This is a genomic window from Herbiconiux oxytropis (assembly GCF_024979315.1).
Classification (GTDB): domain Bacteria; phylum Actinomycetota; class Actinomycetes; order Actinomycetales; family Microbacteriaceae; genus Herbiconiux; species Herbiconiux oxytropis.
This window is the reverse complement of record NZ_JANLCK010000019.1, coordinates 1-42781: the sequence shown is the minus strand read 5'-3', so window position 1 is coordinate 42781 and position 42781 is coordinate 1. Positions and strand designations below refer to the sequence as shown.

At 70.5% G+C, this 42781-nt stretch carries 42 protein-coding genes; 18 read left to right on the top strand and 24 right to left on the bottom strand.

Annotated elements, in window-relative coordinates:
• Nucleotides 1-392 precede the first annotated feature (392 nt).
• From bla to N1028_RS19325, 5 genes are all read right to left on the bottom strand, one after another.
• Nucleotides 393-1334: a class A beta-lactamase gene (gene bla / locus N1028_RS19345; RefSeq protein WP_259531167.1), complete on the bottom strand. Its 942-nt coding sequence runs from the start codon at nucleotides 1332-1334 to the stop codon at nucleotides 393-395.
• A gap of 101 nt (nucleotides 1335-1435) precedes the next feature.
• The gene (locus N1028_RS19340; protein WP_259531166.1) at nucleotides 1436-3568 is read right to left on the bottom strand and encodes a glycoside hydrolase family 2 protein; all 2133 of its coding nucleotides are present in this window, start codon (nucleotides 3566-3568) and stop codon (nucleotides 1436-1438) included.
• 6 nt (nucleotides 3569-3574) lie between these two features.
• The gene (locus N1028_RS19335; RefSeq protein ID WP_259531165.1) at nucleotides 3575-4450 is read right to left on the bottom strand and encodes a carbohydrate ABC transporter permease; all 876 of its coding nucleotides are present in this window, start codon (nucleotides 4448-4450) and stop codon (nucleotides 3575-3577) included.
• A gap of 4 nt (nucleotides 4451-4454) precedes the next feature.
• Nucleotides 4455-5333: a carbohydrate ABC transporter permease gene (locus N1028_RS19330; protein ID WP_259531164.1), complete on the bottom strand. Its 879-nt coding sequence runs from the start codon at nucleotides 5331-5333 to the stop codon at nucleotides 4455-4457.
• A gap of 14 nt (nucleotides 5334-5347) precedes the next feature.
• Nucleotides 5348-6715, bottom strand: coding sequence for an ABC transporter substrate-binding protein (locus tag N1028_RS19325; protein WP_259531163.1), 1368 nt, complete (start codon nucleotides 6713-6715; stop codon nucleotides 5348-5350).
• Nucleotides 6716-6835: 120 nt separating this feature from the next.
• Between N1028_RS19325 and N1028_RS19320 the strand changes: the two genes are divergently transcribed.
• Complete coding sequence (locus N1028_RS19320) at nucleotides 6836-7861, top strand: LacI family DNA-binding transcriptional regulator (RefSeq protein WP_259531162.1); 1026 nt, start codon at nucleotides 6836-6838, stop codon at nucleotides 7859-7861.
• Nucleotides 7862-7898: 37 nt separating this feature from the next.
• Here the strand turns inward: N1028_RS19320 and N1028_RS19315 are convergent, their stop codons facing one another.
• Nucleotides 7899-8216, bottom strand: coding sequence for an AzlD domain-containing protein (locus tag N1028_RS19315; RefSeq protein ID WP_259531161.1), 318 nt, complete (start codon nucleotides 8214-8216; stop codon nucleotides 7899-7901).
• Nucleotides 8209-8880 carry an AzlC family ABC transporter permease gene (locus N1028_RS19310; protein ID WP_259531160.1) on the bottom strand — a complete coding sequence of 224 codons (672 nt, stop codon included), beginning with the start codon at nucleotides 8878-8880 and terminating at the stop codon, nucleotides 8209-8211. The genes N1028_RS19315 and N1028_RS19310 overlap by 8 nt, the downstream gene beginning before the upstream one ends.
• A 65-nt stretch (nucleotides 8881-8945) precedes the next feature.
• On the opposite strand from N1028_RS19310, the gene N1028_RS19305 reads away from it, so the two are divergent.
• Nucleotides 8946-9497: a helix-turn-helix domain-containing protein gene (locus N1028_RS19305; RefSeq protein ID WP_310795626.1), complete on the top strand. Its 552-nt coding sequence runs from the start codon at nucleotides 8946-8948 to the stop codon at nucleotides 9495-9497.
• Nucleotides 9498-9635: 138 nt separating this feature from the next.
• Here the strand turns inward: N1028_RS19305 and N1028_RS19300 are convergent, their stop codons facing one another.
• The 8 genes from N1028_RS19300 to N1028_RS19265 form a co-directional block, all read right to left on the bottom strand.
• On the bottom strand, nucleotides 9636-10379 hold the full coding sequence (locus tag N1028_RS19300) for a GntR family transcriptional regulator (RefSeq protein WP_259531159.1): 744 nt from the start codon (nucleotides 10377-10379) through the stop codon (nucleotides 9636-9638).
• 86 nt (nucleotides 10380-10465) lie between these two features.
• Complete coding sequence (locus N1028_RS19295; RefSeq protein ID WP_259531158.1) at nucleotides 10466-12640, bottom strand: PfkB family carbohydrate kinase; 2175 nt, start codon at nucleotides 12638-12640, stop codon at nucleotides 10466-10468.
• Complete coding sequence (locus N1028_RS19290; protein ID WP_259531157.1) at nucleotides 12637-13452, bottom strand: ATP-binding cassette domain-containing protein; 816 nt, start codon at nucleotides 13450-13452, stop codon at nucleotides 12637-12639. The genes N1028_RS19295 and N1028_RS19290 overlap by 4 nt, the downstream gene beginning before the upstream one ends.
• Nucleotides 13449-14483, bottom strand: a complete 1035-nt coding sequence (locus N1028_RS19285; protein WP_259531156.1) for an ABC transporter permease — start codon at nucleotides 14481-14483, stop codon at nucleotides 13449-13451. The genes N1028_RS19290 and N1028_RS19285 overlap by 4 nt, the downstream gene beginning before the upstream one ends.
• Before the next feature lie 91 nt (nucleotides 14484-14574).
• A complete protein-coding gene (locus tag N1028_RS19280) occupies nucleotides 14575-15684 on the bottom strand; it encodes a substrate-binding domain-containing protein (protein ID WP_259531155.1) in 1110 nt (369 codons plus the stop codon).
• A 153-nt stretch (nucleotides 15685-15837) separates the two neighbouring features.
• Complete coding sequence (locus tag N1028_RS19275) at nucleotides 15838-16851, bottom strand: SIS domain-containing protein (RefSeq protein WP_259531154.1); 1014 nt, start codon at nucleotides 16849-16851, stop codon at nucleotides 15838-15840.
• Between the two features lie 409 nt (nucleotides 16852-17260).
• The gene (locus N1028_RS19270) at nucleotides 17261-17749 is read right to left on the bottom strand and encodes a hypothetical protein (RefSeq protein ID WP_259531153.1); all 489 of its coding nucleotides are present in this window, start codon (nucleotides 17747-17749) and stop codon (nucleotides 17261-17263) included.
• A 341-nt stretch (nucleotides 17750-18090) separates the two neighbouring features.
• On the bottom strand, nucleotides 18091-18687 hold the full coding sequence (locus N1028_RS19265; RefSeq protein ID WP_259531152.1) for an RNA polymerase sigma factor: 597 nt from the start codon (nucleotides 18685-18687) through the stop codon (nucleotides 18091-18093).
• Between the two features lie 96 nt (nucleotides 18688-18783).
• Between N1028_RS19265 and N1028_RS19260 the strand changes: the two genes are divergently transcribed.
• Entirely contained in the window at nucleotides 18784-18918 is a 135-nt protein-coding gene (locus tag N1028_RS19260) for a winged helix-turn-helix transcriptional regulator (protein ID WP_259531151.1), read from the top strand.
• 179 nt (nucleotides 18919-19097) lie between these two features.
• Here N1028_RS19260 and N1028_RS19255 read toward each other — a convergent pair whose 3' ends face one another.
• Nucleotides 19098-20090 carry a LacI family DNA-binding transcriptional regulator gene (locus N1028_RS19255; protein WP_259531150.1) on the bottom strand — a complete coding sequence of 331 codons (993 nt, stop codon included), beginning with the start codon at nucleotides 20088-20090 and terminating at the stop codon, nucleotides 19098-19100.
• Nucleotides 20091-20204: 114 nt separating this feature from the next.
• Between N1028_RS19255 and N1028_RS19250 the strand changes: the two genes are divergently transcribed.
• Nucleotides 20205-20936 (top strand): SDR family oxidoreductase, encoded by a 732-nt coding sequence (locus N1028_RS19250; RefSeq protein ID WP_259531149.1) that lies wholly within the window; start codon nucleotides 20205-20207, stop codon nucleotides 20934-20936.
• 62 nt (nucleotides 20937-20998) lie between these two features.
• On the top strand, nucleotides 20999-21223 hold the full coding sequence (locus tag N1028_RS19245) for a DUF1653 domain-containing protein (protein WP_259531148.1): 225 nt from the start codon (nucleotides 20999-21001) through the stop codon (nucleotides 21221-21223).
• On the opposite strand, the gene N1028_RS19240 is transcribed toward N1028_RS19245, so the two are convergent.
• Together N1028_RS19240 and N1028_RS19235 are read right to left on the bottom strand one after the other, a co-directional pair.
• Nucleotides 21213-21722 (bottom strand): hypothetical protein, encoded by a 510-nt coding sequence (locus N1028_RS19240; protein WP_259531147.1) that lies wholly within the window; start codon nucleotides 21720-21722, stop codon nucleotides 21213-21215. The genes N1028_RS19245 and N1028_RS19240 overlap by 11 nt on opposite strands.
• Nucleotides 21723-21824: 102 nt before the next feature.
• Complete coding sequence (locus N1028_RS19235) at nucleotides 21825-22337, bottom strand: tetratricopeptide repeat protein (protein ID WP_259531146.1); 513 nt, start codon at nucleotides 22335-22337, stop codon at nucleotides 21825-21827.
• An 89-nt stretch (nucleotides 22338-22426) separates the two neighbouring features.
• Between N1028_RS19235 and N1028_RS19230 the strand changes: the two genes are divergently transcribed.
• Complete coding sequence (locus tag N1028_RS19230) at nucleotides 22427-22612, top strand: hypothetical protein (protein WP_259531145.1); 186 nt, start codon at nucleotides 22427-22429, stop codon at nucleotides 22610-22612.
• A 124-nt stretch (nucleotides 22613-22736) separates the two neighbouring features.
• The gene (locus N1028_RS19225; protein WP_259531144.1) at nucleotides 22737-23021 is read left to right on the top strand and encodes a hypothetical protein; all 285 of its coding nucleotides are present in this window, start codon (nucleotides 22737-22739) and stop codon (nucleotides 23019-23021) included.
• A 275-nt stretch (nucleotides 23022-23296) separates the two neighbouring features.
• Here N1028_RS19225 and N1028_RS19220 read toward each other — a convergent pair whose 3' ends face one another.
• The 4 genes from N1028_RS19220 to gabT all read right to left on the bottom strand — a co-directional run bounded on the left by N1028_RS19220 (nucleotide 23297) and on the right by gabT (nucleotide 27873).
• The gene (locus N1028_RS19220) at nucleotides 23297-23635 is read right to left on the bottom strand and encodes a tryptophan synthase subunit alpha (RefSeq protein WP_259531143.1); all 339 of its coding nucleotides are present in this window, start codon (nucleotides 23633-23635) and stop codon (nucleotides 23297-23299) included.
• A gap of 91 nt (nucleotides 23636-23726) precedes the next feature.
• Complete coding sequence (locus N1028_RS19215) at nucleotides 23727-24935, bottom strand: acyl-CoA dehydrogenase family protein (RefSeq protein WP_259531142.1); 1209 nt, start codon at nucleotides 24933-24935, stop codon at nucleotides 23727-23729.
• Nucleotides 24932-26494 carry an aldehyde dehydrogenase family protein gene (locus tag N1028_RS19210; RefSeq protein WP_259531141.1) on the bottom strand — a complete coding sequence of 521 codons (1563 nt, stop codon included), beginning with the start codon at nucleotides 26492-26494 and terminating at the stop codon, nucleotides 24932-24934. Before N1028_RS19210 ends, N1028_RS19215 begins: the two co-directional genes overlap by 4 nt.
• Nucleotides 26491-27873, bottom strand: a complete 1383-nt coding sequence (gene gabT, locus N1028_RS19205; RefSeq protein WP_259531140.1) for a 4-aminobutyrate--2-oxoglutarate transaminase — start codon at nucleotides 27871-27873, stop codon at nucleotides 26491-26493. Before gabT ends, N1028_RS19210 begins: the two co-directional genes overlap by 4 nt.
• An 80-nt stretch (nucleotides 27874-27953) precedes the next feature.
• Between gabT and N1028_RS19200 the strand changes: the two genes are divergently transcribed.
• Entirely contained in the window at nucleotides 27954-29519 is a 1566-nt protein-coding gene (locus N1028_RS19200) for a PucR family transcriptional regulator (protein WP_259531139.1), read from the top strand.
• Nucleotides 29520-29689: 170 nt separating this feature from the next.
• Here N1028_RS19200 and N1028_RS19195 read toward each other — a convergent pair whose 3' ends face one another.
• The gene (locus N1028_RS19195) at nucleotides 29690-30853 is read right to left on the bottom strand and encodes a CaiB/BaiF CoA transferase family protein (RefSeq protein WP_259531138.1); all 1164 of its coding nucleotides are present in this window, start codon (nucleotides 30851-30853) and stop codon (nucleotides 29690-29692) included.
• A 176-nt stretch (nucleotides 30854-31029) separates the two neighbouring features.
• Here N1028_RS19195 and N1028_RS19190 point away from each other — a divergent pair, with 176 nt between their 5' ends.
• From N1028_RS19190 to N1028_RS19150, 9 genes are all read left to right on the top strand, one after another.
• The gene (locus N1028_RS19190) at nucleotides 31030-32058 is read left to right on the top strand and encodes an SIS domain-containing protein (RefSeq protein ID WP_259531137.1); all 1029 of its coding nucleotides are present in this window, start codon (nucleotides 31030-31032) and stop codon (nucleotides 32056-32058) included.
• Nucleotides 32059-32064: 6 nt separating this feature from the next.
• Nucleotides 32065-32892: a PfkB family carbohydrate kinase gene (locus N1028_RS19185; RefSeq protein ID WP_259531135.1), complete on the top strand. Its 828-nt coding sequence runs from the start codon at nucleotides 32065-32067 to the stop codon at nucleotides 32890-32892.
• A complete protein-coding gene (locus tag N1028_RS19180; protein WP_259531134.1) occupies nucleotides 32885-33766 on the top strand; it encodes an ATP-binding cassette domain-containing protein in 882 nt (293 codons plus the stop codon). Before N1028_RS19185 ends, N1028_RS19180 begins: the two co-directional genes overlap by 8 nt.
• Complete coding sequence (locus N1028_RS19175) at nucleotides 33763-34803, top strand: ABC transporter permease (protein WP_259531133.1); 1041 nt, start codon at nucleotides 33763-33765, stop codon at nucleotides 34801-34803. The genes N1028_RS19180 and N1028_RS19175 overlap by 4 nt, the downstream gene beginning before the upstream one ends.
• A gap of 74 nt (nucleotides 34804-34877) precedes the next feature.
• A complete protein-coding gene (locus N1028_RS19170) occupies nucleotides 34878-35864 on the top strand; it encodes a substrate-binding domain-containing protein (RefSeq protein ID WP_259531132.1) in 987 nt (328 codons plus the stop codon).
• 11 nt (nucleotides 35865-35875) lie between these two features.
• A complete protein-coding gene (locus N1028_RS19165) occupies nucleotides 35876-37930 on the top strand; it encodes a hydantoinase/oxoprolinase family protein (protein WP_259531131.1) in 2055 nt (684 codons plus the stop codon).
• Nucleotides 37927-39711 carry a hydantoinase B/oxoprolinase family protein gene (locus N1028_RS19160; RefSeq protein WP_259531130.1) on the top strand — a complete coding sequence of 595 codons (1785 nt, stop codon included), beginning with the start codon at nucleotides 37927-37929 and terminating at the stop codon, nucleotides 39709-39711. The genes N1028_RS19165 and N1028_RS19160 overlap by 4 nt, the downstream gene beginning before the upstream one ends.
• Nucleotides 39708-40229: a VOC family protein gene (locus tag N1028_RS19155; protein WP_259531129.1), complete on the top strand. Its 522-nt coding sequence runs from the start codon at nucleotides 39708-39710 to the stop codon at nucleotides 40227-40229. The genes N1028_RS19160 and N1028_RS19155 overlap by 4 nt, the downstream gene beginning before the upstream one ends.
• A gap of 77 nt (nucleotides 40230-40306) precedes the next feature.
• Nucleotides 40307-40738: a VOC family protein gene (locus tag N1028_RS19150; protein ID WP_259531128.1), complete on the top strand. Its 432-nt coding sequence runs from the start codon at nucleotides 40307-40309 to the stop codon at nucleotides 40736-40738.
• A gap of 38 nt (nucleotides 40739-40776) precedes the next feature.
• Here N1028_RS19150 and N1028_RS19145 read toward each other — a convergent pair whose 3' ends face one another.
• A complete protein-coding gene (locus N1028_RS19145) occupies nucleotides 40777-41877 on the bottom strand; it encodes a LacI family DNA-binding transcriptional regulator (protein WP_259531127.1) in 1101 nt (366 codons plus the stop codon).
• A gap of 82 nt (nucleotides 41878-41959) precedes the next feature.
• Between N1028_RS19145 and N1028_RS19140 the strand changes: the two genes are divergently transcribed.
• A partial coding sequence (locus tag N1028_RS19140; RefSeq protein WP_259531126.1) for a DUF222 domain-containing protein occupies nucleotides 41960-42781 on the top strand: 822 nt, incomplete at its 3' end.

The following is a 42781-nucleotide window of genomic DNA, read 5'->3' as shown; positions in this document are numbered from 1 at the left end:
CGCCGCCGGGCTCCTGAACGAGACCTTCGGCACCGACGCCGTGAAGCGCGGCCTCCTCGTGGGCGTTGCGAAGATCACCGTCAACACCAAGTAAGCCCGCTTGTCCTGAAACGGCCCGTCGCATCCACTGCGGCGGGCCTTTTCGGCGTTGACGGGGCTTGGTCGGGTTGGGTTGTTCGTGGGGTCCGTGGGGTGTGCATGATCCGTTCGAGTCATAGTCCCCTCGCCCGCTTCGCGGTCTCCCGCCAGGCCCGATGCCTATGACTCGAACGGATCATGCACACCCCACGGCCCGCTTACGTTCGGGGGCTGGCGCGAATGGGCGCATCTACTGTCAAGTCGCGCGCGCTCCGGTCGGTCGGTGGGCGCTCCGCGCCTCGACCGGGTCGCCGTCAGCGGGGGGTCGGGATAGCGCCGAGCACGACTCGGGCGGTCTCCTCGACGACTGCGTCGTTGTAGGAGGCGGCGGGGTCGTCGGTTGTGGTGAGGATGGCGAGGATGAGCTGCTCGCCGTCGGGCCTGGTCACCACCGCTATGTCGTTGCGGATGCCGCCGGCACCTCCGGACTTGTCTGCGACCTGCCAGCCCGTGGGGGCGCCGGCACGGATGAGGCGGTCGCCGGTCGCGTTGCCCCTCATCCAGGTGAGCATCGTGTCGGCGATGGACTCGTCTGCGAGCAGCGACTGCAGTGCGGTGGTGAAGGCCGCCGGGGTGGTGGTGTTGTTGTCGTCTCCGGGGGTGACCGTGTTGAGGTCGGGTTCGTAGGAGGTGACGACGGTGGTGTCGTCGCCGAGGGTGCGGAGGAACTGCTGCAGAGCCTCCGGCCCGCCCAGAGCCTTCAGGACCAGGTTCATCGCGGTGTTGTCGCTCCCGCGGACGGCGGCTTCGGCGAGCTGCTCGAGGGTCAGGCCCGTCGCGAGGTGCTCGGTCGTGACGGGGGAGTAGCCGGCCTCGTCGATGTCGGCCTCGGTGAAGGTGACGACGGCCGCTCGATCCTCGGGCGTCGTCGTCTTCAGCAGCATCGCTGCGGCGAACACCTTGATGGTGGAGGCGTAGCCGAAGCGGTCGTTCTGCCGGTACTCGACCGCGCTGCCGTCGGCCGTGCGGGCGCTCACTCCGATGGTCACGCCGTAGCGGTCCTCGATCATGGCGAGCTGCCCCGAGACGTCGATGCTCGGGGCGGGTTTCGAGGGCGGCGCGGTGCTCGGGGCAGGAGCCGACGGTGTCGCGGCAGTCGGCTCGCTGGAAGGCGGCGTGCTGGTGGTGCACGCCGACAGGGGGAGCGCGACGGTGAGGACGGCGGCGGCGATCAGGCGCGTGCGAGTTCTGGGCATCGATCCAGTGTCTCGCCCACGACTGGGAGGTCGGCTGCCGTGTCCGCGAGGTGGCGCGCGCCGCGTTGGCAGGAGACGCGCGCCACGACTGGGGGCCCGCCTCAGGGGGTGGGGGCGGGGGACGGCGTCGGGCGGGCGCCACGACGGTTCGGCTCCTCCACCGGAGCCGCGTCGACGAAGTTCCGCGCCCGCACGACGCCGGTCTCATCGACGAAGTGGAGGGCGAGACGGGCCGCTGCGGCGGGCGGCTCGATCGTGAGCGTCACCGGACCGCCCAGAACGAACGGCTCGACGGCTGGAACGGCCACCGACACGAGCACCGGCACCGCAGCCGACGCCGGAGGCACGAGCGACGCGGGCAGCGGCGACCCCGCCGGGACCCACTGCGCCTGCAGCTGCCCGGCCACCGCCTCCGGACCGTGGTGCGACACGTGCACCGTCAGCTCGAACGGCGACAGGGGCACCTCGATGTCGGCTCCGGCTGCGCGCGGCACGAGGTCGATCACGAGAACGGTGTCGGCGTTGATGTCGGCCGGGCGGAGCCCGCCCCAGTCCTTGCGGCGACGCTCGGCGTCGAGCAGTCCCGCGTTCTCGTGCTCGACGTCGGCGAGCTCGGTGTACACGTAGCCCGAGTAGCGCTCGTGCCGGCGCAGCTCCTGGGTCTGCCAACGGAGGTGCCAGGCGCGCTCGAGGCTCGTGTAGCCCTCGCCGTACTCGCTGTTGAGCAGCGGCACGCCGGTGCGCGGGAAGTCGGCCGATCCGTAGAGGCTCTTGTCGACCACGAAGTCCGGCCCGAGCTTGACCGGGAAGGCCTCCTGCGCGCCCGAGGCGAGCTCGCGCACGCTCGACGCCCAGGTGGCCGGGTCGGGCTCGTAGTAGTGCCAGTCGACCAGGTCGCTCTTCACGTGGGCCCAGCCGGAGTTCTCGACCAGCGGCCTGGTGTGGTCGATCGCGGCCATCGTGTCGTAGGCGTGGGCGGCCGCGTCGGCGCGGCGACGGCTGCCCGGGATGTCCCAGTCCAGACCCCACTCCTCGTTGTAGAGCCCCCAGACCACGATCGACGGATGATTGCCGTCGCGCCGGACCATCGGCTCCAGCTGGTCCTCGAACAGCTCAGCGGCCTCGGGGCTGAAGCGGCTCGGGGCGGCGGGCTCGGCCCAGACGAGCATCCCGAGCTCGTCGGCGCGGTGCAGCCAGCGCGGCTCCTCGAGCTTCAGGTGCTTGCGCACCATCGTGTAGCCGAGCTCGCGTGCCAGATCGAGGTCGGCGAGCAGCGCCTCATCGCTCGGCGCGGTCAGGCCGGTGCCCGGCCAGTAGCCCTGGTCGAGCACGCCGCGGAGGTAGAGCCGGGAGCCGTTCAGCCTCAGCTGACCGTCGTGCCACTCCATCGACCGCAGTCCGGTGGTCGCGACGACCCGGTCGGCCTCCGCACCCTCGCCCACGGTCACTTCCACGCGGTAGAGATGCGGATGCTCCGGCGACCAGAGGCGGGGAGCCTCGAGGTCGAGTCGTCCCGACGCCACGCCGTCCTCTCCGCTCGTCAGCCGGAGCGACTCCTCGCCGCCGATGACCCGCACGTGCACCGGCACTCCGGCCGAGCGGTCGCCGGCCACGTCGACCGAGACGTCGATGCCGGTCAGCGAGTCACCCCGCAGCGTCACCGAGCGCGCGTAGCTGCGACCGCGGGCCTCCATCCACACGCTCTGCCAGATGCCCGAGGTGGGGGTGAACGAGACCCCGTCGTAGTCGTCGCGCGGGATCGACCGCTGCTTGCCGTGCACGATCGAGCGCTTGTCGGCCGGTGACTCCACGGCCACCTCGAGCAGCGCATTCTGACCCGGGTGCACGTGCCCGGTCACGTCGAACTCGAACGAGGTGTACCCGCCCACGTGGGTGCCCACCTCGGTGCCGTCGATCGACACGGTCGCTCGGTGGTGCACGGCGCCGAAGGAGAGCACGGTGCGAAGGCCCTTCCAGTCGGCGGGCACCGACAGCACGCGGCGGTAGGTGGCGGCTTCGAGCCAGGTGCGCTCGATGCCCGAGGCGGGCGTCTCCCAGGCGAACGGCACCGTGATGCGGGCCGTGCCGTCGATGCTCGAGAAGTCCCACTCGCCGTTCAGGCTGAGCCAGCGCTCGGAGCGGTCGAGGTCAGGCCTCGGGTACTCCGCTTTCGGCACGGGGACGACCGTGGTGCCGACCGGGGGAGTGGTGATGATGTCTGTCGCGATGGTCATTCTGGTTCAGCCCTTCACGCTTCCAGCGAGGATTCCGTTGATGAAATGGCGCTGCAGTGCGATGAAGAGCACGAGCAGCGGGATGAGTGCGACCGAGCTCGCGGCGAGCAGCTCGCCGGTCACGGTGGCGTAGTCGGCACCGATGCGGTTGCCGGTGATGTTCTGGGAGAGGGTCGACAGCACGACCTGCAGGGTCGCCATGCGCTCCGACGAGGCGATCACCACCGGCCAGACGAAGTCGTTGTAGATGTTCATGACGGTGAGCACGGCGAGGCCCGCGAGTCCCGGCCGGATGACGGGCAGCACGATGCGCCAGAAGATGCCGAACTCGCTGCAGCCGTCGACGCGCGCCGCGTCGAGCAGCTCGTCGGGCACGGCGCTGATCACCTGGCGCATCCAGAAGATCGCGAAGGCATCGATCGCTCCCGGCAGGATGAGGGCCTGGTAGGTGTTCACCCAGCCGAGCTCCTTCATCTCGAGCAGCAGCGGGATGATCAGCACGATCGTGGGCAGCATCAGGCTGATCAGCACGGCGCCGAAGATGAGGTTCTTGCCGATGAACGAGTACTTCGCGAACGCGAAGGCCGCGAGCGGGGCGAAGAACAGCGTGATGGCGCCCTTGAACACGAGCACGACGCCGGTGTTCACGAAGCCGGAGGCGATCGGCACGTCCTCGAACATCGCCGCGTAGTTGTCGAGGGTGAACGTCGACGGGTCGAACAGCAGCGGCGAGCGGATGATGTCGTTCGCCGGTTTGAAGGCCGACAGCAGCGCCCAGACCACCGGCGCGAGGAACGCGACGGTGAGCAGCACCAGGAAGAGCTGCGAGCCGATGGCGGGTCGTGCCCGACGCCGGCCGACGGCGTGGGTGGGGAGGGTCATCCGTTCAGTCCTTCGCTCGCAGCAGCCGCACGAACACGAGCGACAGCGCCATCACGATGATCACGAGCAGGAAGGAGTTGGCGGCTCCCGTGCCGAGGTCGGCGCGCGTGATGTGGTTGTAGAGGTAGTAGCCGGCCGTGGTGGTGGAGTTGTACGGGCCGCCCTGGGTCACCACGAAGGGCTCGGCGAACATCTGGAACACCGCGAGCGTCTGCAGCACGACGGCGAACATGAGGGTGCGCCGCAGCAGCGGGACGGTGATGCTCCACAGTGTGCGCACCCGGCTCGACCCGTCGAGCGAGGCGGCCTCGTAGACCGACGAGTCGATCGACTGCAGCCCCGACAGCAGGATGATGATGATGAACCCCGTCGTCTTCCAGAGGAAGAGGAGTGCCAGGGTGGGCTTCGCCCACTCGCTCGTGGTGAGCCAGCCGACATCCGGCAGCCCCACCAGCCCGAGCAGGCCGTTCACCGCACCGTAGTTCGTGTCGAACACCACCACCCAGATCTGGGCGACCGCCACGAGCGGGGTGACGAAGGGCACGATGAAGGCGACCCGGTAGAAGCCGCGGAGGCGCAGCTTCGCGTTGTCGAGCAGCACCGCGGCGATCAGGGCGATCACGAGCTGCGCCGGGATGATCAGGATCCAGAGCACGCCCGAGTTGGCGAGCGAGTTCCAGAAGCCGGGGCTGGTGAGCAGGTAGACGTAGTTGTCCCAGCCCACCCACTCCGCCGCGCCCGAGCCCCGCCAGTCGGTGAAGCTCAGGCGGGCGGTGAAGATGAGCGGATAGACGCTGAACGCGATGAACACCGCGACGAACGGGAGCACGAACAGATAGGGAGCCAGTCTGCGCCGGGCTCGCGCGGCGGTCATCGCGGTCATGATCGCGCCTGCTCCTACTGCCGGTCGATCAGGTTAGTCTGGATCTCGGTGCTCGACTGCTCGAGCACCTCGGCGGGCGTGAGCTCGCCGTCGAGCATGCGCTGCATGTTCGTGCCGAGGTAGTCGACGGCTCCGGCCCACCAGGAGGGGGTCGGGACGCTCGCCGGGATCTCGGCGCCGGCCTCCGTGGCCACGGCCCACAGGTCCTGGTCGCCGAGAGCGGGCACCGGCTCGAACAGCGGTGTGCTCGGGTCGGCGGCGGGCAGGTAGCTCGGGATGGAGGTGTTGAGCCCGGACGGGTAGACCGAGCTCGGGCCCCAGACCGCGCTGTAGCCGGCCTCGTCGAACATCAGGAAGCTGTAGAACAGGGCGGCCAGCTCGGAGTTCTCGCCGTCCTTCGGGATGGCGAACGACGAGCCGCCCATCGCGCCGCTGCGCGCTCCGCCGGACTCCCAGGCGGGCAGCGGCATGGCGCGCCAGTCGCCCTGCGTCTCGGTGAGCAGCTGCTGCGGGGCGAAGTCGAACCAGATGGCCCAGGGGTAGAACACCTCGTTGCCGTTCTCGAGCTCGGCGATGTCGGTCGGGCCGAGGTATTCGGCGCGGGTGCCGAGGCCCTCCTTCTGCACGGTGTCGAGGTAGGTGAGGATCTGCTCGTACTCGGGGCTGTCGAGTCGCAGTGTGCCGTCGGCGTCGGCGAGGCTCGTGCCGAGCTGGCTCGCGTACATCTCGAGCTGCAGCTGGCCGAGGAACGGCGACTGCTCGAGGTGGATCGGCGCCGCGCTCGGCACGGCCTCCTTGTAGGCGCGCGCAGCATCGAGCAACTCGTCGTAGGTGGTGATGGCGGTGGCGTCGATGCCCGCGGCCTCGAGTGCGGCCGCGTTGTAGTAGAGCAGACCCGGGTTGGAGTCGAACGGCACCCCGTAGATGCCCCCGTTCACCGAGTTGACATCGAGCTTCTGCGGCGCGATCTCGCCCGAGTAGGGGGCGAGCACGTCGGAGAGGTCCCACAGGTAGTCGCTCAACCCGGCGATCTTGGCGTCGTCGAGGAAGACGCCGTCGGGCACGTCGGTGCCGGTGATGAGCGTGTTCTGCAGCTTGGCGTCGATGTCCACGGCCTCGTGGTTGACGGTGACGTCGGGATACTTCTCGTTGAAGTCGGCGATGGCCTCGTCGAACACCTCGAACAGGTCGCCCGACCTGTCCCAGATGGTGATCTCGCCCGAGGGCGACTCCTCGGCCGGGAGCTGCAGGAGGTCGGCGCCGGCGTCGGTGGATGGTGCGGTGCCGATGTCGGGGCCGCAGGCGGTGAGCCCGAGGGCGACAGCGGCGGCGAGGCCGAGCGCGGCGGCCCGGGTCGCCGTTCGGGGCAGGTGCTTGTGCAAGGGACACTCCTTTGTGACGGTGCGTTTGCCAACGTAGGCAAAACAGTAGCACCGCGTTTGCGCACGATGCAAACGCTATGCTGGGGGCATCCTGGGACCGAGTTCGAAGGAGGCGGCAGGATGCCGGCAACACTGCGCGACGTCGCCGAGCGGGCGAACGTGTCCATCCGCACCGTCTCGAACGTCGTGAGCGGCTACGAGCACGTGAGCGAGCGGATGCGCACCCGTGTGCAGAAGGCCATCGACGAGTTGGACTACCGACCCAACCTCGTGGCGCGGACGCTGCGCACCGGGCGGACCGGTGTGCTCGCCCTCGTGGTGCCCGAGATCGATGTGCCCTACTTCAGCCAGCTCGCTCGCGACGTCATCAACTCGGCGGGGGAGCTCGGCTACCGGGTGATGATCGATCAGACCGGTCACGACCACCAGCGCGAGCGCGAGCTGCTGACCGGGGGGGACCGCACGATGCTGTTCGACGGCATTCTGTTCAGCCCTCTCGTCACGAAGGCGGAGCTGCGCGAGATGAACGGCGAGAGCGGCATGCCGCTGGTGCTGCTCGGCGAGCACGACTTCGACGGGCGGTTCGACCACGTCGCCATCGACAACGTGCAGGCCGCCTACGATGCCGTGCGGCACCTCGTGCTGTCGGGGCGCACGCGCATCGGCGCGCTGGGCACCCAGCCCGCCGAGGACTACGCCACCCCGCAGCAGCGCTCGGCGGGCTATCGGCAGGCGCTCGCCGACTCCGGTCTCGACTTCGAGCCCGCGCTCACCCGGCCCGCCGCGCACTACAGTCGCGCCGAGGGCTACACGGCTGCCCGCGAGCTGCTGGCGGCGAACGAGGCGCCGGATGCCATCTTCTGCTACTCCGACCTGCTCGCGATGGGCGCGATGCGGGCCGTCTTCGACGCGGGCCTGCGGGTGCCCGACGACATCGCCATCGTGGGGATCGACGACATCGAGGAGGGCCGGTTCTCGCGGCCCTCGCTCAGTACGGTGTCGCTCGACACCCCGTTCATCGCGGCGCAGGCGGTCTCGCGCATCGTCGAGCGCATCGACGACCCGGACCGCGAGGCCGTCGAGGTGGTGGCGCCGCATCGGCTGATCGTGCGGGAGAGCAGCGCGCCGGGTCGACCGCGGACCTGACATCGCGCGGCGCTCCGGCAGAGCCGGCCGGGTTGGGTCAGTCGACTCCGAGTGCCCTCAGGCCGGCGGTCACTCCGGCCGCGGCGACGACCACCACGACGAGCGGGGCGCGAACCGCGGCCAGGCCGGTCGCCGCGGCCACGCCGGTGAGGCGGGCCCAGCCGGCGAACTCCTGGCCTTCGTAGAACGTCGCGGTGGCGGCGACGCCGGCGAGGAGCGTGATCACCGCGGCATCGCTCCCGGGGCGGAGGCGGACGGCGTGATGCGATCCGCCGAAGCCGACCCCACCGAGTCTGAGCAGATATGTTCCGGCCGCGAGCACGACCACGGCGAGAACGAGGTTCGGGTCAGGCACGACGTCCCCGATCCCGCACGAGGGCGAGCAGGCCCGCCAGGCCGAGGACGGGAGCGACGCCGGCGGCGACGAACGGCGTGGCGGCAAGTGCGATCGTCGCGCCGGCCACCGCGGGGCCCGACGTGCGACGGCTGAGGGTTCCCACGAGGATCGCGACGAAAATGGCGGGGAAAGCGGCATCCAGGCCGAGGATGCCGGGGTCGGGCACGATGTACCCCACCGCGACGCCGATGGCCGCTCCGAGCGGCCACGCGATCGCGATGGCGACGCCGACGGCCTGGAAGGCGCGGAGGCGACGGGCCGGGGGGCGGGCCAGCGCGAAGGCGACGCTCTCGTCGTTGACGAGGTGGGCCGCGAGGAGCCGGAGGGGACGCTGACCCGGCAGGAATTCGGATGCGGAGAAGCCGTAGACGAGGTTCCGGAGATTGACGAGGAGTGCGGCGCCGACGGCGAGCCAGGGCAGGCCGCCGGCGGCGATGATCCCGACGAACAGCAGCTCCGAGGAGGCGCCGAGCACGAGAACGGCGGTGAGGATGACGAGCCACGGCGGAAATCCGGCCGATTCCGCCGTCGCGCCGTAGGCCACTCCGACCACGAGGACCGCTGCGGAGATCGCGATCGCCGCCGGCACGAGTGGTCGGCCTGTTCGATGAACTGAACGCATGACCAGTATCATGAACGCAGGCCGGCCGTCTGTCAAACCGATCGTCCGTTCGGTACGATGAACGAATGATGGTCGATCTCGGCGCTCGGATCGGAGCGGCGCTTCGCAGGGAGCGCACGGCGGCCGGCCTTTCCGTGTCCGAACTGGCCCGCCTCTCGGGCGTCTCCAAGGCGACGATCTCGCAGCTCGAGTCGGGCGGAGGCAACCCGAACGTGGAGACGCTGTGGGGCCTCGGGGACGCGCTCGCAGTTCCGTTCGCCCGGCTCGTGGACGAGTCGCCCGAATCCGTCACGCTGATCCGTGCAGCCGACGCCCCGCGCATCCGGTCGGCCACGAGCAGCTATGGAGCTGCACTCCTCTCGGCCAGTCCGCCCCACGCACGTCGCGACGTCTACCTCGTGCAGGCCGATCCCGGCACTCCGAAGATCTCCGGCCCCCATGCCCGTGGAACCGTGGAGCACGTCATCCTGGCGTCGGGTGCCGCACTCGTCGGACCGGCTTCAGCTCCGCTCGCCCTCTTGCCCGGCGACTACCTCTCGTACCCGGGCGATGCCCCCCATCTCTTCGAGTCTCAGGTCGAAGGAACCACAGCGGTGCTCATCTCCGAGATCAGATAGCACGGGAGGCCGCCGCCGACACCGACGACGATCGCGGAGTTCTCGAGTTCGTGCCGAGGAGCCGGGGGGCGCCGTGGCCGAGCCCCAGCTGGAGTTCTTCGGCGTGGACGAGATTCGGGTGAGCATGGATCCCCGAGGTCAGCGGCGGCGGATCACGTTGAAGGCGATCTCGCTGCTGCGGTGGAAGTCGAGCGCGTACAGCACGCGCTGGCCGTCGCGGGTGATGCAGGTCTCCTCCACGAGGAGCCACGGGTCGTACTTCTTCAGGTCGTGCTTGCGGGCGTAGTCTGCCGGCAGGTCGGCCGCGCTGATCCGCGCGATCGACGAGTCGATGCTGTGCCCGTGGCCCTCGAGGGCGCTCGTCACCGAGACGCCCCAGTCACGGTAGGCGATCGGGCCCGGCAGGGCGTCGCGCCGGATGATGTTGATGCTGAACACCATCGGCTGGTCGTTGCCGAGCCGCAGCCGCACCAGCCGGATGACCGGGTCGCCCGGTTCGAGGCCCAGCTCGTGGGCGACGTGCTCGTCGGCCGTGTCCTCCGTGACGCTGAGCACCGCATTGGTCACCGTGAAGCCGAGCCCCTCGAGCATCTCGGTGATGCTCTCGTAGATCGTCACCGGCCGCTCGATGCTCATCGAGCCGAGGGCGGAGAGGAAGCGGCCCCGGCCCTGGATGGCGTTCACGAGCCCGTCCTGCTCGAGCAGCTTGAGCGCCTCGCGCACCGTCGACCGCGACGCCGAGAACCGTTCGGCGAGCTCGGGCTCGGTCGGCAGCTGGTCGCCCGGTCGCATGCCCTCGGCGGCGATCAGCTCGAGGATGTCCTCCTTCAGCCCGTGCGCCAGGGGCGCCTTCTTGGTGGACGGTGACTTCCCAGCTTTCACGGCTGTCCTCCTCTGCGCTCCGAAGCGCGCTCGGCCTCAGTGTATTCAAGGCCACCTGGTAGTCGTCGGATGATCCGCGGATTCGTCTAGCGCTCCTTCACCCCGCACCAGTCGATCGCGACTCGGGCCATCATGCGTGCGGCGAGGGCGATGTTCGCCACGGCCACCCGCTCGTCGGCCGCGTGCGCGACCCGCACATCGCCCGGCCCGCACACGAGCGCCGGGATGCCGTAGGCCTCGTAGAAATTGGCATCCGACTGCGCCGCTGCGGTCACCGGCGCGTCGAGCGGCGGCACCGCGGGTTCGACCTCGGCGAGACTGCCGCGTGACGCCATGACCGAGCGGGCGAACTCCGACGAGGGGTCGGTGTAGGCGGGCGGCCACGTGTCGGTCCAGGTGAACTCCACCGGGTTCTCCCGCAGCCACGGATCCATCGCCGCCGCGTGGCCGATGTGCTCCTCCACCTCGGCCGCGATCTGTTCGGAGGTGTCGCCCGGCGGGAAGGAGAGCAGGTAGTCGATGCGGGCGCGATCCGGGAAGTACGGTGCCGCCTCGACGCCGATGTCGGCCCTCATCACCCCGGGGTGGATGATGAACGCCCCGGCGGGGAAGCTCGGATGCGTCTTCGTGAACGCCCACTGCTCCTCGAGCTGGCGCATGGCCGAGTAGACCTGCACGATCTTGTCGATCGCGTTCACCCCGATCTCGTCGCCGGGCCCTCCCGCGCGGATCGCGAGATTGCGCGACGCCCAGTGCGTGGAGCGGCCGCGGACGGCCACGGAGAACAGGTAGTTGCCCGCGGCGGCGTTGGCCACCCGCAGCAGATCCGGTGCCGTGGAGGTCGGCTCCGGGATGATCGCCCCGTCGACGACGTAGCCGGCTTCGAGGATCGCCGTGGTGCCGATCTCGTGACTCATCGTCTCCTCGCCGACCACCGAGTGGATGTGCAGCGCTCCTGCCAGACGCACGCCCGAACGCTCCAGCGCCCGGGCCGCCAGCCACATGGCGGCGTGACCGGCCTTCATGTCGGTGGCGCCCAGTCCGTAGAGCCAGCCGTCCTCGATCACGGCGGTCCACGGATCGTCGAACCGGCCCGCCTGAGGAGCCACCGTGTCGATGTGCCCGTTGAGAGCGAGAGAGCGGCCGCCGCCCGTGCCGGGCAGCACGGCGACGAGGTTCGGCCGGCCCTCCGCCGCCTCGACCCAGTCGATCGTGAAGCCCAGCGGCCGGAACGCCTCGGCCAGCACCTCGTTGGCGCGCTTCTCGCCGCCCGCATAGAGCGAGCCGTCGACCCCGGGCTGCAGCGGATTCACGCTTCGCACGGCTACGAGGTCGACCAGGAGCGCCGTCGCCTCGTCGGCGAACTCCTCGATCGCCGCGTCGATCCGCGCAAGCAGCTCGTCCCGGTCTCCGGAGACCCCGGCCGCGGCTGTCTTGGCGGCTTCTGACTCAGCAGGCTCCGGATGCGGCCAGCCGGCCTGATGCGTCACCGTCACGGCCGCGAACCGGGCGCCGTTCTCGAGCGCGGCCGGAACGTCTCCGCCGGTCACCCGTGCGGCGATGAATCCGGCGATGAAGCTGTCGCCGGCACCCGTGGTGTCGACCACCTCAGCGGGCGCGGCCTCCTGGCTCCAGTGCGACGATCCGTCGCTCGCGAACGCGCCGTCGGCACCCCGAGTCACCACCGCGAGCGGCACGCCTGCGGCCAGGGTCTCGGCTGCGATCGCCTCGGCGTCGGCGCCCTCCCCGGCCGAGAGGAAGGCGACGTCGAGATCGGCGAGGCCCGCCGCCACGGCGCAGTCCTGGCTGATCACGCCGTGCGCTCCCGCAGCGAGCTCGGCCCGCAGCGTGCCGGCGCCGGGCAGCATCCCGATGTGCACCCACGCCGCCCCGGCGAGCGTCTGCACGGTGTCGGCCGAGGGGTGGTAGTCGGCCGTCACGCCGAAGTCCTCCCGCTCGAACACCCGGTCGCCGTCCTCGGTCACCCGGATGATCGTGACGGCCGTCTCGCCCGGCAGCACCTCGAGTCCGTCGAGAGCGATGCCGTTCTGCACGAGGCCGCGCTCGATGATGCGCGCGTCCGCATCCGCCGCGACCGCGCCGAAGTAGCGCACCGGCACTCCGGCGCGGGCGAGCTGCACGGCCACGTTGAAGGCGTTGCCGCCGGAGTACTCCACGGCCTCGTCGCCGAGGTAGCGATCGACGGTGTTGTCGCCGACGACGGCGACCCAGAGGGACTGCAGGGGTTCAAGGGTGCTCATGCGGTCTGGGCTCCTGTCATGATGGCGACGGCCTCGGTCATCGAGTGCGACTGCGGCGTGATCGTGGCCGCGCGCTTGCCGAGCCGCTGGATGTGGATGCGGTCGGCCACCTCGAACACCTGCGGCATGTTGTGGCTGATGATGATCACCGGGATGCCGCGCTCGCGCAGGGCCTTCACGAGCTCCAGCACCTGGTTCGACTCGCGCACGCCGAGGGCGGCGGTGGGCTCGTCGAGCACCACCACCTTCGAGCCGAAGGCCGCGGCGCGGGCCACGGCGACCGCCTGGCGCTGACCGCCCGAGAGGTTCTCCACCGGCACCGTGACATCCTGCAGCGTCGAGATGCCGAGCTCGGCGAGCTCCCGGCCCGCCTTCGCCCGCATGCCCTTGGTGTCGAGCATCCGGAACACCGAGCCCAGGATGCCGCGCTTGCGCTCCTCGCGGCCGAGGAAGAGGTTCGAGGCCACGTCGAGCGCGGGCGACACGGCGAGGGTCTGGTAGACGGTCTCGATGCCGGCCGCTCTGGCATCCTGCGGCCGCTTGAAGCTGACGGGCCGGCCGTCGAGCAGCAGCTCGCCGGTGTCGGGGACCTCGGCGCCGGTGAGGCACTTGACGAGGGTCGACTTGCCGGCGCCGTTGTCGCCGATGATGGCGAGCACCTCGCCGGGGTAGAGCTTCAGGCCGACCCCGTCGAGCCCCACGACGCGGCCGTAGGTCTTGACCAGGCGGCGCGCCTCGAGGATCGGGGCGCGGGTGTCGACGTCGTGGGCGGATGCGGATGCGGACGCGGATCGGGATGCGGGTGCGGTCATGAGCGGGCCTTCCTGATCCACTGGTCGAGAGCGACGGCGACGATGATGAGCACGCCCACCGCGAGCGTCTGGTAGAGCACGTCGAGCCCCGCGAGAGCGAGCCCGTTGCGGAAGACGCCGACGATGAGCGCCCCGAGCAGAGTGCCCCACACGGCGCCCCGCCCGCCGAAGAGGCTCGTGCCGCCGATCACCACGGCCGTGATGGAGTCGAGGTTGAGGTCGACCCCGGAGTTCGGGCTGGCCGCGTTGGTCCGGCCGATCTGGATCCAGGCGGCGACGGCGATGATGGCGCCGGCCGCGAGGTACACCGACACGAGCACGCGGTTGACGCTGATGCCCGCCAGCCGCGCGGCCTCCTTGTCGTCGCCGACGGCGTAGACGTGGCGGCCCCACGCGGTGCGGTTGAGCGCGTAGGCCATGATCAGGTAGAGGAGCACCATGATCAGCACGCCCGCGGTGAGGCTGATGCCTCCGATGCTGAAGGTGACCCCCGTGAAGGTCAGCAGCGGCGGGATCTCGGAGCCGCGCACGGTGGTGCCGCCCGTGTAGAGCAGCGTCACCGCGGTGAAGATGCTCAGCGTGCCGAGAGTCACGATGAACGGCGGCAGCTTCAGGCGCGTGACGAGCAGGCCGTTCAGGCCGCCGGCTGCGAGGCCGACCACGAGCCCGAGCAGCAGGCAGAGCACGGGTGGCACTCCGGTGCTCGCGGCGGTCTGGGCCATCACCATGGCCGAGAGGATCATGATCGCACCCACCGACAGGTCGATGCCGGCGGTGAGGATGACGAGCGTCTGGGCGATGGCCAGCGTGCCCACCACGGCCACCTGCTGCGAGATCAACGAGAGGTTCTCCGGGCGCAGGAACCGGTCGTTCAGCAGGCCGAAGACGATCACCGCCACGAGCAGCACGAGGGCGGGGCTGATGGCGGGGTGCCGGTGCAGGATGCCCCGGATGCGGGTGAGGGGCGTCGTTCGGTCGAGGAACTCCTCAGCCAGGTCGAGAGAACCCGTCTTCGGTGCGGTGTCGGTCACAGTGCTACTCCTGGTCGAGAGGGAAGGTGGGGGCGGCTCGACCGGCCGAGCCGCCCCTGGTGCGTTCCGCGCGGGGCGGGCCGCATCGTGCTCAGAAGCAGACCTCCTGGCCTTCGGCGACGTCGATGCTCGGCACATCGGGCATCGGCTCGTTCGTGATCAGCTGCACGCCGGTGTTGAAGAAGTCCTCCCCGTCTTCGGGAGCGGGAGCGGTGCCGGTGGTGACGAGGTCGTAGATCGCCTGCACGCCGAGCTCGGCCATCTTCAGAGGGTACTGCTGCGCTGTCGCCTGCAGGATCCCGTCCTCGACGTACTGGGCTCCGTCGCACGAGCCGTCGATCGACACCGTGATGAGGCCTTCGGTCTTGCCCGCGGCCTCCATCGCCTGGTAGCCGCCGTAGGAGGCCGGCTCGTTGATGCCGTAGATCACGTTGATGTCGGGGTTCTCGCTGAGCAGGGTCTCGGTGGCGGTGCGGCCGCCCTCCTCGGTGCCCTGGGTGGCGAGGTTGCCGACGATCGTGTACTCGCCGCCCTTCCCGCCGGTGTAGGTGCCGGTGGGAGCCTCGTCGCCGTTCACGGCGGGATCGCCGAGGTCGATGCCCAGGCCGTCGAGGAAGCCCTGGTCGCGGTCGTAGTCGACGGTGAGCACCTTGTCGTCGAAGAGGTCCAGGAGCGCGATCACGGCGTCGCCGCCGTCGAGCTTCTCGGCCGTCCACTGGCCCACCAGCTGACCGGCGAGGAAGTTGTCGGTGGCGAAGGTGATGTCGACCGAGTCGACCGGATCCGGGACGGTGTCGAGGGCGATCACGTAGAGGCCGGCCTCGCGTGCCTTCTGGATGGCGTCGAACACGGTGGGGCCGTTGGGTGTGATCAGGATGCCCTGGTCGCCGCGGGAGATGGCGTTCTCGATCGCCTGGATCTGGGTGTCCTCGTCGCCATCGACCTTGCCGGCGGCCACGGTGAGGTCGACGCCGAGCTCGTCGGCTGCGGCGGTGGCGCCGTCGGCCATCTCCTGGAAGTACGAGGTGCCCTGGGTCTTGATGATGAGCGTCACCGCGACGTCGTCTCCGGAGGCCGACGTCGAGGGGGCGTCGTCGCCGCTCGACGAGCAGCCGGCGAGGGCGAAGAGCGCGAGTCCGGCCGTGGCGGCGGTGGCCAGGCGCAGGCGCTTGGCCGCTGGGGTGCTGAGTGTCGTGATCATGTGGGTGTCCTAACCCGGCGGCGGGAGCCGCGCGATGGGATTCGATCGGTGGATGGTGACGTGCAGGTGGTGCTTTCGGTTCGGTGCGGGTGCCGCGCGGTGGAGCTGGCCGGGCGGGGGCGGAGGTCGCGGCACCTCCGCCCCCGGAGGGGTTCAGTAGTCGAGGCGGCGGTAGTACCGGCGGGTGGTGAGCGGGTGGTCGCGCACGACTTCGAGGTGGGCGCTGTAGCGCTCGAGCACCGTGGCGAGCACGATGTGCGAGATCAGTGCGCGCACCCGGGGGCTGATGCCTGGCAGGTCGAAGGAGGCGGAGTCGATCACCGTGAGCTCCTCGGTGATCGAGGGCACGAAGGCCTCGACGCGGTCGGCGAGCGCACGCGTGGCATCCTCGCCCTTCAGCAGCACCACGCTCACGCCCTGCTCCACGAGCTCCAGGGTTCCATGGAAGAAGTCGGAGGCGTGCACGGGTCGGGTGCGCACCCACTGCATCTCCTCGAGGATGCAGGTGGCGAAGTACCAGGCCTCGGTCCAGGCCTCGCCCGCCCCCGTGAAGATGTGGTAGCCGACGTCCTTCGTGGCGACCGCCAGGGCCTCGGCCCGCTCCTCGAACGACCGCTTCGCCTCGATCAGCAGGGTGGGCAGCAGTGCCAGCTCGGCGATCACGGTGTCGTAGTCGGGCAGCTCGCCTCGGCGACGCACGATCGAGAGCGCGAACTCGAGCGACTGCAGGTAGAACGATTCCGAGGAGGTGTCGTCGGCGGCAAAGTTGGTGAAGTTGTGGTCGGCGGCCTTGGCCACGGGGCTGTCGGCGTAGCCGGTGAGCGTGATGGTGACGGCACCCTTTCCGCGGGCGTACTCGACCACCTGCACGGCCTCCTTCGTGGTGCCCGAGAGCGAGGGCACGACCACGATGGAGCCTTCGCCGAGGTTCGTCGAACCCACGGCCATGAGCTCGGCGGCGTTATCGAGGTGGGCCGGGAAGTCGGAGTGGCGGGAGATGAGCTGGACGGCGGGCTGCATGAGCACACCGGCGCCGCCGGCGCCGAGGAAGAAGACGTTCTTCGCGCCCTGATCGAGCAGCGTGCCGACGAGGTCGTCGAGCGGGCCCGACAGCGCCACCGCGCCGGACTGGATTCTGGTGAAGCGGGCTTCGTCGAAATTGAGCATTAGGAGCCTTCTGATTGCAGTTGTCTGATGACTGGTGTTGTCATCGGACATAACAATGATGTCTCCGGATGATGTCTGTCAAGAGGTGGGCGCGGGTTTTACGTGCGCGACACATTCGACGGAGTTGCTCGTGGGGTCCGTGGGGTGTGCATGATCCGTTCGAGTCATAGTCCCCTCGCCCGCTTCGCGGTCTCCCGCCAGGCCCGATGCCGATGACTCGAACGGATCATGCACACCCCACGGCCTGCTTACGTTCTGGGGCTGACGCGCTCTCGGGAGGTCGTCCACTTGACAGAAGTTGTGCGCGGATGGGCGCAGTTACTGTCAAGTCGCGGGTGGCCTGAGCGGCAGCTTCCGCCAGGTGGCCATGCGGCGCTCCGGTCGGGCGGTGCGGGGGAGCGCGACTGGGTCAGGCGGGGCAGCGTTCCGAGGGCATGGTCTTCACACTCACGTTCTCGATGGGCAGGACGTCCTCGTGAGCGATCTGGATCCTGCTCACCTCGTCGTCGATCAGCGCGAAGATGATCCAACCGCCCGTACCATCCGTTATCCCGTAGTAGGGGTAGTCGTCACTCTGGTAGGTCCCGGTCAGCTCGATATCCGGATACGCCGTGAGTAGTTCATCCTTGGTCGAACCGATGCCGATGCCCTCGGCGGTAGTCGGGGTGGTCGCCCGATCATCCGCACTCCTTGATCCGCCGTTTCCGAAGGTGATGGCCGCGGTGACGGGTTGATCGGGTCCGCTCACGAAGCGGAGTGCGAATCCACTCGGCGCGCGGAGGTCGAGGTATCCCGCCACGCACAGCGGGTCTGTGATGTCCTCGAAGACCGGAAGCAGCTGCCGCTGGTCCTCCAGTGGGGAGCCGAGCTGAACAGGACCGACTCCGTCGAAGCCCACGATCCAGGTGCTCGGGTCGGTGTTGTCCACCTGAGGCGCCGGCGCTGCCGACGGTGTCGGAGTGCTGGTCGGTGTCGGAGATGGGGTCGGCGTCGGTGGTGGAGGAGACGAAGACGCGGTCGGTGCAGAGGTGTTCGCGATGGGCGGAGTCGGAACGGAGTTCGGCAGGCCCGTGACGATGATCGCTGCGGCCATCGCTGCGACACCCGTGAGCAGCGCGATGCTCCCCAGGATCGTCGCCCATTGACGCGGAGACCGCGACCTCCGGGTGCTCGTACGGGCATGCTGCACGATCGTCCGGCGCATCGAGGTGGACAGCTGCGGGTCCAGATCCTGTCCGGTCATCGAGCACCTCCAGTGTGTGCGGTTTCGCTGTCGAGTGTGGCCAGTACGTCACGTGCTAGACGCTGTTTCGCTCGGGAGAGTCGGGACTTCACTGTTCCCAATGGGACGGAGAGTACCGTTGCGGCGTCGGCCGTCGAGAGCTGCTGGACGAGGCAGAGCGTGATGATGTCCTGGTCCCGCTTCGACAAGCGTGCGAAGGCGTCGCGCACGCGCACCGTCATCACGTGGGTGTCGAGTCGATCAGCGACCTCGTCGGCGGGGTCCGCGCCGTGCTCGGGCTCCCGCATCTGTTCGAGAAGTGTCCCGTACCGGCGACGAGAGCGGTCGAGATTCCGGGCGAGGTAGTTGGCCGTGACGAGGAGCCAACCGATGACGGAGCCATCGACCACGCGGACGGATTCGCGTCGTCTCCATGCTTCGAGGAAGGTTGCGGCGGTGACGTCTTCGGCGTCATGGATCGTGGGTGACATCCGTTGCGCCTGATGGAAGACGCGGTTGCGGTGCAGGTCGAAGATGACGCCGAAGGACTCGGGATCTCCTGCTCGGGCGGAGTCCCATCTGGCGGCTTCGTCGTCAGTGGTAGTGGTGGTCACGTTAAGAGAATGTCGCGACTCGTCGATCGGTTCCATTCCGGGGGATCGCGATGTCCGTGAGGTGGTGAGAGGGCCCGTCAAGCGTTCAGTGGCCTGGTGGATCGCGAGGTCATAGCCACCACCCCCGTGAGCGTGCGGTATCAGCTGACCGCGCGAGGTGTGGACCTGCTTCGATCGCTGCGGCCGATGGCCGTTTACGCGCAGCGATGGGAGCCCCCCACCGAGTCGTGAGGGGCTGCAGCTTCGCGAGCGGATCCTGCACACCCGGCGGCCGTTCTGTCAGGTCGCTGACGCGGGCCCGGGAACTCCTCCACCTGACAGTAGTTGCGCCCAAAACCGCCGACTTGGCACATCTTGTGTCAAGTCACGCCGGATGAGCGCAGCTACTGTCAAGTCGCTGGGGTCATCGCTCAGTCCGTCGAGCGACGGAAGACGACCTCGGACGCCACGACCGCACGGGTCGCCAGCAACGTCGAGCGATCGGGATGGGCCGCGGCGGCGATCGCGAGGTCGGCGAGCTGCTGCACGGGCTGACGCACCGACGTGAGCTCCAGCACCTGGGCCATGAGTGTGTCGTCGAATCCCGAGACGGCGATCCGCCGCCCGGCCAGGCGGGCCCGCACGTGCTCCAGCACCCCGACCGCGATGAGGTCGTTTGCGCACACCACCCCGTCGGTCTCGGGCCAGCGAGAGAGCAACGTCTCGGCGGCAGCTCGTCCCGATTGCGGCGACGTGCCCCCCGTGACGGAACGGAGCGGCCCCCCGGCGAACCGCTCCGACATCGCCTGAGCGAACGCGACCTCGCGCTCCCGCGACGTCGCGATGCGAGGGTCCTGCCCGATGAATGCCAGGTGCCGGCGCCCGGTCGCGATCATCCTTTCCACGAGTGCCTTCACCGGGGCCTCCTGGTCGACGCGCACGAACGGGATCCCCTCGTCGATCACGCGGTCGATCTGCAGCACCGGCACGGTCGTCGCAGCTGAGATGAGCCCTTCACGACTCGCCTCGAGGTCGACCGGGGAGACGAGCAGGGCGTCGACACGCCGGTCGAGGAGGGTGTTCATCGCCGCGGTCTCGACCTCGGGGTCGTTGCCGGTGTCGGCGATGAGGATGCTGAGCCCGCGGGATCGTGCCGCATGCTCGAGGGCCTGCACGAGCGCGGGGAAGAACGGATTGGTGAGATCGGGCACGACGAGACCGAAGGTCCCGGTTCGCTGGGTGCGGAGCGACCGGCCGACGGTGTCGGCGCGGTAGCCGAGCTCCGACGCGGAGTCCTGCGCCCGTCTGACGAGTTCGGGCAGCACCGCGCGGGAGCCCGTGAGGGCGCGGGAGACCGTGGAGATCGACAGTCCGGCGTGTGCCGCGACCTCCCGGATCGTGACGCGGTGCGGGGCCTGATCCATGGCACCTCCTTGCGCTCAGTATGCCCTGCGCGTAGGTTCGGACGCGAAGCCGGAAAACGTTTGCCGAGCCTATCAGTCGTCCCGGGGTCCATCCCGAAGAACAGGAGCACCATCATGTCCGCAGAGACCCGCAGCTTGTCCGGCACCGTCGTGGCCATCACGGGGGCGAGCTCCGGGATCGGCCGCGAGGTCGCCCGCCAGCTCGTGGCCGAAGGTGCTCGAGTGGCTCTGACTGCACGTCGTCAAGAGCGCCTCGTCGAGCTCGAGGCCGAGCTCGGCCGCGATTCCGTGGTGTGGGTGGCCGGCGACATCTCCGACCCCGCCACGAGCAACGCCCTCGTGCAGGCGGCCACGGAGACGTTCGGCTCGCTCGACTCGCTGGTCGCGTCTGCGGGCATCGGCGCCTACGGCGGAGTGCTCGACGGCAGCGACGACGACATGCGGCAGATGATCGACACCAACTTCACGGGCACGGTGTGGAGCGTGCGCGCCGCCGTCTCCGCCATGCTCGAGACCGGGGGCGACATCGTGATCGTGAGCTCGGTCGCGGGCCTTCGCGGCGGCGCCGACGAGGCCGTCTACGCAGGCACGAAGGGCGCCCAGGTGATCTTCGCCGGCGCGATCGATCGTGAGCTGCGCGACTCCGGCATCCGGGTCACGACCGTGTGCCCCGCGGCTGTGAGCACCGAGTTCGCCATCGGGCGCGGTCGCACCGAGGGCGATGCGTGGCTCGACGACGTGCTGATGCCGGCCGACGTCGCGCTGTCGATCGTGCAGGCGCTGCAGCAGCCGCGCCGCGTGCGCACCTCGCAGATCGCGATGTGGAGTGCGGCCCAGGGCAGCTGACCGGTCGTCGACGTCGCCCCTTGCGCTGGCCGGCGTGGAAGCAGCGCGTCTAGGCTCGCAGAGTGAGCGCGCAGCAGAACCCGGAGCCCGGTGTGTACGAGCACTTCAAGGGGAGCCGCTACGAGGTGGTGGGGGTCGCCCGCGACAGCGAGACCGAGGAGCCCGTGGTCGTGTATCGACCGCTGTACGGGGAGCGGGGGCTGTGGGTGCGGCCGCTCGCGATGTTCGTGGAGCACGTGGAACGGGACGGCTACAGCGGGCCGCGGTTCGTGCGCGTCAGCGGGTGAGGGCCACGACGACCAGGTAGGCGGTGGCGCTCGCGAGGAGCGTTCCGGCCGTGAGCTGGAGGTAGGGGTTGGCCGCCAGGCGGCGCCAGCCCGGTTCGAGCTCGGGGCGGAAGAAGCGGCCACGGCCGTTGCGGGGTGCTTCGGCTGGAGCACTCGGCTGCGCGGAGCGGTAACGCGGGTGGGTGTGTGCATGAGGGTCGGATGCCGGCGGTGGGGCGGGCTCGGACGCCTGCGGCCGAGCCGGCTCGGGCTGGCGAATCGGCAGGCGTTCGGGCGGGGGAAGTCGAGTCGCCTGGGGGGCGGCCGGGCGCTGCGGCGCCGTCGGCCGGACCTGCGCAGGCGGCCCCGCGCGCGGTCGACGGGCCGTGAGGTCGATGTCCCAGAGGAAATCGTCGAACTGCTCGTCAGCGGTGGATGCAGCCGTCGGGCCGGCAGCGGACGCGGCAGTGGCGGTGGGGGTGGCCGGGGCGTTCGAGTCGTCTGTGTGTCCGCGTCCCATGAATGCCCTGCCGTCGCCGTCTGGTGATGTCTTCCGAGCCTAGGCAGGGGCATCCGCTCGGCCCATGGGGAGAACTCCCCATGTGTCGTCAGAACCGCGCGATCAGAGTTCCGTGGCGTAGGCGGTCAGAGAACGACGATAGCGAGGGAGGTGCGCGGCCAGCGCCGTGAGCGTGAGGGCCGCGGCCTCGCGCTCGCGGCCGGCGTGCACGAGGGCCAGGGCGAGGAATCCGGTGACCGCGTCGTCGAGTTCGTCGGAGGCGGCCGCGCGTTCGGCGCTGAGGAGCTCGATGCTCTCGTCGACGTGACCGAGGGCACGTAGCGAGCTCGCGAGCTGGATCGTGGCCTGACGACGCTGCGATGCGTCGAGGGCGGTGGCGCGCTCGCCGGAACCGGCGACTTCGGCGGTGCGCGAGAGAGCCTCGCGATAGAGGGGAACGGCTCGGTCGGTGCCGCCCGTCGAGTCGTAGGCACCCGCGAGCTCGAACGCACCGACCGCCGAGCCCGCCGGGAGCTCGGCCACGAGCTGTCGCATGGCCTCCACGAACGCCTCGGGCTCGAATTCGTCGAAGCGCTCCCACAGTGCGTCGGCGCGGGCCTGCCAGTCGTCGTCCATGCCTCCATCCTGCCTCAGCGGATGCTGGACAAGCCCGTGCGCCCGGCGTGGCACCGCCCGATGTCGGTGGTGCCGCGCACAATGGGCGCATGAACATCTTTGACACGTGTGAACGATGCGACGGGTCGGGCGCCGACCCTCGCCAGTCCTTCTTCGACGACGTCGTCGACCTCTGCGGCGACTGCTCCGGAGACGGCGTGCTTCCCTCCGACCGCCGACACGACGCCCAGCGCGACCAGCGCCACGACGAGCTCGCCGGCAGCCGCGCTGCCTAGACCTCCTTTCATGCGAACGCACGATTCGAACGTGCTGTCCACATGAAACGAACTGGTAACGAAATCCGACGGGGGATGCGCTGCATCCGCTCTCGGAGGACGATTCTGGGAGGAAGGTGTACCGATGGGCCGACAGAACTATCGCCGGGCGAGCCCCGCGCCTGTTCCCGTGGGCCTCACGGAGCCCGGCTCCGATCCGTATGCCGCCTACCTCGACTGGATCGCCCGCGGCCGCCCGTCCATGGCCGGCGGTGACGCCGTGCGCCCCGAGGCGTCGACGGTGCTTCTGACGGAACACGTGCAGATGCAGGTGCACGAGCTCGCCGGAGGCTCTGAGTTCGGCGGCCCCATCGCCGCATCGAAGCCGAGCGCTTGGCAAAGACTCGTCGGCGCCTTCCGCCGCTCCTGAACGGGCGGGCACACGCCCGCACGGCTTAAGCCACGAGATCCGCCGCCCTGCCCGAAGGCCGGTGCGACGGATCCCGTCGAAGAACTCTGTGTGCCGGCGCTAGACCGCCTGCGCCAGGGAGAACCGCACCGAGCCGCCCTCGTCGACCTGCGCGTCGAGCACCTTGTCGGCGAGGTTGGTGACGACGACTGCGGCGTTTTCGGTGAGGGTGAGCATGAGCTCTCCTTTCCGGGTAGCGATCAGAAGTCATCCACCCTCGCCGCTGCGGCCAGAGGTCACAACCCCGGGTGCGGGAGCTTTGCGACAACTCCCAGAGAATCGTCGCCGATCACGCGCCACACCGTGCGGGTGAGCGCCGGATGCTCGAGCGCGATCTGGCGGAGCACCCGGTAGTTGCGCGCGGCGTTGGGCCGCTGGCCGCCGTTCTCGTTGATGGTGTCGGCCCGCAGCAGGTAGACGACGAGCTCGTCGACGGTCGGCAGCTCCTCCATGAACTCCCACGGATCCTCGCCCGCGAGCAGCCGCTCGTGCACGATCGTGTCGAGCTCGTCGGCCGCTTCGGCGCGCAGCACCTCGAGGCTCGCGCGCCCGCGGGGAAGATGCTCGTGGTTCACGCAACGAGCCTAAACGCGAGGGCCCCGGGGTGCGACTCGAGCGTTGCTCAGCCGAGCATCGGCCGTCGGTTCACGGCAGCTCGAGCACTGCTCAGCGGAACGCGGGCATCCCCGTGACGGCGTCGCCGATCACGAGCAGGTGCACCTCGTCGGTGCCCTCGTAGGTGCGCACGCTCTCGAGGTTCGCGGCGTGCCGCATGGGCGAGAACTCGGTGGTGATGCCGTTGCCGCCGAGGATCGTGCGCGCCGTCTGGGCGATGCGGATGGCCTCGCGGCAGTTGTTGAGCTTGCCGAGCGAGATCTGGTGGGGCTTCAGCGACCCCTGCTCCTTGAGTCGTCCGAGACGGAGCGCGAGCAGCTGCCCCTTGGTGAGCTCGAGCGCCATCTCGGCGAGCTTCTGCTGCGTGAGCTGGAAGCTCGCGAGCGACCGCGAGAACACCGTGCGGTCGCGGGCATAGTCGAGGGCCGTGAGGTAGGAGTCGCGGGCGGCGCCGAGCACTCCCCACGAGATGCCGTAGCGGGCCTCGTTGAGGCACTCGAACGGGCCGCGGAGCCCGCGGGCACCGGGCAGCAGCGCGTCGGCCGGCACCCGCACCTCGTCGAGCTCGATGTCGCACTGGATCGACGCCCGCATCGAGAGCTTCGCCGGAATGGCGGTGGCCGTGAAACCCGGGGTGGAGGTCGGCACGATGAAACCGCGGATGCCCTCGTCGGTCGCCGCCCAGATGATCGCGACGTCGGCGATCGAGGCGAGCCCGATCCACCGCTTCGAGCCCGAGATCACCCAGTCGTCGCCGTCACGGCGCGCGAACGTGCTCATCGAGCCCGGATCGGAGCCCGCGGCCGGCTCGGTCAGCCCGAAGCATCCGATGGTCTCGCCCGTGGCCATGCCGGGGAGCCACCGCTGCTTCTGCTCCTCGCTGCCGTGCTTGTTGATCGCGCTCATGGCGAGCGAGCCCTGCACGCTCATGAAGGTGCGGAGCCCTGAGTCGCCCGCCTCCATCTCGAGCGCCGCGAGACCGTACTCCACCGCACCTCGCCCTGCGCATCCGTAGCCCGTGATGTGCATGCCGAGAAGGCCCAGCCGGCCCATCTCGGGCACGAGCTCGCGCGGGAAGACCGCCTCGTCGAACCAGCGGGAGATGTTCGGGCGCACCTCGGCATCGACGAAGGCGCGCACGCTGTCGCGGGTGGCGATCTCCTCCGGCGTGAGCAGGGCGTCGAGCTCGAGCAGGTCGGCCACGTCGAGGCCGGCGGCGCCGCGTGAGGGAGCGGGGGTGCTGCTGGGGGTGGTGCTCATGGGGTGGTCTCCGTTTCGAGCGCGGATGCGGGGTGGGGCAGGTGCAGGCGGCCGTCGATGCGCAGGGGGATGCTCCAGGGATTCTCACGGCTGACGAACGCCGGGATCAATCCTGCTCTCGCATTCTGCACCGTGACGGGCCGGAGGAAGCGGTCGAGCGCGCCGGCGCCGACACTCGTGGCCTCGGGGCGCGAGGTGGCGGGCCAGGGGCCGCCGTGCTGCTGGGCCCAGGTGCCGATGACTCCCGTCGGCCAGGCGTCGACCGCGACGCGGCCGACCCGGGGGATGAGGCTGCGGACGGCGGAGGCGGCGCCGGGATCGTCGCGCTCCGGATCGCCCGACGTGAACACCGAGGCCGCGAGCGAGGGCTGCAGGCGGGCGAGCGCCTCGAGGGCCTCGTCGACCGACTCGTACTCGGCGACCACGGCGACCGGGCCGAAGCACTCCTCGAGGAGCGGCGAGCCCTCGGTGAGATCGCTGATCCGCGCAGTCACGAGCGCCGGCGCGACGGTGAACCCGGACGGCGGCTCGGCGACAGGGACGTCTGCGCCGACGGTCGCCTGCAGCCTCGCGGCGGTCTCGCTGAACCGCGCGGCGATCGCCTCGGTGAGCAGCGGCGCCGGAGCGACTCCGTCGAGTACCGATCGGATGGCGGCCGCGTACCCCTGGCCGGCGGGCGCGAGCAGCAGGCCGGGCTTCGTGCAGAACTGACCGGCACCGAGGGTGTAGGAGCCCACGAATCCGGCCGCGATCTCGTCGCGTCGGCCCTCGGCCGCCGGGCTCACGAACACCGGATTGACGGTGCCCATCTCGGCGAACACGGGCACCCCGCGTCGCGCGGCCCGTTCCACGAGGGCCATGCCGCCGGCCTGGCTGCCGGTGAAGCAGACGACTGCGATGCGGGGGTCGTCGACGATCTGCAGTCCGGCGTCGAAGCCCACGACGAGTGCGTGGGCACCTTCCGGAGCTCCGGCCGCCGATAACGCCGTGCCGACGACCTCGGCGATGGCTGCACTCAGTCTGGGGTGCGCCGGATGCGCCTTCACGACCACGGGGCATCCGGCCGCCAGCGCCGAGGCGACGTCGTGCCCGAAGACACCGAAGCCGAAGGGGAAGTTGCTCGCCCCGAACACCGCGACCGGCCCGAGCGGCACGTTCCAGCGCGCGAGCGAGCCGGCCGGGGCCTCGTCGAGGCACACGTCGAGGTAGGAGCCCTCGAGGGCGACGCCGGCGTAGAAGCGGGCCTGGGCAGCCGCGCGCTCGAGCTCGCCGGTGAGGCGGGGGAGCCCCAGCCGGGTCTCCTCCTCGGCGATCGCCACGAGCTCGTCGGTGTGCTCGAGCACAGCGGCCGAGGCGGCCTCGATCCAGACCGAGCGCTCGGCGGGGGAGGAGGAGGCGAGCGCGGGGGCGGCCAGCGCGGCCGCTTCGAGCAGAGCGTCGACCCGGGCGGCCGGCGTGTGCGCCACCGATCCGCGGATCTCCCCCGTGGCCGGATCGTAGCTCGCCTCGGCGGCGGGCGACGCGGCGGCCGACTCGTCCTGGCGGACAGCGAGGCTCACGCGTGCGCCCCCAGGAACCGCTGCTGCGCCTCGGCGATGGCGGCGGTGAGCACCGCGAGGCCGTCGTCGAGCAGCGCATCCTCGATCACGAGGGGAGGAAGCAGTCGCACCACGTTGCCGTGGGTGCCGCAGACGAGCACGAGCACGCCCTGGGCGAGGCAGTCGGCCGCCACGGCCTGAGCGAGCTGGGGCAGCGGCTCGAGGGTCCACGGCTGGGCGAACTCCACGGCCATCATCGCGCCCCGTCCGCGCACCTCCGCCACCACCGACGCCGGCCCGGTGTGCGGTTCGAGCGCCGCCCTCACCGTCTGCTCGATGGCGAGGGCACGGCCAAGCAGGTCGCTCGCCTCGAAGGCCTGGAAGACCCCGAGGGCCGCGGCGCACGCGAGCGGGTTGCCGGCATAGGTGCCGCCGAGCCCGCCCACCGCGGGCGCATCCATGATCTCGGCCCGGCCGGTGACCGCGCTCAGCGGGAGCCCACCGGCCAGCGCCTTGGCGCTGATGACGAGGTCGGGCACGACGCCCTCGTGCTCGATCGCGAACATCCGTCCGGTGCGGCCCATACCCGCCTGGATCTCGTCGGCGACGAAGACGATGCCGTGCCGCGTGGCGAGCTCGCGGAGTCCGGCGAGGAACCGGGGTGCCGGTACGAGGAATCCGCCCTCGCCCTGGATGGGCTCGATCACGAGGGCGGCGAAGGTGTCGGGCCCGTGCTCGGCGAGCAGCCGTTCGACCTCCGCGAGCGCCTCCTCGGCCACCCGCTCCGGATCGCCGGGCCAGCGCAGGGCGACGGCGTTGGGCGCGCGCACGACGTGCTCGGGGAAGGGTCCGAAGCCGTTCTTGTAGGGCGCCGGCTTGGCGGTCATCGCCATCGTGAGGAGCGACCGGCCGTGGTACGCCTCGTCGAACACGAGCACGTTGGGGCGCCCGGTGGCCGCTCGCGCGATCTTCACGGCGTTCTCCACCGCCTCGGCGCCGGTCGAGAACAGCGCGGTGCGCTTGTCGAAGTCGCCGGGGGTGTTCTCGTTGAGCCAGCGGCACACCTTCACGAAGCCGTCGTACTCGGTGACCATGAAGCACGTGTGGGTGAAGCGCTCGAGCTGGGCGGCGACCTCGTGCTGCACGAGCGGGTTGGCCGCGCCCACGCTCGTCACGGCGATGCCCGAGGCGAGATCGAGGATGCGGTTGCCATCGACGTCCTCGATCACGGCTCCGTCTGCGCGCTCCACGAACACCGGCAGCGCGATGCCGAAACCGCTCGAGACGTGCCGGCGACGCTCGGCGTGCAGGCGCTGCGACACGGGGCCGGGGAGCTCGGTGCGAAGCAGTCGGGTCTGCGGCAGGCGCGGTGCGGTGAGGGTCTCGGATGCGGAGGACATGCCGAAACCATAAGCGCGAGCAGCCGGCAACGCGGCTGTGCAATTCGCCTGAAATGCCGTGGTCGGTGGATGATTCATCCATGACGACCGTCGACCGCTCCGAGACCGGCCCGCGGGGGATCACCCTCGAGGAGCTCATGCACCTGTTCTCCACAGAGCTGCGCCTCGCAGAGCCCGGTCGGATCGGCCGGCCCCTCGTGCGCGGCGTGCACGTCTCCGAGCTCGACGACCCGACCCCGTATCTCGAGGGCGGCGAGCTGCTGCTCACCACGGGCATCCCGCTCGCAGGTGCCGCCGACCCGCGACCCTACGTCGACCGGCTGGTCGGCCGGGGCGTCGTGGCCCTCGGTCTGGGGCTCGGCGCGGGCACCGACGCCGTCGACCCGGGCCTCGCCGAGGCCTGCAGGGCGGCCGGACTGCCTCTGTTCGTGGTGCCGCCGGGCGTGCCGTTCCAGCGCATCTCACGTGGCTACTGGGAGGTGGTGAGCCGGCTCGAGCTCGCCGACCTGTCGTCGCGGCTGCGGGTGCAGACGGCGCTCGCGCAGGCGGCGGCCGACGACGACCCCGGTCTGCTGCTCGACCGGCTCGCGCGAGGGGTGGGCGGGTGGGCGGCGTACGTCTCGTTCGATGGCGAGGTCGCCCTGGTGCGCCCGGCCGCGGCGACCGCGGAGCTCGCCGGGATCGTGGCTGGCCTCGGCCGGCTGCGGTCGCTCGGCCCGCACACGGGCGCGACCTTCCCGCAGGACGGCGACGTGGTGATCGGGCACGCGGTGATGGACGGCCGCCGCTCGGCGGGGTTCCTCGCGGTGGGGGCGGCCGACGACGAGCCGCGGCCCGATCGGCACGTGCTGCTCACCGCTGCCGCTCTGCTCGGGGTGTGCGAGGGAGCGCGCGAGCGGCGTCGGGACGCGGACGACCGGGTGGGCGCGGTCGTCACAGGTCTCGTACTGGCCGGCCGCACCGACGCGGCGCGGGCGGTCACGCGCCAGGAGGGGCTCGGCGCCCCGGCCGACGAGGTGCGGCTCTGCGTGGTGCGGGCGCCTGCTGCCGCCCTCGCCTCCCGCTCGGCGCTCGCCGCGACGATGGCGGGCCTCGAGGGCGAGGGGGTGCAGCAGCTGGCGGCGGTGCTCGCCCGCACTCCGTGGTGGCTGCGCCTTCGCGGCACGGCGGTGGCGCTCGTGCCGGCGGACCTGCCGCGCGGCGGCATCGATGCCCCCGCGCCGACCCGCGCCGACGTCAACCACGCACGCGACCTCGTCGCCTCCGCCGTGCTCGGGTCGCCCCAGGCGCTCGAGCAGGTGCCGCACGCGCTCGAGCGGATGCTGCGACTCGCCGGGTCGGTTGCGCCCGGTCGGCTGGCGTGGGAGGACGACCCGTCGGGCACCTCCCGTGCTGCGCGCTGGCGGGAGCAGCTCGTGGACGACCCCGCGGGCGAGGCGCTGCCCACCGTGGTGAGCTACCTCCGCCACCGCGGCCACTGGGAGCGCGCGGCCCGCGAGCTCGGCGTGCACCGCAACTCGGTGCGCAACCGCATCGCCGCGGTCTCCGAGCGCCTCGACCTCGACCTCGACGACGCCGACGTGGCGGCCGAGCTCTGGCTCGCCCTCCGCGCGGCAGGGCTGGCAGGCGGGCCGGCCGCGCCTTAACCCCCGAGCACCCAACGCGAGCCGCCTGGCGCCGCCGTTTCCCGTTCAGAAGCGCAAAGCTGCCGGCATCCGAGCCGCATATCGACCCGGATACCAGCAGGTTTGCCGTTCTGAACGCGACCCCGACTCGACGAGCGTTCCAGCCGCGCCGCGCCGACCTCGGCCCCCGCCTACAGGCCCTCGAGCCACTCCCGCAGCGCGCGGTCGTGCTGCCCCAGCGCCGGCGGCGCGCTCCGCGGTGCCTCAAACGGCGGCTCCCACTGCAGCGGGCTCCGCACCTGCCGCCCGGTCTCGGCACCCTGCGCGTCGACGACGCCCACCGTCGGCGAGAGCCCCAGCCGTTCCGCCAGCTCGAGCCCCTCGGCGATCGTGCGCACCCGCCCGGCGGGCACCTTCGCGGCGGTGAGCACGCCCTCCCACTCGGCCGAGGTGCGCCCGGCGAGCGCCCGCTCGAGCTCGGGCACGAGCTCCGCGCGGTGGCGCACGCGCTCAGGGTTGCTCGCGAACCGAGGGTCGGTCGCAAGATCGGGAACCCCCAGGCACGCGGTCAGCCGCGCGAACTGTCCGTCGTTGCCGCAGGCCACCGCGAGGAGCCCGTCCGAGCACCGCAGCGCCTCGTAGGGGCTGATCGACGGGTGCACGTTGCCGAGCCGGCGCGGTTCCGCGCTCGCTCCGAGCACCGCCTGCGCCTGGTTGGCGAGCGCTCCCTGCAGGCTCGAGAGGAGGTTGACCTCGATCCGGGCTCCGCGGCCCGACCGGTCGCGGGCGTAGAGGGCGGCGAGGATGCCGGCCACCGCATCCTTCGCCGTGAGCACGTCGACCACGGCGACCCCGACCTTCTGCGGGTCGCCACCATCCTCCCCCGTGATGTGCATGAGCCCGCCCATGGCCTGCACCATGAAGTCGTAGCCGAGCATCCCCGATCCGGCCGCCGAGCCGAAGCCCGAGATCGAGACGTAGACGACACGCGGATTCGCCGCCGAGACCTCTTCGTACCCCAGGCCGAAGGCGGCCATGCCGCCCGGCCGGAAGTTCTCGATCACCACGTCGGCGCGTGCCACGAGCGTGCGGGCGAGCTCGAGGTCGGCCGCGTCGGCGAGGTCGAGGGTCATCGACTCCTTGTTGCGGTTGACGCCCTCGAAGTAGGTCGATCCGGTGGCGGAGAAGGGCGGGCCCCAGGATCGCGTGTCGTCGCCCGAGGGGCTCTCGACCTTGATCACGCGGGCGCCGAGGTCGCCGAGGGTCATCGTGGCGAGCGGACCGGCGAGCACGCGGGAGAAGTCGGCGACGAGCACGCCGGCGAGCGGAGGAGGGGTGGTGCCGAGCTGGTCCATGGGGAGGTCTCCTGGGTTCGGGGTGGGGCTACTGGGAAATTTACCTCGTCGAAACACGAGGCGTTGTGCATCCGGCCACTTCATGAGAACGTTGTCGCACCACAACGTAGGAACGTTCTCACATGAACCGCCCACGGAATGTCCGCACCGTCGCACACACTCGAGGAACTGCTCTCATGTCGTCATCCCTGGCCCTCCGGCCCATCGAATCCGATCTCGTCGCCGTGCTGCGCGGCGCCACCTCCCAGCGCGGTCTCACCCAGGAGATCGCTGCCGAGGCCGTCCGCCGCGGCATCACCCGCGTGGTCTTCACGGGCGTCGGGGGCTCCTGGGCCTCCGGAGTTCCGGCCAACGTGCTGCTCGGGTCGCTCCCCACCCCGTTCTCCTCCGAGAACATCAACGCCACCGAGCTCACCTCCCTCTACCTGCCCTCGATCGACGAGAAGACGCTCGTGGTCGCGGCCTCCCACTCCGGCGGCACCCCCGAGACCGTCGCGGCCGCCGAGGCCGCCGCCGCCCGGGGCGCCTTCGTGGTCTCGCTCGCCCGTGATGCCGACAACGCGCTCGGCCGCGCCGCCGCCTTCCACCTCGTCTACGGCAGCGACCGCACCATCACGAGCGCCAAGTACGTGCTGCTCACCGAGCTCTCCTATTCCCTGCTAGAAGCCTTCGGCGCCGGGGCCGACATCGCGGGCGCCCGCGCTGCGCTCGATGCCATCCCCGAGGCCACCCTCGCCGCCCTCGAGGCCTACGACTCCAAGCTCTCGTCGATCGCCGCGGCCTACAGCCCGAGCGACAACCTCTACGTGCTCGGCGCCGGCCCCATGGTGGGCCTCGCCTACATGCTCTCGGTCTGCTACCTGGTCGAGATGCAGTGGAAGAAGTCGACCTACTTCACCGCCGCCGACTTCTTCCACGGCCCGTTCGAGATGGCGCAGAACGACCAGCCCTTCATCCTCATCGCCGGCGCCGACGGCACGCGCGGCCACGTCGACCGCGTGCGCGCCTTCCTCGACCGCTACAACGACACCTACGAGGTCATCGACGTCGACGAGCTCCAGCTCGAGGGCATCGCACCCGAGCAGCGCGGGGCCGTCGGCCACATCCCCATGGCCTCCGTGGTGATGCGGCTCGCCGATCACTTCGAGGCGGCGTCCGGGCACGACCTCGACACCCGCCTGTACATGCACAAGGTCGAGTACTAGGCCGTCATGCGGGTCGGAACCGTCGGTGACAACGTGGTGGACCGCTACCACGGCACCGGGATGATGTACCCCGGCGGGGGTGCGGCCAACATGGCCGTGCACGCGCGCCGCTTCGGCTGCGAGGCGCTCTACCTCGGCGTGATCGGCTCCGACGGCGCCGGAGCGCTCGTGGCGGGTTCCCTCACCGAGGAGGGCGTCTCGCTCGAGCTGTGCCGACGGCCCGACGAGGCCAACGCCATCACGGATGTCTCGATCAGCCCCACGGGCAATCGCGTGTTCACGTCGTTCACCACGAGCACGACCCGCATCGTGCTCGACGAGACCGACCGCGCGCGGCTCGCCGGGAGCGACTGGCTCTACACGAACTACTCCAGCGGCACCGAGGGCCTCGTGCCCGAGCTCGCCGGCCTCGCACCCCTCGTCTTCGACTTCTCGTACAAGGACGAGGAGTACTCGTCAACCCTGCTGCCGCACATCGAGGCGGCGGCCTTCAGCCGGGATACGCTCTCGGACGAGGAGGCCGTCGCCCTCATCCGCAGGGTGCAGGATGCCGGTCCCTCGATCGTGGTCGTCACCCGCGGCGCCCGCGGAGCCATCGTCGCCCGGGGCGGTGACGTGCACGTCGAGCCCGCCGACCGGATCACTCCCGTCGACACCCTGGGCGCCGGAGACGCGTTCCTCGCCCGGTTCGTCTGCGGACTCGGGCACGACGAGAGCCTCGCCGCAGCCGCCAGGGCGGCGACCGGGTGGGCGAGCGCCGTCTGCCTGCACCACGGGGCGTTCGGCCACGCCGCGCCCATCGCCCATGACCGGGAGGAAACCAACGATGTCTGAATCCGAGTCCGCAGCCGCAGCCGCAGCCGCATCATCCGGCAGCCGGAACGGCGCCGCCGTGCCCGCCCTCAAGGTGACCGGCGTCACGAAGAGCTACCGGCACGTGCAGGCCCTCCGTGGTGTCGACCTGGAGGTGCGGCCCGCTGAGGTGCACGCCCTCCTCGGCGACAACGGGGCCGGCAAGTCCACGCTCATGAAGATCCTCGCCGGGGCCGTCTCCCACGACCACGGCACGATCGAGGTGAACGGCGTCGAGCAGAACTTCGCCAAGCCGGCCGACGCGCAGGCCGCGGGAATCGAGACCGTCTACCAGGATCTCGCACTCGCTCCGAGCCTCAGCCCGGGCGAGAACCTCTTCCTCGGTCGCGAGATCATGCGCAAGGGCCTGCTCGGCAAGCTCGGCTTCGTCGACAGGAAGGCCATGAGCGAGGCGGCGGTGCAGCAGCTGCAGCAGCTCGGTGCGCGCACCCCCACGAGCCATGTGGAGGTCGAGGCGCTCTCGGGCGGCCAGCGCCAGGCGGTCGCCGTGGCGAGAGCCTCGCTCTGGGGCACCGCGCTCATCATGCTCGACGAGCCCACCGCCGCCCTCGGCGTGGCGCAGACGACCTCGGTGCTCGATCTCATCCGGCGGCTCCGCGACGAGCGCGGTCTCTCGGTGCTGCTCGTCTCGCACAACCTCCCCGACGTCTTCGCGGTCGCCGACCGGGCCACGGTGCTGCGGCTCGGCGAGAACGTGCTGACGACCGACATCGCCGACGTCACCTCCACCGACCTCATCTCGGCCATGACCGGCGGCCGCTCGCTCGGCGACACCGCCGAAGCATCAGCCAGCGCGCACGCCGATGCCCCGACCACCCCGAAGGACCAGTCATGACCACGACCGCCGACGAGAAGCGCCTCAACCCGCTCGTCAAGATCGCCCAGTCGCGCCGCCTGCAGAGCCTCACCATCCTCGGCCTGTTCGTGCTCATCTTCGCGGTCTTCGCCGTGCTCTCGCCCTCATCGTTCCTCTCCCAGACGAACCTCGAGGGGATCGGCCTCTCCGCCTCCCAGGTGCTCATCCTGGGCGCCGGCGTGACCTTCCTCCTCATCGCCGGCGGCCTCGACCTGTCGGTCGGCGCCATCATCGTGTTCTCGGCCGTCGTGGCCGCGAAGATCATGGCGGGAGCCACCGCGGCCCTCGAGGGCGCCGACCGGCTGGGCTGGCCGCTCTGGGGTCCGGTCGTCGGGGGAGCCCTCGCGGGCATCGCGGTGGGCACCCTCTGGGGCGTCTTCAACGGCACCGTCATCGTGAAGACCGGCATCCCGCCCTTCATCGCGACACTCGCGAGCATGACCGTCATCCTGGGGCTCGCCCAGGTGTGGACCAACGGTCTCAACGTCAGCGGCGCCCCCTCTGAGCTGCAGACCGTGTTCGGGCTCGGCCGCATGTTCGGCGTCGTGCCCTGGCCCATCGTCATCGCCGCCGTCGTGGTGATCGTGCTCTGGATCGTGCTCGCGAACACCCGGTTCGGGCTGCGGCTGTACGCCATCGGCGCGAACCCCGAGTCGGCGCGGCGCGCGGGCATCAACGTGGGCCGCTACACCGTGGCGGTCTACGCCCTGGTCGGGGCGCTCGCCGGTCTCGTGGCCGTGATCGACGTGGCGAGGTTCACGACCGCCACGGTCAACGGCTACTCCGCCATCGCCCTCAACGTCATCACGGCGGTCGTCATCGGCGGCACGAGCCTCTGGGGCGGGCGGGGCGGCATGGGCGGCACGATCATCGGATCGCTCATCCCCGCCACCCTCACGAGCGGCTTCGTCATCCTCGGCCTCCAGCCGTTCTGGCAGAACGTGGCCGTCGGCATCGTGCTGCTGCTCGCGGTGGCCGTCGACCAGTACCGGCGCCGCAAGCTCAGCGCCCAGTGATCCATCGACCCAGTGATCCATCGACCCAGTAGCCCACCAGCACCACCCACTCAACAGCAAGGAAAGGTAGCGCCATGAAGAAAACTGCATTCGCGGTCACCGGTCTCGCCGTCACCGCACTGGCCCTCGCCGGCTGCAGCTCGAGCTCGACGACGTCGTCGACCGACGCAGCCGGCGACCAGCCGCTGAAGATCGTCATGCTCCTGAACGACCAGTTCGACCCCTACTACCTCACGCTCGTGACGGGCGCGGAGGAGAAGGCCGAAGAGCTCGGCATCGACTTCTCGTGGCAGGCCCCCACCACGCTCGACGTGGCGTCGCAGACCCAGCTGCTGCAGTCGGTCGCAGCCACTCAGCCCGACGGCATCATCATGTCGGCCCTCGACGCGGATGCGATGGTCGCACCGATGAAGGCCATCATGGACTCCGGCATCCCGATCATCACGGTCGACTCCGACGTCAACGACGAGAGCGCGCGCCTCGGCACCGTCAAGTCCGACGGCAAGGTCGCGGGCGAGCAGGCCGCCGAGTACGTCGAGGAGCTCCTCGGCGGCGAGGGCACCGTGGGGTACGTGGGCTACACCCCCGGCATCCAGAGCGTCGACGTGCGGCTCGAGGGCTGGACCGAGACGCTCGCCGGGTTCTCCGGCATCGAGAACGCGGGCGACGAGTACGCCGGCGCCGACGTGGCCGAGAACGTCGAGAAGACCTCGGCGCTGCTCTCCCGCGAGACCGAGCTCGACGCCATCTTCGCCTCCTGGACGAACGCCGCCATCGGTGCCGCCCAGGGCGTGCAGCAGGCCGGCCGCGACGTGGCCGTGATCGGCGTCGACGCCGCCCCTGACGAGGTCGACCTGCTCGAGCGCGGTCTCATCAACGCCCTCGTGGTGCAGAAGCCCTACGACATGGGTGGCATCGCGGTCGAGGAGCTCGCCGGCTACATCCTGGACGGCGAGGAGCCCGAGAGCGAGACGCTCCTGGACGCCGTGATCGCCACGAAGGACAACATGGACGACCCCGAGGTCAGCAAGTACTTCTACACCACGCCCGACGAGAAGTGAGACGCGCAGCGATGACAGCACGACTGGGGATCGACGTCGGAGGAACCTTCACCGACGTGGTCGTCTTCGAAGAGTCCGGCCGGACCGTCGTGGAGAAGGTGCCGAGCACCCCTCACGACGCCTCCATCGGCATCCTGAACGGCATCGAGCAGATCAAGCGCACCCGAGGTGTGGACGTGTCGGCGCTCAGCGTCTTCGCCCACGGCTCGACGGTGGCCACGAACGCGCTGCTGGAGTCCAAGCTCCCGCGCACGGCCCTCGTGGTGACCAAGGGCTTCCGCGACATGCTCGAGATCGGCACGCAGATGCGTCCAGACCTCTTCAACCTCGCCGCGCCCAAGGTGAAGCCGTACGTGCCGCGCGAGCTCGTGTTCGAGGCCGCCGAGCGCGTCGACCGGCTGGGTGGGGTCGTCACCCCGCTCTCGGACGAGTCGATCGCCTCGGTGGTCGAGAGCGTCAAGGCATCCGGAGTGGAGGCGGTGGGCATCGCCCTGCTCTTCAGCTTCCGCAACGCCGAGCACGAGCAGCGCATCGCCGATGCGCTCCGCGAGGCGATCCCGGGCCTGTCGGTCGCCATCTCGAGTGCCGTGGCGCCCGAGATCAAGGAGTACCAGCGGGCCAGCACGACCGTCGTCTCGGCGGCCCTTCAGCCCCTCGTGGCCCGCTACATGGCGGGTATCCTCGACGGGCTGCACGATGTCGGGGTCACCGCCCCGATGTTCGTGATGCAGTCCAACGGCGGCACCATGACGGCAGAGGAGGCCTCGGTCAACGCTCACCGCATGGTGCTCTCGGGACCGGCGGCCGGTGTCCTCGCCGCCACCCGGGTGGCCGAGCAGCCCGAGTACGCCGACCTCATCACGTTCGACATGGGCGGCACCTCCACCGACATCGCGCTCATCGCCGAGGGCCGCGCGGCCCTCGAGCGCGAGACCGAGTTCGAGGGCCGGCCCCTGCTCGTGCCGCAGTTCGCCATCCACACCATCGGATCCGGCGGCGGCTCGCTCGCCAGGGTCGACGAGTCCGGCGCGCTGCGGGTGGGCCCGGAGAGCGCGGGCGCGGTGCCCGGCCCCGCCTGCTACGGGCGCGGTGGCACGCGGCCGACCACGACGGATGCGCAGCTCGTGCTCGGCCGGATCGACCCGAAGCGCTTCCTCGGCGGCGAGATGGATCTCGACATCGACGCGGCGCGCGAGGCCATCCGCGTGCACGTGGCCGAGCCGCTCGGCATGGAGCTCGCCGAAGCGGCCGCCGGCATCCTCGAGGTCGCCGACGCCGTCATGGCGCGCGGTGCCCGCGTGGTGAGCGTCAACCGCGGGCACGACCCGCGCGACTTCCACCTGCTGCCGTTCGGTGGCGCAGGTCCCATGCACGCCCTCAGCGTCGGCGCCATCGTCGATGTGGCCGGCGTCATCGTGCCGTTGAACCCCGGCACCTTCTCGGCGGTCGGGCTCTCGGGCTCCGACGTGAAGTACGACTTCTTCACCCTCGTCGACGTGGGCATGGAGAGCACTTCGGCCGCCGAGGTCGAGGCCATCTGCGCCGGGCTCATCGTGCAGGCCGAGGAGCGCCTCGCCTCCGCGGGCGTGCAGAGCACGACGCACCTGCGGGTGGCGCGGTTCCGCTACGCCTGGCAGGACAACGACGTGGAGGTCGTGATCGGCGACGCCCCGATCGACGACGCGGCGCTCGAGGATGCGGTGGCCCGCTTCCACGAGCGGCACCTGTTCGAGTTCGGCCACAGCGACGCCTCCGAGAAGGTCGAGCTCTACTCGATCGGGATCGAGGCCGTCGGCACCCTGCAGCGGCCCGAGACCGGGACGGCCGGCGCCGCGCCGGCCGCATCCGCCTCGCCCGACTCCAGCCGGCCGGTCTACTTCCGCGAGACCGGGTGGAACGACACCCCCGTCTATGAGCGCGAGAACCTCGCGCCCGGCGCCGTCTTCCAGGGCCCCGCGATCGTCGAGGAGCGGGAGGCGACCACGGTGGTCACGCCGAACGTCTCCGGCGTCGTCGACCCGGGTGGCAACCTCGTCCTCACCTACAACAAGGAGGTCTCCGCGTGAGCACCCTCGCCACGGCAGCCCCGGTCTCGACCCCGCCGGAACGCCGCACCGATCCCATCACCACCGAGGTCGTGCGCAATGCCCTCGAGACCATCGCCGAGGAGATGGGCAATGCGCTCCGCCGCACGGCCCTGAGCGTCGTGGTCAAGGACATGCGCGACTACTCCTGCGCCGTCTTCGACGCCGAGGGGCGCATGGTCGCCGCGGCCCTCGACATCCCGACGCTGCTGGCGTCGATGGCGCCGGCACTGCAGGCGTGCATCGAGAAGTGGGGCGACGACATCCACCCGGGCGACGTCCTCCTCAACAACCACCCCTACATGGGCGCGTGCCAGACAAACGACATGAACATGTTCGTGCCGGTCTTCGACGCCGAGGAGACGCTCATCGGGTTCACCGGCGTCATCGCACACCACGCCGACTGGGGCGGCCGGATCGCGGGCACCGCGGCCGCGCAGTCCGAGTCGGCCTACGAGGAGGGCGTGCTGCTGCCCGCTCTCAAGTACGAGGTGCGAGGGGTGCGCGAGCAGAACCTGCACGACATCATCACGGCCAACGTGCGGCACCCCTCGCAGAACCTCGGTGACCTGCGGGCGCAGATCGCCGCCGGCCGCTCGGGGGCGAGGCGGTTCGCGGAGCTCGCGGCGAAGTACGGCTCGCCCGTGCTCGCCGACGCCATCGCCGACCTGTTCGACAGCACGGCCTATCGCACGTCGCGAGAGATCGGCAAGCTCGCCGACGGCCGCTACGAGGCCGAAGGCTGGCTCGACAACGACGGCATCCGGCTGGATGAGCCCGTGCTCATGCGGGTGGCCGTGATCGTCGAGGGCGAGGCGATCACGTTCGACTTCACCGGCAGTGCGCCGCAGATGGCGGGCGGCATGAACATCCCGAACTCCACCCTGCGTTCGGTGGTGCACTACTCGGTGAAGTGCCTCATGCCGCCGGACGTCTCGTTCAACGAGGGCTCGCTCGCGCCCGTGTCGATCATCGCGCCCGAGGGCACCGCCGTGAACCCGGTGTTCCCTGCGGCGGTCGGCGACCGGCACCTCGCTTCGCAGCGCCTCGCCTCGATCGTCACGAAGGCTCTGGCCTTCGCGGCTCCGGATCGGGCGAGCGCCGAGTGGTTCGTGGGCTGGCCCGTGCTCGTCTGCGAGTCGCGCTCGCCGAAGTCGGGCGACGGCGCCGTGCTGCTCGCGAACGTCGCGGGCGGTGCCGGCGGCAACCGCTTCCGCGACGGATCGAACGCGATGGACGTGCACATGGGCAACTGCGCCCTCATCCCCGCGGAGATCATCGAGACCAGCTACGAGCTGCGGGTCGAGCGCTACGAGCTCATCACCGACTCGGGTGGAGCGGGAGCGCAGCGCGGGGGCCTCGGCATCCGGGCCGACTACCGGAACGTCTCGGAGAAGCCGCTGCACTTCCTGTCGGAGGCGGAGCAGACGAACCCGTCGTTCCCGCCCACGGGCCTGCACGGTGGGGACTCGGGCGCGGTCGCCTCGCTGCACCTCATCGATGGCGACGGCGTGGAGCACGCCCTGCGGTCGAAGGGCAAGGGTGTGGCGCAGTCCGGCGAGGTCGTGAGCCTGCGGGCCGGTGGCGGCGGCGGGTTCGGGCCGGTGGAGGATCGGCCGGTCGAGGCGGTGGAGGCCGACCTGCGGGCGGGGTTCATCTCGCCGGCGGCGGCGGTGGCGGAGTACGGGTTCGATGCGGGACGGGCGGCGGAGGTCGCCGGTGGGGTGGGTGCTGCCGCCGTGGTGTCGGAGGCCACTCGGTGACCTCGGTGCTCGGTGCGCTGTGGCACGTCGGGATCGTCGTGGACGATCTCGACGCCACGGCACGCGACCTCGGGGCGACGCTCGGGCACTCCTTCACCTCGGTGCAGGAGCAGGAGGTGACGGTCGTGCTCGGTGACCGCCCGGGTGCTCCGGGTTCCTCGGCGGCTCCGGATGCCCGTGCACTCGAGACCGCTCGGGTGCGGTGGGCGGCGACCTCGGGGGAGTCGCCCGACTGGGAGCTCATCCAGGCGGGGTCGGGCCTCTGGTCGACCGAGCTCTCACGCGGCCAGGCGCTGCACCACCTCGCCTACTGGAGCGACGACCTCGAGGGCGACATCGCGCGCCTCCGTGCCGAGGGCTACGAGCTCGAGGCCAGCGGCGACGACGTGGAGGGTCGCGTCCGCTTCGCGTATCTGATCGCGCCGGGTGGCATCCGTCTGGAGTTGGGTGCCCGGCACACGCAGCACGCCTGGGACGAGTGGGTGTCGGGGCGCGACTACGGGCTCGGGATCGCGTGAGCGGCGCGGGTGCAGATGCGGGCGGTCCCAGGGTCGCCGATCCCGTCTTGCTCGGTCCGGTCGGGCACATCGCGTTCGTGACCGATGACTTCGAGGGCACGCTCGCGGTGTTCGCGGCGGCCGGGGTGCGGTGGAGCAGTGTCACCCGGCCTGTCGCCCGGCTGGAGGCGGCCGACGGTCGGGTGGGTGAGCATCCGGTGTCGTATGCGGCGGCGGTCGGTGGGGAGCCGCGGATCAAGGTGATCTCGGCCGCATCCGGGAGCGTCTTCGTGCCGGTCGTGGCGGGGCCGGGTGTTCTGGCGGTGCACCATCTCAGCTATTGGGTGGCCGATGTCGAGGTCGCCACTGCAGCGCTCGTGGGTGCCGGCTGGGTGGTGGAGGCGACAGGTCTCGATGCCGACGATTCGGTGCGCTACCGCTACCTCGTGCATCCGCTCGCCGGCCGCATCGAGCTGGGGCTCGAGGCGAACCGTGCCGAGTTCGACGCGTGGGCGGATTCGCCGGCCTGACTCCCCGGCCGGGCTCCCCGGCCTGACTCCCCGGCCGGTCAGACCTGCTGCACCGCGCGGATCGACTCGCGTTCGATGAAGCGGGTGTCGAGGAGGATCTCCTCGCCCGGGGTGTCGCGGGTGCCGTCGAGGCGGTCGAGGAGCACTTCGGCGGCGCGGCTGCCGAGGGCGTAGACGGGCTGTTCGATCACCGACACGGCGGGCTGCACGAGGGTCGTCCAGTCGAGGTTGTCGAAGGCGATGAACGAGAGGTCGTCCGGAACCCGCAGCCCGTGGTCGCGGATCGCTCCGTAGGCGCCCACGGAGGTGGTGTTGTCGACGGTGACCACGGCGGTCATCCCGGTCTGTGCGCGCTGGTCGAGCAGCCGGGTGGTGGCGCTGCGGGCGGAGTCGACGGAGGTGGCGCCGGTGCGGGCGACGAGGGCGGGGTCGATCGGGATGTCGTGCTCACGGTGTGCGCGGAGGTAGCCGAGCAGTCGGCGGGAGCTCGGGTTGAGTTCGCGGCGCTCGGAGTGGTCGAGGTCGCCGAGCAGTGACTGCCAGTCGGCCTCGCGTTCGATCCGCAGCTCGGTGACGATGCCGATGTGGCGGTGGCCGGCGTCGAGCAGCCGGCCCACGGCATCCGTCATGGCGCTCACGTCGTCGACGGTCACGGAGTCGGCGTCGAGGGCGGCGCTCGAGCGGTCGAGCAGCACGAGGGCGCGTTCGGGGGTCTGCAGGGCGGCGAGGTGGCCGACCTGGCGCACGTCGGCGGGGGAGACGATCACGCCGTCGACGTGGCGGTCGCGGAGCAGTGCGACGGCGTCGCGTTCTGAGGCGACGTCCTCGTCGGTGTTGACGATCAGGATGTCGTAGCCGCGGCCCTTGGCCACGTCGCTGATGCCGCGGAGAGCCTCGGCGAAGAAGGGGCTGCTGAGGTCGGCGCAGACCACGCCGATGGTCTTGGTCTTGCCCGTGATCATGCTGCGGGCGAGCGGGTTGGCTCGGTAGCCGAGCTCGTCGGCGGCGGCGCGCACCTTCTCGCGCGTGGTCTCGGCGATCCGGCCGTAGTTGCCGAGGGCGCGGGCGGTGGTCGACGTGGAGAAGCCTGCCAGTCTGGCCACGTCGTGCAACGTGGGCTGCTTCCTCACGTCACTCACGAGATAACGTTACCGCAGGGTCGTGTCGGGTGGTCTGCTGCGGCGGGGCCCGGTGTCGGTGGCTGCTGGTTGAATAAACCTCATGAAGACGACGTTCGGATCTACTCCCGGGGCCACCCGGTTGGATGCGCTCGCGCGGGCGATCTCGGATGAGGTGGCGGGGTTCGTGCGGGATGACCGGGAGATTGCGAAGCTGCAGGCCCGTCAGGCGCGCCGGTTGGCGCGGGCGGTGGGGTTGGCGGAGTCTCGGGCGGAACTGCTGCAGGGTGGTCTGACGCCGAAGGCGCGGGAGTGGGCGAGGCGGTCGTTGCGGGCCGAAATCGCGTGTGCGTCTCGGCGTTCGGAGGGGGCGGTGTCGCGTCTGATCGCGGATGCGGAGACGCTGGTGGAGGATCTGCCTTCGACGCTCACTGCGCTCGAGGCGGGTGAGGTGTCCTACGCCCATGCCCGTTCGGTGGTGGTGCACGCCGGCTCTCTGCCGGTGGAGACGCGTGGTGCGTTCGAGCACGCCGTTCTGCCGCAGGCGCGGGAGAAGAACCCGGCCCGCTTCGACGACGCGGCCCGTCGGTTGCGTGAGGTGCATCACCCTGAGTCGATCACCCGCCGTGCGGTGCTGGCGCGTGAGGAGCGTGCGGTGTGGGTGGATGCTGAGCGTGATGGCATGGCGACCCTCCATCATCATCTGTCGGCGGTGGATGCGTTGGCGATTCATGACGTGATCGATCAGGCGGCCCGCGCGGCACGCAGCGACACGGAGTCGCGCACGCAGGCGCAGCTGCGTTCGGACATTCTCGCCGACCGCATCCTGGGCCGTGCTGATGGTGTGGCCGGTTTCGTCCCGAGTGTGATCGTGACGGTGCCGGCGGTGGTGCTGGCCGGGTGCGAATCAGCACCCACGACCCCA

Coding starts and splice junctions, on each gene's coding strand:
- bla (WP_259531167.1), bottom strand. CDS start 1,334: ATGCCCAGAACTCGCACGCGCCTGATCGCCGCCGCCGTCCTCACCGTC.
- N1028_RS19340 (WP_259531166.1), bottom strand. CDS start 3,568: ATGACCATCGCGACAGACATCATCACCACTCCCCCGGTCGGCACCACG.
- N1028_RS19335 (WP_259531165.1), bottom strand. CDS start 4,450: ATGACCCTCCCCACCCACGCCGTCGGCCGGCGTCGGGCACGACCCGCC.
- N1028_RS19330 (WP_259531164.1), bottom strand. CDS start 5,333: ATGACCGCGATGACCGCCGCGCGAGCCCGGCGCAGACTGGCTCCCTAT.
- N1028_RS19320 (WP_259531162.1), top strand. CDS start 6,836: ATGCCGGCAACACTGCGCGACGTCGCCGAGCGGGCGAACGTGTCCATC.
- N1028_RS19310 (WP_259531160.1), bottom strand. CDS start 8,880: ATGCGTTCAGTTCATCGAACAGGCCGACCACTCGTGCCGGCGGCGATC.
- N1028_RS19305 (WP_310795626.1), top strand. CDS start 8,946: ATGATGGTCGATCTCGGCGCTCGGATCGGAGCGGCGCTTCGCAGGGAG.
- N1028_RS19295 (WP_259531158.1), bottom strand. CDS start 12,640: ATGAGCACCCTTGAACCCCTGCAGTCCCTCTGGGTCGCCGTCGTCGGC.
- N1028_RS19290 (WP_259531157.1), bottom strand. CDS start 13,452: ATGACCGCACCCGCATCCCGATCCGCGTCCGCATCCGCATCCGCCCAC.
- N1028_RS19280 (WP_259531155.1), bottom strand. CDS start 15,684: ATGATCACGACACTCAGCACCCCAGCGGCCAAGCGCCTGCGCCTGGCC.
- N1028_RS19275 (WP_259531154.1), bottom strand. CDS start 16,851: ATGCTCAATTTCGACGAAGCCCGCTTCACCAGAATCCAGTCCGGCGCG.
- N1028_RS19255 (WP_259531150.1), bottom strand. CDS start 20,090: ATGGATCAGGCCCCGCACCGCGTCACGATCCGGGAGGTCGCGGCACAC.
- N1028_RS19250 (WP_259531149.1), top strand. CDS start 20,205: ATGTCCGCAGAGACCCGCAGCTTGTCCGGCACCGTCGTGGCCATCACG.
- N1028_RS19240 (WP_259531147.1), bottom strand. CDS start 21,722: ATGGGACGCGGACACACAGACGACTCGAACGCCCCGGCCACCCCCACC.
- N1028_RS19235 (WP_259531146.1), bottom strand. CDS start 22,337: ATGGACGACGACTGGCAGGCCCGCGCCGACGCACTGTGGGAGCGCTTC.
- N1028_RS19230 (WP_259531145.1), top strand. CDS start 22,427: ATGAACATCTTTGACACGTGTGAACGATGCGACGGGTCGGGCGCCGAC.
- N1028_RS19225 (WP_259531144.1), top strand. CDS start 22,737: ATGGGCCGACAGAACTATCGCCGGGCGAGCCCCGCGCCTGTTCCCGTG.
- N1028_RS19215 (WP_259531142.1), bottom strand. CDS start 24,935: ATGAGCACCACCCCCAGCAGCACCCCCGCTCCCTCACGCGGCGCCGCC.
- gabT (WP_259531140.1), bottom strand. CDS start 27,873: ATGTCCTCCGCATCCGAGACCCTCACCGCACCGCGCCTGCCGCAGACC.
- N1028_RS19200 (WP_259531139.1), top strand. CDS start 27,954: ATGACGACCGTCGACCGCTCCGAGACCGGCCCGCGGGGGATCACCCTC.
- N1028_RS19195 (WP_259531138.1), bottom strand. CDS start 30,853: ATGGACCAGCTCGGCACCACCCCTCCTCCGCTCGCCGGCGTGCTCGTC.
- N1028_RS19190 (WP_259531137.1), top strand. CDS start 31,030: ATGTCGTCATCCCTGGCCCTCCGGCCCATCGAATCCGATCTCGTCGCC.
- N1028_RS19185 (WP_259531135.1), top strand. CDS start 32,065: ATGCGGGTCGGAACCGTCGGTGACAACGTGGTGGACCGCTACCACGGC.
- N1028_RS19180 (WP_259531134.1), top strand. CDS start 32,885: ATGTCTGAATCCGAGTCCGCAGCCGCAGCCGCAGCCGCATCATCCGGC.
- N1028_RS19175 (WP_259531133.1), top strand. CDS start 33,763: ATGACCACGACCGCCGACGAGAAGCGCCTCAACCCGCTCGTCAAGATC.
- N1028_RS19170 (WP_259531132.1), top strand. CDS start 34,878: ATGAAGAAAACTGCATTCGCGGTCACCGGTCTCGCCGTCACCGCACTG.
- N1028_RS19165 (WP_259531131.1), top strand. CDS start 35,876: ATGACAGCACGACTGGGGATCGACGTCGGAGGAACCTTCACCGACGTG.